Genomic DNA, 54,925 nt, shown 5'->3' on the forward strand with positions numbered 1-54,925 from the left:
TAATCAGAGGATACAGCTGTGCCACGTTCACTGAAGAAAGGTCCTTTTATCGACCTTCACCTGTTGAAAAAGGTAGAAGCTGCAGTTGAGGTCAAAGATCGTCGTCCGATCAAAACTTGGTCTCGTCGTTCTACAGTTTTTCCAAACTTTGTAGGACTAACGATTGCAGTTCATAATGGCCGTCAGCACGTTCCGGTGTTTATCACCGAAGATATGGTTGGTCATAAATTAGGCGAGTTTGCTGCTACCCGTACGTATAAGGGTCATGCAGCAGATAAGAAAGCTAAACGCTAATCGGGAGTTAGGAAAATGGAAGTAGCCGCTAAGCACAAAGGCGCCCATATCTCGGCTCAGAAAGCGCGTTTGGTTGCCGATCAAATCCGCGGAATGGCGGTGGGTGAAGCCCTGAATATTCTGGCTTTCAGCCCTCAAAAAGGTGCGGTTCTTGTTAAGAAAGTACTCGAGTCTGCTATTGCTAACGCAGAGCATAACGAAGGTGCTGATATTGATGAGCTGCGCGTTTCTGAAGTCTTCGTTGATGAAGGCATGACTATGAAGCGCATTAGACCGCGTGCGAAGGGTCGCGCTGACCGTATTTTGAAGCGCACCTCCCACATCACCGTTAAGGTAGCTGACAGCTAGGAGATACCACGATGGGTCAGAAGGTACATCCAACAGGTATTCGTCTTGGAATTGTTAAAGATCACACTTCGGTGTGGTATGCAGACAAGAATGAATACGCTAATAAGCTGCTAAACGATCTTAAGGTGCGCGAGTACCTTGAAGGTCAGTTAAAAGCAGCTTCTGTGAGCCGCATCGAAATCGAGCGTCCTGCACAGAATGCAAAAATCACCATTTACACTGCCCGTCCAGGCATCGTAATTGGTAAAAAAGGTGAAGATGTAGAAAAACTGCGTAACGCTATCTCTAAAATGATGGGTGTTCCGGTTCACATCAACATCGAAGAAATCCGTAAGCCAGATCTAGATGCTAAACTGGTTGCTCAAAGCGTAGCGAGTCAGCTGGAACGTCGAGTTATGTTCCGCCGTGCTATGAAGCGTTCTGTACAGAATGCTATGCGCCAGGGTGCTCAGGGTATCAAGATTCAGGTAGGTGGCCGTTTGGGTGGTGCAGAGATTGCACGTTCCGAATGGTACCGCGAAGGTCGTGTGCCATTGCACACCCTGCGTGCTGATATCGATTACGGTACTTATGAGGCGCACACCACTTATGGTGTGCTTGGTATTAAAGTCTGGATCTTCAAAGGTGAGATTTTGGGTGGTATTGCAGAAGTGCGCGCTCAGAAGAATGCTCAACCTAAGAAGAAAGGTTCAAAGTAGGGGTAATTATCAATGCTTCAACCTAAGAGACTTAAATTCCGTAAGGTTATGAAGGGCCGCAATCGCGGACTTGCAGAGCGCGGTAGTGCTGTTAGCTTCGGTGAAATTGCACTGAAAGCTACTGGGCGTGGCCGTATCACTGCTCGTCAGATCGAGGCTGCTCGTCGTACTATGACTCGTCACGTAAAGCGTGGTGGTAAAATTTGGATTCGCGTGTTCCCGGACAAGCCGATCACAGGTAAGCCACTCGAAGTACGTATGGGTAAAGGTAAAGGTAGTGTTGAATACTGGGTTGCCCAGATCAAGCCAGGCAAAGTGCTGTTCGAAATGAGCGGTGTGCCTGATGAGCTGGCAATTGAGGCGTTCAACTTGGCATCGGCTAAATTGCCGGTTGCTACCACCATTGTTAAACGGACGGTGATGTGATGAATGCAACTGAACTGCGTGGACAGTCCGCTGAAGAACTACAGCAAGCGCTGCTAGGTCTTCTGAAGGATCAGTTCAATCTGCGTATGCAGAAAGCGACTGGTCAGCTGGCTCAGAACCACATGTTGGGTCAAGTGCGTCGCGATATCGCGCGTGTTAAGACCATACTGAATGAGAAAGCAGGTAACTAATGATGGCTGCAGAAAAACGAACACGTACTGTGACCGGTAAGGTTGTCAGCAACAAAGCTGATAAGACCATTACTGTTCTGGTTGAGCGTAAAGAGAAGCACCCGATCTACGGGAAATTCGTAACTCGCTCCACCAAGCTGCATGCGCATGACGAACAAAATGAATGTCAGATGGGTGATACGGTTATTATCGCTGAATCCCGTCCGCTTTCAAAAAGTAAGTCATGGACGCTAGTTAAGATTGAAGAACAGGCAGTAAAGGTGTAATATAACGCACCTTTGCTTCTGGCAGGCTATTTTTTAGGCCCGAAAGAGCAAGAAAAATAGTCTGAATTTTGGAGTAGAGACCCATGATTCAAACAGAATCTATGCTTGATGTTGCTGATAACAGTGGCGCCAAGCGAGTACAGTGTATCAAGGTCCTGGGTGGCTCACACCGTCGTTATGCCGGTGTAGGTGACATCATCAAAGTTACTGTGAAGGAAGCAATTCCTCGCGGTAAGGTGAAAAAAGGTCAGGTCCTAAACGCTGTTGTGGTACGTACCCGTAAAGGTGTTCGTCGCCCGGATGGTTCAGTAATTCGCTTTGATACAAACTCAGCGGTATTATTGAACGCCAACGACGCTCCACTTGGAACACGTATCTTTGGCCCAGTAACTCGTGAACTTCGTAATGAGAAGTTTATGAAAATCATTTCCCTGGCGCCTGAAGTGCTATAAAAATCTCGACTTTCACAAGTCAGGATTTATGCAAAAACGCTAAGCTCGAAAGGGCTTGGCGTTTTTAAGCATGAGAGGGTAGTAGGAAAGGATGTATATATAATGCGTAAAATTATTCGTGACGACGAAGTTATCGTCATCGCAGGAAGAGACAAAGGTAAGCGCGGTAAAGTATTGCGCATACTGGCTGACGGTCGTCTGATCGTTTCTGGCATCAACATGGTTAAGAAACACACCAAGCCAAACCCTATGCAGGGTAAGGCTGGCGGTATCGTAGAGAAAGAAGCAACGATTGCAGTATCTAACGTTGCTATCTTCAACTCTGCTGCCGGTAAAGGTGATCGTGTTGGCTTCAAGGTTCTGGAAGATGGCAACAAAGTCCGGATCTTCAAATCCAACGGCGAAGTAATCGCTAAGTAATAGGAGTTGATGCCATGTCTAGACTAAAAAGCCTTTATAATGAATCCGTTAAGCAGCAGCTGAAAGATACGCTGGAATGCCCTAACGTGATGGCTGTTCCACGCCTGACCAAAATTACCCTGAATATGGGTGTTGGTGAAGCGCTGGGTGATAAGAAGCAGCTTGATTATGCTGTTGCAGAGATGCAGCAGATTGCAGGTCAAAAGCCTGTCGTAACCCTGGCCCGCAAGTCAATTGCAGGTTTCAAGGTACGTGAAAACTGGCCTATCGGTTGTAAGGTTACCCTGCGCGGTGAGCGTATGTGGGAATTCCTTGACCGTTTGGTTGATATCTCTATTCCTCGTATTCGTGACTTCCGTGGTCTAAACCCTAAGTCTTTTGACGGTCGTGGGAACTACAGCATGGGCGTTAAAGAGCAGATTATCTTCCCTGAAATCGAATACGATAAGGTTGATAAGCTGCGTGGTATGGATATTACCATTACCACTACTGCTCGCACTAACGACGAAGGTCGTGCTCTGCTGGCAGCCCTAAACTTCCCATTCAAAAAGTAAGGGTAGAATAATGGCTAAGGAATGTATGAAAGCGCGCGAAGCAAAGCGCACTAAGACTGTTGCTAAGTATGCTGTAAAGCGTGCTGCTCTTAAAGCAATCGTGAAAAGCCCTGCTTCTTCAGAAGATGAAGTTTGGGAAGCGCAGGTAGCTCTTCAGAAGCTGCCGCGTGACGCTAACCCGGTTCGCCAGGTGCGTCGTTGTCAAGTTACTGGTCGTCCACACGCTGTTTATCGCAAGTTCGGTCTGAGCCGAATTAAATTGCGTGAAGCAGCTATGCGTGGTGATGTTCCAGGCTTGAAAAAAGCAAGCTGGTAAGCATGATGGTCTGGGCAGGGTGATTCGCACCCTGCTACCGCATTACGCTGCACAAAGGAAATTAAACCATGAGTATGCAAGACACTCTTGCGGATATGCTTACGCGTATTCGTAATGGTCATATGGCTGAGAAAACAGCTGTAACTATGCCTGCTTCCAAAATGAAAGCTTCTGTAGCTGCCGTTTTGAAAGAGGAAGGTTACATTGCTGACTTCGCTGTTGAAGGCGAAGGTAAGCCAGTAATGACTGTTGAATTGAAATACTTCGAAGGCAAGCCGGTTATTGAGTCTATCCAGCGTGTTAGCCGTCCATCCGTACGTGTATACCGAGGTGCTTCCGAGCTACCTAAAGTATCTGGCGGTTTGGGTGTTGCTATCATCTCCACCTCTAAAGGTGTGATGACTGACCGTGCTGCTCGTGCTGCCGGTATCGGCGGCGAAGTCATCTGTACGGTATTCTAGGAGCTAGAACTATGTCTCGAGTTGCTAAAAGTCCCGTTGTCCTACCGGCAGGTGTTGAAGCTAAAGTCGATGGTCAGCAGATCAATATTAAGGGTAAGAACGGTGCCCTTGATCTGTCTGTACACCAGTCAGTAGAAGTAACCAGTGAAGAGAATGTGCTGAAGTTCGCTCCGCGTGATGGCAGTAAGTCTGCTAATGCGTTGGCAGGTACTACCCGCTCTCTGGTTAATAATATGGTTGTAGGTGTGGAATCTGGTTTCGAAAAGAAACTGCTTCTTCAGGGTGTTGGTTATCGTGCTGCTGTTAAAGGCAATGCACTGAACCTAACTCTGGGTTTCTCTCACCCAATCGAATACGAACTGCCTGAAGGCGTTGCAGCAGCAATGGAAGGCCAGACTACTATCGTGCTGAAAGCAGCCGATAAGCAAGCGCTGGGCCAGGCTGCGGCAGAGATTCGCGCATTCCGTCCACCAGAGCCTTATAAAGGTAAGGGTGTACGTTACGCTGACGAGTATGTTCGCCGTAAAGAAGCTAAGAAGAAGTAAGGTAGGGTCATGAACGATAAGAAAACATCTCGTATTCGCCGTGCCCGCCGTGCTCGTTTCAAGATGCGTGAGCTGGGTGCAGTCCGTCTGTGTGTAACCCGTACTCCTCGCCACATCTATGCGCAGGTTATCTCCGCTGATGGTGGTCAGGTTCTTGCTGCAGCTTCGACTGTAGAGAAGGATCTGCGTAGTGATGCAACCGGTAATTCGGATGCGGCTACTAAGGTTGGCACATTGATCGCTGAGCGTGCAAAAGACGCTGGCGTGACTAAGGTTGCTTTCGACCGTTCCGGGTTTAGATACCATGGACGTGTTAAAGCATTGGCAGATGCAGCCCGTGAAGGCGGCCTGGAATTCTAAGGGGTTTGACAATGGCAAATCACGAACAGAAAGACGGTGACCTACAAGAAAAACTTGTACAGGTTAACCGTGTTGCCAAAGTAGTTAAGGGTGGTCGTATTTTCGGTTTCACCGCTCTAACTGTTGTTGGCGATGGTAATGGTCGCGTAGGCTTCGGTCGTGGTAAAGCACGTGAAGTACCTGTTGCGATTCAAAAAGCAATGGAGCAAGCGCGCCGTAACATGATCTCAGTTGAGCTTAACGGCACAACTCTGCAGTATCCTATTAAAGCCCGTCACGGTGCTTCTAAGGTGTACATGCAGCCAGCATCTGATGGTACTGGTGTTATCGCCGGTGGCGCGATGCGTGCTGTACTGGAACTTGCAGGTGTTCACAACGTACTGGCTAAGTGCTACGGCTCTACAAATCCAGTTAACGTTGTTCGCGCAACAATCAACGGTCTTGCTGGCATGACATCTCCTGAAGATGTTGCTGCTAAGCGTGGTAAGTCCGTTGAAGACATCCTGGGGTAAATAACGATGGCATCTACTCTCAAGGTTACACTTGTACGCAGCACCATTGGTATCCTGCCTAAGCACAAACTGTGCGTTAAGGGTCTTGGTCTGCGTCGTATAGGACATTCCGTTGAAGTGGAAGATACACCTTCCGTTCGCGGTATGATTCACAAAGTAAACTACATGGTTCGTGTAGAAGGCGAATAAGGAGTCCGTTATGCGTCTGAATACACTGAGTCCTGCCGATGGTTCTAAACATGCTCCTAAGCGTGTAGGCCGCGGTATTGGGTCCGGCCTGGGTAAAACCTGTGGTCGTGGTCATAAGGGTCAGAAATCCCGCTCCGGCGGATCTGTGAGACCAGGTTTCGAAGGTGGTCAAATGCCACTGCAGCGTCGTCTGCCTAAGTTCGGCTTTACCTCTCGTCAGGCTGCGTTCGTTGCAGAAATACGCCTGAACGAGCTGACTAAAGTTGACGGCGATGTCGTTGATCTGGAAGCACTGAAGAAAGCCGATATCATCAAAGACAGCATCAAGCGAGCTCGCGTGATCCTGTCTGGTGAGATCAACAAAGCAGTTACCGTTAAAGGTCTTAAAGTGACCAAAGGCGCGTTGGCTGCAATTGAAGCTGCAGGCGGAAAAGTCGAGGAATAAATGGCTAAGAAAGGACCAGTACCAGCAGGCAATCAGAACGGCTTAGGCGAGCTTAAGTCGCGCCTGCTGTTTGTTCTGATTGCGATCGTTGTATACCGTATCGGTGCACATATTCCGGTACCTGGTATCAATCCTGATCGTCTGGCTCAACTCTTTGACCAGAATCAGGGCACGATCCTGAGCATGTTTAACATGTTCTCAGGTGGTGCGTTGGAGCGGATGAGTATTCTCGCTCTGGGCATCATGCCGTATATCTCTGCATCTATTATTATGCAGTTGATGACGGTGGTTAGCCCGACTCTGGAACAGCTTAAGAAAGAGGGTGAAGCTGGTCGTCGTAAGATCAATCAGTATACCCGCTACGGTACTGTTATCCTGGCGACTATACAGTCGTTTGGTATGGCGGTCGGTCTGGCTAATCAGGGTATCGCGTTTACTCCTGGTCTTAACTTCTACTTTGTAGCGGTTGTGACTCTGGTTGCGGGTGCGGTCTTCCTGATGTGGTTAGGCGAGCAGGTAACTGAGAGAGGTATCGGTAACGGTATTTCGATCTTGATCTTCGCTGGTATCGTGGCCGGTCTGCCTGGTGCAGTCGGTCAGTCCTTTGAAGCGGCGCGTCAGGGTGATTTGAATATCCTGGCGTTGCTAGCCATTGCTGTGCTGGCGATTGCCACTGTGGGTTTTGTAGTGTTTATGGAGCGCGGCCAACGCCGTATCACCATCAACTATGCGAAGCGTCAACAGGGTCGTCGCATGTATGCTGCGCAGACGAGTCACTTGCCGTTGAAGGTCAACATGGCTGGGGTAATCCCGCCGATCTTCGCTTCAAGCATTCTGCTGTTCCCTGCTTCACTTGGCCAATGGTTTGGTCAAACTGAAGGTATGGAACTGCTTCAGGATATCGCACTTGCGCTGGGCCCGGGTCAGCCGTTGTATATCCTACTGTTTTCTGTATGTATCATCTTTTTCTGTTATTTCTATACCGCGATTGTTTTCAATCCAAAGGAAGTAGCTGATAACTTGAAAAAGTCTGGTGCATTCATCCCGGGTATTCGCCCAGGGGAGCAATCTGCTAAGTACATCGATAACGTACTGGGCCGCCTGACACTGTTTGGCGCTCTGTACATCACTGCGGTATCTCTGATGCCTCAGTTCCTGGTTGTAGCCTGGAATGTACCTTTCTACTTCGGTGGAACGTCGTTGCTGATCGTAGTTGTTGTTGTGATGGATTTCATGGCACAAGTACAGTCGCACCTGATGTCCCATCAGTATGAATCCCTGATGAAGAAGTCGAATCTTAAAGGTGGTGGTGCTGGCCTGCTGCGCTAGCCCCTGCTATTTGGAGTTGATCATGAAAGTACGTGCATCTGTTAAGAAGATCTGCCGTAACTGCAAGATCGTACGTCGTAACGGTACTCTGCGGGTAATCTGCAAAGTTGAACCACGACACAAGCAGCGCCAGGGTTAATTAACGCCTGGTCTGGGGTGGAAGGTAAGAGTCCTTGATTTATTTTTGATCAAGGTGTAGAATCTCGCGCCTTCCATTAATAGAAGAATTTGCAGTACCTGTGACAAACACAGGCTACATGCTAATAAGTTGGAGTAAATTGAATGGCCCGTATAGCTGGCGTCAATATTCCTGACAATAAGCATGCGGTAATTTCATTGACTTACATCTTCGGAATTGGCCGCACTACAGCGAAAGATCTCTGCGCTGCTTGTGGGATTACAGAATCCACTAAAATTGCAGAATTGTCAGAGAGTCAACTGGATAACGTACGTGGCGAAGTTGCCAAGTTAACAGTTGAGGGTGATCTTCGCCGTGAAGTATCCATGAACATCAAGCGCTTGATGGATCTGGGCTGTTATCGTGGTCTGCGGCATCGCCGTAGTTTACCTCTTCGAGGTCAGCGCACTAAGACTAATGCGCGTACCCGTAAAGGTCCACGAAAGCCAATCCGTAAGTAATGGTAAGCGATAGGAATTTCCAGTATGGCTAAGCCAGGTAATCGCACACGTAAAAAGGTTAAGAAGCAGGTTGTTGACGGTTTCGCTCACATCCATGCTTCATTTAACAACACGATCATTACTATTACTGATCGTCAGGGCAATACCCTGAGTTGGGCAACCGCAGGCGGCTCCGGCTTCCGTGGTTCTCGTAAGAGTACACCCTTCGCGGCACAGGTTGCTGCGGAACGTGCAGGTGTAGCTGCTCAAGAGTATGGTCTAAAGAATCTAGACGTTTTTGTTAAGGGCCCAGGCCCAGGCCGTGAATCCGCAGTGCGTGCATTAAACGCTTGTGGTTACAAGGTTAACAACATCACGGACGTAACACCGATACCACACAATGGTTGTCGTCCACCGAAGAAACGTCGCGTTTAATCCGGAGACAGTAATATTATGGCTCGTTATTTAGGACCAACATGTAAGCTGTCTCGCCGTGAAGGTACTGACCTTTTCCTGAAGAGCGGTGTTCGTGCTCTGGACAGTAAGTGTAAAGCTGAAAATGTTCCAGGTGTACATGGCGCTCGTCGTGGTCGGTTGTCTGATTACGGTTTACAGCTACGTGAGAAACAAAAAGTTCGTCGTACATACGGCGTTCTTGAAAAGCAATTCCGCAGCTACTATAAAGAAGCTGCCCGTCGCTCTGGAGCGACCGGCACAAACCTTCTTCAGCTGCTGGAAGGGCGTTTAGACAATGTCGTCTATCGTATGGGCTTTGGATCTACTCGTGCTGAAGCACGTCAGGTAGTTTCTCATCGTCAGATTACGGTTAATGGTCAGTCTGTAAACGTACCGTCTTTCCAAGTTAAGACGGGTGACGTTGTTGCAGTACGTGAAAAGTCTAAGACCCAGTTGCGTATTAAACACGCACTGGAGCTGGCTTCCCAGCGTACCGCTATTGAGTGGGTAGATGTTGATGCTGCGAAAATGGAAGGTACTTTTAAGTCCCTACCAGAGCGTGGCGAACTGTCTGCTGACATCAATGAGCAGCTGATTGTCGAACTGTACTCTAAGTAAAATATTGACTTCTTAATTGGTGGAACTATGCAGCGTTCAGTAAACGAGTTTCTAAGCCCACGTCATATTGACGTTCAGGAAATTAGCTCTACTCGTGCAAAAGTTACTTTAGAACCACTGGAGCGCGGTTTTGGCCATACGCTGGGCAATGCACTACGTCGTATCCTTCTTTCTTCAATGCCAGGCTGTGCCGTCACTGAAGTAGAGATCGAGGGCGTATTGCATGAGTACAGCACCATCGAAGGTGTGCAGGAGGACGTAATTGAAATCCTGCTTAACCTGAAAGGTGTTGCGGTTACTCTGCACAATGGCGACGAAGTAACCCTGACTCTGTCTAAGAGCGAAGCTGGTCCTGTTACGGCTGCTGATATTCAGCTGAACCAGGATGTAGAAATCGCTAACCCAGAGCATGTCATCGCTCATTTGAGTGAAGGTGCAAACCTTAACATGCAACTGAAGATCGTTCGTGGTCGTGGCTATGTGCCAGCCGATACGCGCGTTTCTGAAGAAGACGAGTCTCGGACTATCGGTCGCTTGATGCTTGATGCTACTTACAGCCCAGTTCGTCTGGTGTCTTATGTAGTGGAAAGCGCGCGTGTAGAACAGCGTACTGACCTAGACAAGCTGGTTATAGACATTGAATCCAATGGTACTATCGACCCAGAAGAATGCATTCGTCGTGCTGCTACTATTTTGCAGCAGCAACTGGCTGTATTCGTAGATCTGGAAGGTGGTAAGGATCAGGTTAACGATGAGCCGGAAGAGCCAGAGATCGATCCGATCCTGCTTCGTCCGGTAGATGATCTGGAGCTGACTGTACGTTCCGCCAACTGTCTGAAGGCAGAGCAGATCTACTATATCGGTGACCTGATTCAGCGTACCGAAGTAGAACTGCTTAAGACTCCGAACTTGGGTAAGAAATCGCTGACCGAGATCAAGGACGTACTTGCGTCCAAAGGTCTGTCGCTGGGTATGCGCCTTGAAAATTGGCCACCAGCGAGCATCAGAAACGACGATAAAGTCGCTTCCTGATCCGCGGTTTTAAACCTAACAGTTTGGCAAGGATAAATAGATGCGTCATCGTAAATCAGGTCGTCACTTTAATCGTACAAGTGCGCACCGTAAAGCAATGTTCAAGAACATGGCTGTAAGCCTGTTCGAACATGAGCTCATCAGAACCACGCTGCCTAAAGCTAAAGAGCTGCGTCGTGTTGCTGAGCCATTGATCACACTGGCAAAAGAAGATTCGGTTGCTAACCGTCGTCTGGCATTTGCCCGTACCCGCAGCAAAGAAGCTGTCGGTAAACTGTTTAACGAACTTGGTCCTCGCTACGAAGGTCGTCCAGGCGGATACATTCGCATTTTAAAATGTGGATTCCGTACTGGTGACAAAGCACCGATGGCTTACGTTGAATTAGTTGACCGTCCAGCTGACGCTGTAGCGGTAGAAGATTCTGAAGATTAAACTCTTCGATTCTCAATAAAAACCCGGCTTCTGCCGGGTTTTTTTTCGCTTAAAATAATATTGGGCAGGTATCTGTATTGCTCATTAGAACGGCAGCTTGTTTCCTGCTAGTGGTTAGATGTGCCTTGGGCGCTGGCTAGTAAATAAACTGTCTTAGGTATGTACAACGTCTACATCGGGGCGTAACAGTTATCCACAGGCAATAAAAAAGGCCGATGTTCAACACATGAGCCTCCTGTTACTGAACTTTAGCTAGCCACTAATCACTTCTTATCCAGCTCCTTTGTCACTTTCTCCCGCAGATAATCCCGCAGTAGTATCACGGCTGGGGTAACCTGCTTCCTGCTCGGGCAGATTAACCAGAGACTTAAAGGTTTGGACTGATATTCTGGTAGCAGTTTGACGAGTTTACCTGCCTGCAGGTCACTGTTTACATCTAATGCCGATTTGTAGCCTATGCCTTTCCCCGCGACAGCCCAGCGTCGGACTATCTCAGCATCGTCGCTTTCGCGATCTCCCTTTACGGCTACTTTATAGCGCTCTCCACGGCGAAATAGATCCCAGGTGTTGAAGGCCCTGCTACCAAGTCGGAACATCAGGCAATTATGGTTGCGCAGATCATTCGGGTGTTCAGGTTCTCCATATCTCGCTATGTAATTCGGCGACGCAATAATCAGCCGTTCCATTGTCGCAATTTGAAAGGCGATCATGTTTGAGTCTTCTGGCTCACCATAGCGTAGTGCGACATCTACTCGGTCGAGATAGAAGTTCGACAAGCTATCGCTAATGCTTAGTTTCAGTGAAAACTCGGGGTGCCCGTCCATCATCTCGTCGATCCAGGGAATGACGATGTTACGGCCCAGGTCTGAAGGCATCGACAAACGAAGTGCGCCTGATATCTTGCCCTTGATCGCATGGAGAGAGGCTTTTCCTTCCTCTAGGGAGGCTAATGCTTGCTGGCAATACAGTAGATAGTGCTCGCCTTCTGAGGTGAGACGCAGTTGGCGGGTTGAGCGGATAAACAGTTGGGTATCCAGTTGTTTTTCTAAGCGTTTCAAAGCAGCACTGGCGGTTGCCGGAGTTATGCCCAGTTGTTCCGCAGAAGCGGTGATGCTGCCACTGTCTGCGATTCTGGTAAATAGGTTTAAGTCTGATGTATTCATTATCAAAAATCTTTTGAAACTGATTAGTTAATTACCCTGTTTTAAGTTTAAGACTATCTGGTCACAATGTCTCTATCAATTTAAGGAGAGATGTAATGAAAGCTATAGGTTATCTAACACCGCAGGACGTTACCGGGCAGGATTCATTGGTTGATATTGAGCTGCCAATGCCTGTAGCTACGGGCCGCGATCTACTGGTTAAGGTTGATGCAATATCGGTTAATCCGGTTGATACCAAGATTCGCAAAAACGTACAGCCTGATAATGGAGACTATAAAGTGTTGGGTTGGGATGCGGTGGGTGAGGTAGTTGCCGTTGGTGATCAAGTGGAATTTTATAGTAAAGGGGACAAGGTTTGGTATGCGGGTGATCTTACCCGCCCAGGGACTAATGCTGAGTATCACCTGGTTGATGAGCGGATAGTGGGTCATAAGCCCTCGTCAATTTCTGATTCTGAAGCTGCGGCATTGCCGTTGACTACCATCACTGCATGGGAATTGCTCTTTGATCGTTTAGGGCTTTCGCAACGTGGATCTAATCTGTTGGCTGTTGAGCCCCAGCAGGTGCTGATTATTGGTGCTGCAGGTGGTGTCGGTTCAATTATCGTGCAGCTTGCCGCTAAATTAACTGATGCGGTGGTTATTGGCACGGCTTCTCGTCCTGAAAGTCAGGAGTGGGTAACCGCATGCGGTGCGGATTTTGTCATTGACCATCGCAAGCCTCTCAATGATGAGTTACGCCGCATCGGTTTGGACTCAGTGTCTCATGTTGTTAGCTTAAACGGCACTGCTGAGCACTTCGATTCCATTGTTGAGGTTATAGCGCCGCAGGGAAAAATTGCGCTGATTGATGATCCTGAGCTACCACTGGATATCATGAAGCTGAAAATGAAGTCTGTATCTCTGCACTGGGAATTTATGTACACCCGTTCGATGTTTAATACTCCAGATATAGCCAAACAGCGTGACCTGTTGAATGAGGTCGCCGGGCTAATTGACTCAGGTGATATTAAAACAACCCGGGGTGAACATTTTGGCCCTATCAATGCCGACAACCTTAAGCGAGCCCATACTGCTGTCGAAAGTGGCAAAGTGATAGGTAAGGTCGTACTCGAAGGGTTCTGACATTAACTGATTAATTTCTCAACTTATAAAGGGGGCTCTATGAGCGCGCCACTGACAATCGTTGCACGTATTGAGGCCAGATTAGAAGATGTTCAACGGGTCAAGGCCGAACTGATTAGTTTGATTGAGCCTACACGTGCCGAACAGGGATGTATCCAGTATGACCTGCATCAGGATAATCAAACCCCGCAGGTCTTTGTCTTTTATGAAAACTGGGAATCCCGTGAGTTATGGTTGAGGCATATGGAAAGCGAACACCTGAAGCGATACTCGGTTGCCATTGAGGGTGCTGTCGCAAGCTTTACCGTGAATGAGATGAATTGTGTAAGATGACACAAAAAAAGGCTGATGCACAAAGCATCAGCCTTTCTAATTTTTACGCTTTTTCTAGTCATGAGTCACGAGCCTGCGGCGAAGCCGCGTCTAGCTACTTCTTAGCTTTTTCCAACATTGGCTTCAAGAATTCCCCGGTATAGGAGCCTTTAACCTCAGCAACTGTTTCCGGCGTGCCGGTGGCGATAATTTCGCCCCCTCGGACGCCGCCTTCGGGGCCTAGATCGATGATCCAGTCGGCGGTCTTAATTACATCAAGATTATGTTCGATGACGACAATAGTGTTGCCGTGGTCGCGCAGACGGTAGAGTACGTTTAGCAATTGCTGAATATCGTAGAAGTGCAGACCGGTGGTCGGCTCATCGAGAATATATAGCGTCTTACCGGTATCTCGTTTACTCAGTTCTTTTGCCAGCTTAACCCGTTGTGCCTCGCCACCGGAGAGGGTGGTGGCGGCTTGTCCGAGACGAATATAGGACAGGCCCACATCGATCAGTGTTTGCAAGCGGCGGGAGAGGGCAGGGATAGCTTCAAAGAACTCGCGGCCATCTTCGACGGTCATCGCCAGTACGTCGTGGATGCTCTTGCCTTTATATTTAACTTCCAGCGTTTCGCGGTTGTAGCGCTTGCCCTTACACACATCGCAGGGCACGTAGATATCCGGTAGGAAGTGCATCTCTACCTTAATGACGCCATCACCCTGGCAGGCTTCACAGCGTCCGCCTTTGACGTTAAAGCTGAAACGTCCTGGCTTATAACCCCGGGAACGGGCTTCCTGAGTGCCAGCAAAGAGCTCCCGTATCGGTGTAAAAATACCCGTATAGGTCGCAGGGTTGGATCTTGGAGTACGGCCGATAGGGCTCTGATCGATATCAATTACCTTATCTAACTGGTCCATCCCTTTGAGTTTTTTGTAAGGCGCGGGAGTTAGGGTGGTAGCGTTGTTTAATTCGGTGGCCGCAATCGGATAAAGAGTACTGTTTATCAGGGTTGATTTGCCGGACCCTGATACGCCGGTTACACAGGTCAGCAGTCCTAGAGGGATGTCCAGATCTACATCATTGAGGTTGTTTCCCGACGCGCCATGCAGTTGTAACCAACGTCCATCTGGCTGATGACGTGTGGTCGGGATCTCAATTCTGCGTCGGCCTGATAGGTAGTCAGCTGTGATTGAATCTTTTGATGCCATCAACTGCGCGGGAGTGCCCTGGGCAATAATTTCACCGCCATGAACACCTGCACCGGGGCCAACATCGATAACATAGTCGGCTAAGCGTATCGCATCTTCATCGTGTTCGACGACTATCACGGTATTGCCCAGGTCACGTAGATGGATCAGGGTTTTTAGCAGACGGTCATTGTCTCGCTGATGCAGTCCGATAGAAGGCTCATCAAGGATGTACATAACGCCGACCAAACCAGCACCGATCTGGCTAGCTAATCGAATCCGCTGCGCCTCACCGCCGGAGAGTGTTTCGGCACTGCGCTCCAGTGACAGATAATCAAGACCCACGTTGACCAGGAACTCCAACCGTAGGCGGATCTCCTTAAGAATCTTGTCGGCAATCTCGCCCTGTTTACCGGTTAGTTTAAGGTTATCAAAATAGTCACAGCTATCACCGATGGAGAGTTTTACGATTTCCGGCAGGGTCTGCTCATCAATATATACATGTCGTGCATCCCGACGCAGACGACTACCGTCACAGCCAGGACATTCCTGCATATTGATGTACTTTGACAGGTCCTCACGGACCATGTCGGATTCGGTTTCCCGATAGCGTCGGGATAGGTTGTTCAGTACGCCTTCAAAGGGGTGAGATTTGCTGATGACATCACCGCGATCGTTGAGGTAACGAAAAGCGATGTCCTCTTTGCCGCTGCCCTCAAGAATCATCTTCTGTTGCTTGTCATTAAGCTCTTTGAAAGGGGTGTCCATGTTAAAGCCGTAATGCTCGGATACGGCTTTGAGTTGCTGGAAGTAATACAGCGCCCGGCGGTCCCAGCCGCGAATGGCGCCTTCAGACAGGGTCAGGCTAGCGTCACTGACGACTTTACTTGGGTCAAAGAACTGTTTGACGCCCAGGCCATCACAGGATGAACAAGCCCCATGGGGGTTGTTGAACGAGAACATCCTGGGTTCCAGTTCCTGAATGCTATGGCCACATTTAGGGCAGGCAAAGCGGGCAGAGAATACCAACTCCTCACCGTCGTTATCCATATAGCTGATAGTGGCAATGCCATCGGTCATGTTTAGGGCGGTTTCAAAGGATTCCGCTAGCCGGATTTGGAGGTCATCGCGTACTTTAAAACGGTCAACCACCGCCTCAATATTGTGCTTTTTGTTTTTGTCCAGTTCTGGAATGCTATCAATATCACAGACGATTCCGTTCACGCGGGCACGGACAAAACCCTGAGACTGCAGTTCATGAATAGTATGTAAGTGCTCACCTTTGCGGCCCTGGATGACCGGAGCCAGCAGCATCAGTTTAGTGCCTTCAGGGAGCGCCAGTACCTGGTCCACCATCTGGCTTACGGTCTGTGCCGCCAGCGGAAGATCGTGATCTGGGCAGCGGGGTTCACCTGCCCGGGCAAACAGTAGACGGAGATAATCATATATCTCAGTAATGGTGCCGACGGTAGAGCGGGGGTTGTGTGATGTAGATTTCTGTTCAATCGAGATCGCCGGAGACAGGCCTTCAATGTGGTCAACATCGGGTTTTTCCATCATCGACAGAAACTGGCGGGCATAGGTTGAGAGGGATTCGACATAACGTCGCTGCCCTTCAGCATAGAGAGTATCGAACGCCAGTGAGGATTTACCGGAGCCGGACAAGCCTGTAATAACCACCAGTTTATCCCTTGGGATATCCAGGTCGATATTTTTTAGGTTGTGGGTTCTTGCACCCCGAACCAGTATCTTGTCCATGCGGTTTCCGTATCTGAAGTAAAGGGGTCAAGTATAAAGAGTTATGCGCGTCGCCAACACCTGATCTGAAGATATTTTACGCTGTCAGCCGTAATATTTATGATATGCTTTAGCGCAATGCATTCGCTGTAATAAATATGCAGCTACCGTCGCAAAAAGTTAAAGAGAATTGGAGAGATCAATGGCACGCGGTGTTAACAAAGTCATCCTGATTGGTAACCTAGGCAATGAGCCTGAAACTAAATATATGCCTAGTGGAAATGCGGTGACTAATATCACAATCGCGACCTCTGAGTCATGGAAGGATAAGCAAACCGGCCAGCAGCAGGAACGTACTGAATGGCACCGGGTAGTATTTTTTAATCGCCTGGCTGAGATTGCCGGTGAGTACCTGAAAAAGGGCTCAAAGGTTTATATTGAAGGATCGTTGCGTACACGTAAGTGGCAGGATAAGCAGGGCCAGGATCGTTACACTACCGAGATTGTCGCCAGTGAAATGCAGATGCTGGACAGTCGTGGTGAAGGTGGCGGTGGTTATCAGCAGCCTCAGGCCGGTGGTTATCAGCAAGCGCCTCAGTCTGCACCTCAGCAGAATGCGCCGCAGCAAAACTATCAACAGCCGCAGCAGCAACAGCAACCACAGCAGTCATACCAGAAGCCTCAGCAGAACGCAGCACCACAGCCTGCGCCAGGCTTGGATGATTTCGATGATGATATCCCGTTCTAAAACGAACTGATAATGTTACCCGGTAATAATTTCAAACCCGCTATTTAGCGGGTTTTTTACTTTCAGGGTGGGGGTAGTAAGCTTTGCTAAGTGGAGAGCTAGTTTGTATCTGCTACTCTGAGTTTTGCAGTGATGAAATCTCGATGTGAGACATGGATCAGATCTGCAATGCGACGTACAAGGTGCTCTTCGTAATGGTGTAGTTCGCCATCAGCGTAGGCAACACGCCATAGATTTTCGATCAGTGTCACTTTTTCTTGAGGCGTGCAGCTATCGTTAATCTGCGAGGTGAAGCGAAAATAATCAGTAGCATCCTGCTGGGCTTTCTCGGCCTGCTTAAGTACTTCATCTGCTGTGGCTTTATCCAGTGAAAAGGTTTTTCTGATCACGTCCAATAGTGTTTTCTGTTCTTCTGGTTTGAGCTCATAGTCCGCTAGTAATACTTCTATCATCAGGGCTGCGGACACCACAGAAAGCAGTATCTGTGGATCGCTGTTTGGCTTGCCGTCAGGGGACAGAAATGTCTCTACAAAAGACTTTAGTTTTGTCATCATTTTAAGTTCTCCATCACAGCGAATAGACAAGTAGTTTCTTGTATTAGTTCACATCAGAGGTGTCGATTTCCCCTTGAAGTATCAGTCGGTACAGAAAATAGGGGAAATTATCTTATTGTCTGAAACAGGAGAAGACCGCTTTAAGGGGTCTCTTCGCTTCGGTAGGCATAGGTGTTGTTAAAACAGTAGATCATCCAGTCGCCCGCTGAAATAGGTTCATACTTAGGTGTTTCACCAGATGGACAGCAATTTTCGAGACAACTGACGTCAGTATCAAAATCGGGCTCGACAAAAAAAGGCATTGAGTAGCGTTCATCTCCGCTGGGGCTGAACACTCTATGAGGCGTTGATTTGTAACGGTCGTTACTCCAACGTGCCATCATGTTACCAATATTGATCACAAAAGCGTCTTCAATCGGAGGTGCATCGATCCATTGGCCGTTGGTATCCTGAACTTGCAAGCCGCCAATTTCATCCTGCCAGAGAATTGTGATGCAGCCATAATCGGTATGGGCGCCAGCGCCAATATGCTTTTCACTACCTTTCTGCGGTACATCGGGATAGTGGATAAAACGCAGGACGCTCAAGGGATGTTGAAACTTATCGGCGAAAAATGTTTTGTTGATACCCAAGGCCATGGCCAGAGCGCTGAGTACAGTCTTACCCAGTTCAAGCATATCCCAGTAATGGCGTTCCATTTTTTGCTGAAAGTCAGCAGGTAATTGCGGGTATTGGTTGGGGCCGTATAGGGGGCGGTCCGGGCCGATCAGTGCGTGGTCCGGTGCCAGATTCAAACCCATATCAAAGGTCTCTTTAATATCCCCGGGACGTTCCGGGTCCAACTGTTCTGCCATCATCTTGCCATAGCCGCGATGATTGTTTGAGAGGGTAATATCAATCTTTACTTTCTCCGCTTCAGGAAGAGCGAAGAATGCTTTAGATAGCGCGCGCATCTCTTGAATGCGAGCTTTGCTAATGGGGTGTCCCTGAATATAGAAAAAGCCGCTTTTCTGACAAGCGCTATCTATAGCCTCGGAAACTTTCAATTTTTCCGGTTCATTATCGGTATATAAGCTGGCGATATTGATCAGAGGAATATTCATAATAGTCAGCGCTTTGAGAGTAAGAAAATCCCGCTTCGAAGGAAGCGGGAATATAAGCGGGAGAGTGTTAAATTGTACTCATGTCGTTATTTTGGGATATCAGAAGGGATACCTTCAACATACCAGCTCATCTTTTCCAGCTCGTCGTAAGCTAGGCGAGTCCCTTCAGGTACGATGACTTCACCCGCTTTGTTTTTGATCGGACCGGTGAAGGGATAAACGCTGCCATCTTTGAGACCGGCAATCAGTTCTTTTGCCTTGGCAACAACGTTAGCAGGGATGCTCTCATTGAAACTAGGGATTACGATAGCGCCTTCTTTCATGCCTTCAACACTAGCCTTAGGCTTCCATGTTCCTGCCATCACCGAATTTACGGTATTGATGTAGTGAGGGCCCCACTCATCGACTACAGACATTAGGTGGGCATTAGGGCCGAAAGAGGACATGTCGGAAGCCTGACCGACAGCGTATACTCCCCGGCGCTCAGCGGCCTGCATAGCAGCAGGACTGTCGGTATGTTGCAAAATAACATCCACGCCTTGGTCCATCATCGCGTTGGCAGCATCCGCTTCCTTACCCGGGTCGAACCAGCTGTTCACCCAGATGATCTTCAGCTCAGCTTCCGGGTTGTATTTGCTGAGGGCCAGTTGAGTCGCGTTGATATCGCGGATAACTTCAGGAATAGGAAACGATGCGATATAACCGATCTTGTTGCTCTTAGTTACCTGAGAAGCAACGTAACCTGCTACATAGCGCCCTTCAAACGTAGTGGAAATATAGGTGCCCATGTTTTTGGCCATCTTATAGCCGGTGGCATGTTCGAAGGCTACTTTAGGGAACTGTTTAGCGACCTTGAGGGTGGGGTTCATAAACCCGAAAGAGGTGGTGAAAATCAGGTCGTGTCCAGTCTTAGCAAGGTTGTATATAACTCGCTGGGCGTCAGCGCCTTCAGCGACGTTTTCCACGTAGGTGGTTTTTACTTTATCCCCGAACTCTGCTTCAACAGACAGACGCCCCTGGTCATGCTGATAAGACCAGCCGTGATCACCGATAGGGCCGACATAAACAAAACCTACTTTGAGAGGTTCAGCTGCCTGAACGGACAGAGTAGATAGTGCTGCCATGCATACACCGGCGGTGAGGCCAGTAACCAGCTTGCTAAATTGACGACGTTTCATGCGTCCTTCTCCTGTTGAGTCGAATAGATTGTGACAGGCTAAAAAAGTTGACCGTTGGGTCAGTTGTTTATTTATAAAGCAAAAAACTGACCAATTAAACCTTTTCCTGCTAACTGGCCGAATCCAGGACCATATCGATACCGGAATCTGATCAAGATGAACATCATGACTTTAGCTTGCCCCCCAATGGTGCGCAAGTTCAGTCATGGCTTCACCCGGTTGATAAAACAGGGCGTAATTTATGCGAGCTTAACTCTTGGCGTAAAAAGGATTACCCAGCGACATCGGTGCCACCAGACGGCTGCGGGACTGGTTGCTCGAAAGAATCACCAACACCACAATAGTTGCCAGATACGGGAGCATCGCCAATAGGTTGGGGGATACGGAAAAGCCAAGTCCCTGGAATACCAGATGAAGAATACTGGCCAGGCCAAAGAGCCATGCGCCCAGCAATACCCGTTCTACTTTCCAGCTGGCAAAGACCACGAGTGCCAGCGCGATCCAGCCTCGTCCGGCGGTCATGTTCTCTGCCCAAAGCGGCGTGTAAGCTAATGACAGATAACCACCTGCTAGCCCTGCCATAGCACCACCGAAGATGATTGCCAGATAACGGGTTCTCATTACGGGTAGGCCTATAGCGTTGGCTGCGTGAGGGTTCTCACCCACCGCCTTGAGTACCAGCCCCGGGCGGGAATAGTTGATAAACCAGTAAACGGCAGCAAACAATAGGAATGATAGGTAGACGACCAGATCCTGACCAAACAACATTCGTCCTATGATCGGCAGGTCTGTCAGTACTGGGATATGGATTGGGTCCAGGCCTGCAATCGGTTTGCCAACAAAGTCACTGCCAACAAAGGCGGAGAGCCCGGTACCGAAAATGGTCAGCGCTAATCCGGTTGCGACCTGGTTAGCGCTTAGCTCCATGGTAATAAGACCAAAAATTAGAGACATTAGCACGCCCGCGACCATGGCCAGTAAGAAGCCCAGCAGTAAGCTGCCTGAGAGCAGTGTGACGATAAAGCCGACAACGGCACCCATCAGCATCATGCCTTCTTGTCCGAGATTGAGCACGCCGCTCTTTTCACAGATCAGTTCGCCCATAGCAACAATTAGCAGCGGTGTGCCGGTGCGGATCATGGCGTAGAGTATATTGGTAATCAGATCAATATCCACGGTGTCGTTATCCCTGTGTCTCTGTCGCTAATGGTTGCAAGGTTTTTGCTTTTTTGGGCTTGAGGCGGATACGGAATGCGATAAGTACATCACAGGCCAGTAGGTAGAATAGCAGCATGCCCTGAAACAGCCCGGTCAGCGCTAAAGGCAGGCCAAGACTTATCTGTGCCATCTCTCCGCCCATATATAGCAGGGCCATTAATAAGCTGGCGAACAGTATTCCCACCGGGTGCAGGCGGCCCAGAAACGCTACGATGATCGCCGCATAGCCGTAGCCGGGGGATATCTGTGGAATCAGCTGTCCAATGGGGCCGGTGACTTCGCCCACTCCAGCTAAGCCAGCCAAACCACCGCTGAGTAGCAGTGCAAAGTAAGTGAGTCGCTTCTCTTTGAAACCGGACAGTCTGGCGGCACCGGCATCCATTCCCATCACTTTAATCTGGAAGCCGTAGAAGCTGCGGCTCATCAGTACCCAGACCGCAACGACAGCCAATAATGCCAGAGCTATGCCAAAGTTTACGCGGGTACCTTCAATCAATATCGGTAACAGTGAGGCGTCGCCAAAGAGTGCAGACTCAGGGAAGTTGTAACCTTCAGGGTCTTTAAGCGGGCCATGTACCGCCCAGAGCAGAATATTCAGGGCGATATAGTTCATCATGATAGTGGTTAATATTTCATTGGTGTTGAAGCGGACTTTCAGAATGGCTGCAATACCAGCCCAGAACATTCCGCCTATTACCCCGGCGATCAGTACCAGAGGGAGCACCCAAAATCCTTCAGCTTCAATCAGTTGCAACGCTATGAAGCTGCCAAATAGTCCACCCATCAGCAGTTGGCCTTCGGCGCCTATGTTCCATATTTTTGCTTTGAATACCACGGACAGGCCTATGGCGCAGAGCAGGATGGGCGCTGTTTTTACACAGAGTTCTGCGATTCCGTGGGTATCAGATATAGGGACGTAGAGAATTGTGATCAGCGCATCAACGGGATCAATACCTAGTACGGTAAAAAGTATTGCGCCGGTTAGCATCGTCAGAAATGCGGCTAACAGGGGTGAAAGATAAGCCATTGTGGTGGAGCGTTCACCGCGCGGTTCCAGTTTGATCATTGGCTTGCACTCCCTTCGCTGGTGGACTGACTAAAGTCGCCGGCCATCATGCGTCCGAGTTCTTGTATCGATGACTCTGGAGTTGGTTTGAACGGTGAAAGAGCGCCGTCGCAGATTGCGCCAATTCGATCGGATATTAGAAATAGTTCGTCGATATCTTCAGAGACCACCAGAATGGCGGCACCCTGATCTCTTAGTTGAATTAAGGCTTTGTGGATTGCGGTCGCAGCGCCGATGTCGACGCCCCAGGTGGGATGGGCGGCAATCAGAATTTTAGGGTTCTGCATGATCTCCCGGCCAATAATAAACTTCTGTAGATTGCCGCCGGACAAGCTATCGGCTTGGGCGTTGCGGCCGGCTGCTTTGACTTTATATTGTTGGATAATATCATCGGCAAAGGCTTCAGCCTTATTCCAGGCAACCATTCCTTTACTCACCATGCCTGTCAGATATCCCGTCAGCAGTGCGTTTTCGGTTAAACTCATTTCCGGGACGGCTCCCCGTCCAAGGCGCTCTTCAGGAACGAAGGCCAGGCCCCATTGCCGCCGTTTATCCGGCGGTAGTTTACCGACCTCTGTCTCTGCAAAACGGATGGTTTTGCCATCCCGGCAGAGATGTTCTCCGCTCAGACTGGCTAGTAGTTCTTCCTGCCCATTACCGGCAACGCCCGCGATACCAACGATTTCTCCCGCATTCACTGTCAGGTTGATGTTTCTCAGGTGTACGCCAAAAGGATCGTCGCTAGGCAGGTCCAGCGCGGTGATCGTCAGCAAGGGTGAGCTGCCTAGCTTTTTAGGATAGGTAGTGCTGACAGGCGTGTCATCACCCACCATGAGCTTGGCCATGCTGGTAGTGTCTTCCTCGGCGGGGATGCACTCTCCGGAGACTTTACCCGCCCGTAAGACGGTCGCTTTATGGCAAAGTGCTTTTACTTCGTTTAGTTTATGGCTGATAAAAAGGATAGAGCAGCCTTCCTCTGCCAGTTGTCTTAGGGTGACGAAGAGAGTCTCTACTTCCTGTGGTGTGAGCACGGAAGTGGGTTCATCAAGAATCAACAGTTTGATGTTTTGTACCAGACAACGGACGATCTCAACCCGCTGTCGTTCACCGACAGAGAGCGTATGTATCTCTCTGTCAGGGTTAATCGCCATACCGTACCTCTCAGACACAGTGCGAATTTTTGTTGCCAGCGCCTCCAGTTCACCAGCATCGTCCCCCAGAGCCAGTGCAATATTTTCGGTAACGGTCAGTGTTTCAAATAGAGAGAAGTGCTGGAAAACCATACCGATACCCATTTTACGGGCATGTGCCGGGTCTTTAACTTCGATTGGCAGTCCATCCCAAAGCAGCTCACCACTATCCGGCTTTACCAAACCATAGATGACTTTCATCAGAGTGCTTTTCCCGGCACCATTTTCACCGAGTAGCGCGTGAATTTCTGCTGGGGCGATATCCAAATGGATATCGTCGTTAGCCAGGCAGCCGGGGTATTGCTTGCTGATGCCACGTAGGGTGAGCCGCGGGAGTGATAGGGTCTGCGTCAAAAGGGTCATCTCGCTAAAGTAAATAAAGCTAATAGAATCTGCAGCTATAAGATAACTATGCTTAAAGAGGTTAGTAAAGTCTTATATGTTGTGAATAACTAAGCAAAAAGTTAGACACTGGATAAATTTGTTTCGAGATAGGAGGTTTTATAGTCTGTTTGGGTTGGTAAAAGTCACCTTCTAAAAAGGCTGGCCAGTTGTTGCGCTAACCAATAGTTGAAATAGAGCCTATCGCATCGTTTGTGAATGTTGAGCTCAGTCAGCTCTATTTAATTGCGCTGGATAATGGATTATCTGTCTGGTTAATCTTCCAGGGAGATACCGCAGCCCTTCAGAATGATGTGAGTGAGCGTTGTGATGGCCTGCTCATAGTCCTCTTCATCTAGTGTTTCCTTGCCCAGCGCAGAAGATGCTTGCAGGGCAAAGTCCGCGTAGTGCTGAGTACTGGACCAGAGTAAAAATATCAGATGGCTTGGGGTGATATTGGGATCAAGCTTGCCCTGTTGTTGCCATTGTTCGAAGACAGCGGTTCTGGATCGAAACCATGCCTCATAGCCTTCAGTAAAATAGCTGCCTAAATTTGGGCCGCCGCTGATAACCTCGCTAGCAAAGATACGCGAGGCTAACGGGTGGTCGCGGGAAAACTCGATCTTTTTACATAGATACTGAGCCAGGCTTTTTGCCGCGTCATCGTCTGCGGTCAGATTACTAAGTGTGCCATCCCACAGGTCAATAATATCGCTGAGTACCGCAAGATAAAGTCCCAGCTTATTTTTAAAATAATAGTGGATGTTGGCTTTAGGCAAGTTTGCACGAGCGGCTATCTCTCGCATACTTGCTCCTTTAAATCCGCAGGCCGCAAATTCCTTCTCAGCCGCCGCCAGAATCAGTTTTTCGTTTTGTTTGCGAATACGCCCAGCAGGTTTATCGCCTGTGTGGGAGCTGATATCTAACGGCATGAGTAGATTCCGTGTCTCATTATTTAGCGCGAATTATAGCGTAAAAAAAGCCACCATCAGGCGGGGTTTTTTTGAAATCTGTATGTTTTATACGGGACGGTTGTTATATCCCGGTAATCTTTTAGTCTTCCATGCGCTTTTTAGTTTCGCTATCGGCTTGATATGGTATCGTTGATTTAGCAGTGTACAGTTGGAGTTTTAAGTTAATGACACAGGATTTTTTGACCACCCCGGCAAAGATATTAATTACCGGTGCTGATGGTCAGATAGGCTATTTTTTAAACCAGGTGACCCGGAGTGATCCATTCTTTTCTGTGGTGGCTTTCACCGATGCGGAACTCGATATCAGTAGCCGGGAGCAGGTCCAGAAACAACTGGATCAACATCTACCCGATTATGTTATCAATACTACTGGGTTTAACGCAGTCGATCGGGTTGAGGTTGAATCAGAGCGTTGTCTTGCATTGAATAGAGATGCGGTTGAAAGCCTAGCGATGGCGTGTGGCGATCTGGCCATTCCGCTGCTTCACCTCTCTTCTGACTATGTGTTTGACGGGCATTATGAAAGTGGTTATACCGAGGCTGATCAAGCCAGTCCCTTGGGCTTATATGGTGAAAGTAAGTGGCAGGGGGAGGAGTTATTACGCGCGGCTCTTCCGCAGCATGTAATTCTCAGGGTTAGTTGGGTATTCAGTACAATTGGCGACAACTTTATGCGGCGGGCCCTGATACAGGCCAGGGAGCAGGAAGAGATTTTTGCGGCTGATGATCGTCGCGGTTGTCCTACCTCTGCCGGTGATATTGCCCGGGTAGTTGTGGCTATTCTTAAGCAGATTCACAATGGCGCGGACAACTGGGGAACTTATCACTACTGTTGTGCAGAGATTACGACCCGTTACGGCTTTACCGAAGCGGTTCTGGCTGCTGCCGGTCAGTATGAAAAACTTAAAGCAGAAAAACTGGTACCGATCAGCTCTTCTGAACTGGGCAGTGATGCCGAACGTCCCGCTTCTTCGGTGCTGGTCTGCAATAAATTATTGAATGACTTTGGTATACGCCAATTACCTTGGCGAAGTCAGCTCGTCGGGATGATACGTGATCACTATCAGAACGAAGAGCTGAGTGACGCCCAGGCTTAATATCAGAGTAACCAGGGTAAGGGGTTATGACTCAGCGCGACCCAGACAATATATCCAACACAGAGCAGCGCCATGATCAGGGCCAGCGTACGAATGGCTTTGCTTTTTCCTCTTTTCAGAGCGACTGTTCCTAGAACAATGTAAGCAATTAACGCTATCAATTTTGCGGTTAGCCAGCCCTCGCTAAAAGGATACTGGTTAATGGTGAAGGTAAGCGCGATAGCGCTGGCTAGAAGCAATGTGTCGATGATATGTGGTGCAATTCTGACCCAGCGTTGTTGTAACTTCTCAGGTGTGGTGAGCATCCAGAATCCCCGCACCGTAAAAAACAGAATGCTTAAAACGGCAAAAGTGATATGTGTATGTTTGAGTGCTAAATACATGCGTTGTGAGCTCGCTTAAAATTGAGTTAATAACTGATTAAAATAGTCGGGTATATTTTTGCCTATAAGATCGTGAGATACTAGTCCTGATATGACAACAAAACAGAATAACAGCATAGAAAATCAACTAGTCGACCGGTTTGGTCGCCGGGTTGAGTATGTGCGCCTGTCCGTTACGGATCGCTGTGATTTTCGCTGTGTTTATTGTATGGCTGAAGAGATGCAGTTTTTGCCGCGCAGTGAAGTGTTGTCGTTGGAAGAGATATATAGCGTTGCCCGGGCTTTTGTCGAATTAGGTGTGAATAAGATTCGCCTTACCGGTGGTGAGCCGTTAGTCAGAAAGGGAATCTTAACGCTGGTAGAGCAGTTAGGGCAGTTACCTGTTGAATTGCTGATTACAACGAATGGCTCGCAACTCCCTGGCATGGCTACCGAGCTTAAGCGGCTAGGTGTTGACCGGTTAAATATTAGTCTCGACAGTCTACAGGAAGATAAATTTAAGCGGCTGACACGGACGGGACGGCTGTCGCAAGTGTTAGAAGGCATTGATGCTGCGATTGAGGCGGGTTTCGAACGAATCAAGTTGAACGCTGTAGTATTAAAAGGCCGCAATGACGATGAGGTTCTTGATTTGATTGCCTTTGCCCGCAACAAAGGCTTAGATATTACCTTTATTGAGGAGATGCCATTAGGTGCCATTACCGAGCATGACCGGGCAGAGATGTATTGTTCCAGTGATGAGCTGTTCGAAAAGATCAGCCCGGTTTATCCCTTGCTGGAATCCGTAGATAAAACCGGAGGTCCCTCCCGTTATTATCGGATGGCTGACAGTCATAGTAAGATCGGCTTTATTTCGCCCCACAGTCATAACTTTTGTAGTGAGTGTAACCGGGTAAGAATGACCGTCGAAGGGCGCTTGCTACTTTGTTTGGGTAATGAGCATTCGATGGATCTGCGGCAAGTGTTACGTGATCATCCCGGCGAGACTGAAGTGTTGAAACAGCACCTTATTAAGGCGATGGACCTGAAACCTGAAGAACATCATTTCGATCTTAATGATGAAACACCTCAGGTCGTTAGGTTTATGAATATGACCGGCGGTTAATATTGGGGGGCTGAGAGTAAGTCTTTTGTGCTTTTGCATGCCCCAGAGTATTGATCGCGCTCTTGTTTACATACTCTAGATTAGACCTGTTGTACCCTCCTAAGCCTGTTAAATCCAAAGAACGGGCAATCTACGCTGAAATTATTCCCATCTCCCTGTAAAATACCCGGCTTAAATATTCGCAGTGCCTCAGGAGGCAGAATGGCAGCCAGTCCGTCAAACGATCCATTTCAGAACATCCGTCCTTATCATGATAATGAAGTAAGCGATGTGCTGAATCGGCTGATCCATGATGATGAGTTTATTACTGCAATTACCCAATATCAGTTTCCCCGTATGGCAGGTGCTTTCGGCTGGTTATTGAAACCTGCGGTGCGGATCTTTCTGGCACAGAAGGCGGATGATATTGAGAGTATCCTGGATTTCCAGAATTTCGTTGGTCGTTATATGACCAAGATGGTTGCCCGTACAACAACTCGGTTGAGCTGTACCGGATTTGAAAATCTTGAGGAGGGTGAGGCTTATCTGTTTGTCTCGAATCATCGGGATATCGCCATGGACCCGGCATTTATAAACTGGGTTTTGTTTCAGAATGATTTCGATACACTGCGGATCGCTATTGGCGATAACCTGTTGCGTAAGTCTTATGTGTCCGATCTGATGCGGTTAAATAAAAGCTTTATCGTCAATCGTTCAGCGAAGGGGCGTGAAGTCTTAACTGCGCTGGGTCAGCTTTCCTCCTACATTGACCACTCATTGGTACATGACGAAGCAAGTGTCTGGATAGCTCAGCGAGAGGGGCGTGCGAAAGATGGTAATGATTTTACCGATCCTGCTATTTTGAAAATGTTTTATATGTCGCACCGTAAACAGCGCAGTTTCATGGAGTTCCTGGATAGGGTCAAAATAGTCCCTGTCTCAATTTCCTATGAGTACGACCCTTGCGACCGAGCAAAAGCTGAAGAGCTGGACGCCAAGCTGCAGGGTGGTGAATATCAGAAATCTCAGTTTGAAGATATTGAAAGTATTGTGGCGGGTATTACCGGTAACAAAGGACATGTTCATGTGTCTTTTGGTAATGTAATTACCGGTATTGATAATCCGGATGAACTGGCTGCAGAGATTGATCGGCAGATTATTGAAAACTACTATATTCACCCCTCTAACCTGCTGGCGGCAGGAGATGAGAGCGATCAGATTGATGACGCATCACGGGCTCTGTTTTCCGCGCGTACCGATGGGATGAGTCCGTCTGCAGCTGAAATATTGAAGCAGATGTATGCCAACCCGGTAAACAATAAAAAGAAGCAGGAGGAGACTGTATGAGTCGTCTGACCCACTTAGATGAAAATGGCCACGCCAATATGGTGGATGTTTCAGAAAAGGCAGTGACCAGCAGGGAGGCAACGGCTCAGGCGGTTGTGACGATGACACCTGAGACCTTGAATATGATCACTGCGGGTGATCATAAAAAGGGGGATGTATTAGCCGTGGCGCGCATAGCGGGAATACAGGCCGCTAAACGCTGCTCAGATCTAATTCCTCTGTGTCATCCGTTGATGTTGAGTAAAGTTTCTGTTGAACTGTTACCGCAGCCGGAATCTGATTCGGTTATGATTCTGGCCACTTGTAAGTTGGCGGGTCAGACCGGCGTTGAGATGGAAGCCCTCACTGCTGCTTCTGTTGCTGCGTTAGCTATCTATGATATGTGCAAAGCGGTTGATAAGGGCATGGTGATCTCAGAGATTAAGGTGTTGGAAAAGAAAGGTGGTAAGAGTGGTCACTGGAAGGTGAGTCCTTGAAGCCATCTGTAGAAATCGATGTTAATGCTGAAAAGGATGGCGATCAGCCGATGACCAGAAAACCTTCTCTGTTTTTATATCTGCGAGCAACGCTCTTCTACATCGGTTTTTATCCGGTGACTTTGGTGTTCGCTGCTTTCTGTTTGCTGGTGGGGTGGATGTTGCCATTTCGCCCGCGTTTTAAGCTGTTTACTCTGATGAACTATTTCTCGATGTTTTGGTTGCGCCTCTGTTGTGGTGTTAAATATCGAGTAGAAGGTCGGGAAAATCTACCGCAGGATAGTGCTTATGTGGTCGTCGCTAACCACTCTAGTGAATGGGAAACGTTATTCCTGCAAACTTTGATACGTCCACAGAGTGCGGTGTTGAAACAAGAGTTGTTGAAGATTCCGTTCTTTGGCTGGGCATTGGGCATGCTGAAGCCTATCGCATTGGATCGCAGCAAGCGCCGCGGTGCATTAAAGCAGTTGCTGATACAGGGTAAAGATCGTCTGGGAGATGGAATTAATGTTGTTATTTTCCCCCAGGGAACTCGGGTAGAAACCGGTAAGCTGGGTAAGTTTAACAAAGGTGGAGCGATGCTGGCGGCCAGTGGTCAGGTACCTGTTGTGCCTCTGGCTCATGATGCCGGGTTGTTCTGGCCAGGTAAAAGCTATGTGAAGTACCCCGGCACTGTGACCGTGCGTATTGGCTCTCCGGTGGAGGCTGTCGATCGAAGTGTTGATGATATCCATAAAGACTCAATCGGATGGCTGGAAGCGCAGATGCGAGATCTGAAAGTGGTAGACGAATAGCAGCTGCTCAGAAATAGATTTTGCACATAAAAAAACCCGCCATCAGCGGGTTTTTTATGTGCCAGAAGGTATCTGGTAACTAGCCTTCGAACTTCTGGAAGACCAGCGTCGAGTTGGTGCCACCGAAACCGAAGCTGTTAGACATCACTCGCTGCAGATCGACATTGTCTTTACGTTCTGTGACAACTGGCAGGCCAACAGCTGCCGGATCAAGCTCATCAATATTAGCGGAAGCGCAGATGAAGTTGTTTTCCATCATCAGCAAGCTATAGATTGCTTCCTGAACGCCGGTCGCGCCTAGAGAGTGACCGGTTAGTGATTTGGTTGAGCTGACCGCTGGCATCTCGGCGCCGAAGGTCTCTTTCATCGCCTTCAGTTCCTGGATATCACCTGCAGGTGTTGAGGTGCCGTGAGAGTTGATGTAGTCGATACTGCCATCAACGGTGCTCATTGCCTGCTTCATGCAGCGCATTGCGCCTTCACCAGAAGGTGCAACCATGTCATAACCGTCAGAGGTTGCGCCATAGCCAACCAACTCACCGTAGATTTTCGCGCCACGTGCTTTGGCGTGTTCAAGTTCTTCCAGAACCAGCATGCCGCCGCCACCTGCGATAACAAAACCGTCGCGGTTTGCATCGTATGCGCGTGACGCTTTTTCAGGCGTATCATTGTACTTACTGGACAGGGCGCCCATCGCATCAAACATCATGCTCAGAGACCAGTGAAGCTCTTCACCGCCGCCGGCAAATACGATGTCTTGCTTGTCCAGCTGAATCTGTTCCATCGCGTTGCCGATACAGTGGGCGCTGGTCGCGCAGGCAGAAGTGATGGAATAATTAACGCCTTTGATTTTAAACGGAGTGGCCAGACAAGCCGATACGGTTGAACCCATGGTGCGGGTTACCCGATATGGACCGACACGGCGAACGCCTTTAGTACGCAGGATGTCAGCGGCTTCTACGATATCAGCAGAAGATGCACCACCAGAGCCTGCAACTAGGCCGGTACGCACATTAGATACCTGGTCTTCACTTAGGTTGGCATCCTTAACAGCCTGTTCCATAGAGAGGTAAGCGTAGGCCGCAGCATCGCCCATAAAGCGGACCAGTTTGCGATCGATTAGATCTGTATAGTCCAGATCGATACTGCCTGCTACATGGCTGCGAAAGCCCATCTCTTTGTACTCTTCCTGAAACTTGATGCCTGAACGGCCTTCTTTCAGTGAGTCAAGGACGGCTTCTTTATCAGTACCTAGGCAAGATACGATACCCATTCCGGTAACAACGACACGTCTCATAGGATGCCTCTTTAAATTCAGTAAAAACGTTGTGATTATAGATCTACAGCTGAACTAAAGCCCGCGTTGCGGGCTTTGTAATATCAGAAACTATCAGTAGATACGAACAGACCAACACGTAGATCTTTAGCGGTGTAAATCTCGCGACCATCAACGGAAACGGAGCCATCAGCGATGCCCATAACCAGTTTACGTTCGATAACCCGTGACAGGTCGATGCGGTAAGTAACTTTCTTTGCGGTTGGTAGAATCTGGCCAGTGAACTTTACTTCACCTGATCCCAGTGCGCGTCCACGACCTTTATTGCCACGCCAGCCCAGAAAGAAGCCAACGATTTGCCACATAGCGTCAAGACCCAGGCAGCCAGGCATAACTGGATCGGTTGGGAAATGGCAGTCAAAGAACCAAAGATCAGGATGAATATCCAGCTCTGCTTCTATGTAGCCTTTACCATATTTACCACCTTCACCAGTGATCATAGTAACGCGGTCCATCATCAGCATGTTGCCTATAGGCAAGCGTGCATTGCCCTCGCCGAACATAATGCCGTTACCGCACTGAAGAAGTTCTTCTCGATTAAATGAGGATGGGTTTGTCATATGTGCTGAGTATCCACTTTTATTTTAGCCAAAATATCGGGGAATTATACCGGGTTAGTGGATCGGGAGCACGGTCTGTATCATTAAAAAAGGAAAATTCAGGCAGATAATGGTCTTTTTGAGGGGATTTAAAGGGAAATGAAGAGCGAGTTTTGGCATGAGCGCTGGCAGTCTGGGCGAATAGGTTTTCATCAGACTCAGGTTAATTGTTTTTTGCAGCGCTACTGGTCTGTGCTGATGGCTACTGGTGAAGGTCGGGTTTTGGTGCCGTTGTGCGGTAAAAGTCGGGATATGCTCTGGTTGAGAGAGCAGGGGCATGAGGTGACTGGAGTTGAATTGAGTGATCTGGCTTGTCAGGCCTTTATGTCGGAGCTGGGTGCTGATGCCCCGGCCCGGCAGGAGGCTGGATTTGCCGTTCGAGAGCATGAGGGGTTGCAGTTACTTTGCGGTGATTTTTTTGTGTTACCTGAAGCTAGCTATGCAGAGGTTCGTTGGGTTTATGATCGGGCTGCACTGATTGCTTTTCCTGCTGATATGCGACGAGCGTACGCGCAGAGCCTGATACATAATCTACCAGAGGGTGTTGCGATGCTATTGATAACGCTGGAGTTTGATGATCAGCAGGGGCCTCCGTTTTCAGTATCTGAGCCAGAAGTACGCGAGCTCTATAGTGAAAGATTCGAGGTGGAAAAGCTTGTGACAGAGCGAAGTGTCGGTTGTGGTGGGCGTGCGGAAGCGGAGTCGGTTTATGTTTTGAGGGATAAGTAAGAGCCGTCGTTCGTGGCTCGAACGTCACAAAGAACGTGACTTGCACGTCGCTCGATAAAGCCTGCTATGCTAGGTGTGGAAGGCTTTTTGAGTTAAGCGCTTTGTAAGAAAGTTGTTGTGTTGGTTGGGCAGAAATTGATGATTCTGAGCAACGAGCAACGAGCAACGAGCAACGAGCAACGAGCAACGAGCAACGGCGTATTCAGCTGCTGCGTTTAACAGCTAAGTCAGCCAGTTGAATCATGGTGTCTTTGAAAGAGCTGTCAGGTAGCGCGTCCAGTGCTTTGATCGCTTTGTCTGCTTCAGCGCAGGCAGTCTCGCGGGAGTAATCGATGGAGCCGGTGGCGTGAACGATATCCATGACAGGCTGAAGATCATCCAGGCCGCCTTTGCGGATCGCCTGGCGAATCAGTTGGCGTTGCTCATCAGTGCCTTCGCGCATGGCGTGGATTAGGGGTAGTGTTGCTTTGCCCTCCGCCAGATCATCACCTACATTCTTGCCCATCTCTTCAGCGCTGCTGAGGTAGTCCATTACGTCATCAATAATCTGGAAGGCGATGCCGATATGACGGCCATAAAGGCGCAGCGCTTCCTGTTGGGCCTTGTCTGCGCCTGCCAGTAACGCGCCGGACTCGGTCGCCGCTTCAAATAACATAGCGGTCTTGCCCAGGATTACCTGCATATATGAATCTTCGGAGGTGTCAGGGTTGCGGGCGTTAAGCAGTTGCAGGACTTCGCCTTCGGCGATGATGTTGGTGGCGTTGGATATGACTTCCATGATCTCCATATTGCGGATCTCTACCATTACCTGGAAGGACCTGGAGTAAAGGAAGTCGCCAACCAATACGCTGGGGGCGTTACCCCATTTAGCGTTGGCGGTGTCGTTACCGCGGCGTAGTTCTGAGTTATCAACCACGTCATCGTGGAGCAATGTGGCGGTATGGATGAACTCTATTACTGCAGCCAGAGGGATATGGTTATCACCTTTATAACCCGCCGCATTAGCAGCAAGCAGGACCAGCAAAGGTCTGATGCGTTTGCCGCCACTTTCTACAATGTAGTGTCCGATTTTCTCAACCAGTGGAACACCTGAGTGTAAGTGGTTGATAATATAGTCGTTTACCGCTTCGAATTGCGGTTCAATAACTGGATTTAACTGATGTGGCAGCATAGGAACGGATAGTAAGCTCTTAAAATGTATGGGCGCATGCTAGGGGGTGCGTATCCGGGTGTCAAGAAAGTCAGACTAATATCTATATTTATGCTTGAGTCCTGAGAGGTGTTTATATATAATCTCGCGCCCTAACCTATCCAAATTCGCTCCCTACCATATGGTTCAACCATTTAAAGTAGGCGTCTTATTTAGTAGCAGGATGGGTTTTAAACTGGAGATTAAAATGTACGCAGTAATTGTGAGCGGCGGTAAGCAGTACCGAGTTCAGGAAGGTCATACTCTGAAACTGGAAAAATTGGCTGTAGAAGCGGGTTCAAATGTTGAATTTGATCGTGTTCTTCTAGTAGCTAACGGCGACGATGTTAAAATCGGCGCGCCAGTTGTTGAAGGTGCTAAGGTTACAGCTGAGGTTGTTAGCCACGGTCGCGCTAAGAAAGTTCATATCATGAAGTTCAAGCGTCGTAAGCACCACATGAAGCAGATGGGTCACCGTCAGCACTTCACAGAAGTAAAAATCACTGGCATCAATGCCTAAGACTGTTTGGTAGGAGAGTGACAAATGGCTCATAAGAAAGCAGCAGGTAGTACGCGTAACGGTCGCGATTCCGAGTCAAAACGCTTAGGTGTTAAGCGTTTTGGTGGTCAGGTAGTTGTTGCAGGTAATATCCTGGTTCGTCAGCGCGGTACTAAGTTCCACGCTGGCCCAAATGTAGGTATCGGCAAAGATCACACCCTGTTTGCTAAGGCAGACGGTGTTGTTAAATTTGTTGTTAAAGGCCCGCAAAAGCGTAAATATATCACTGTAGAAACCGCTTAATACGGCTTTTATGCTTAAAAAAGCTCCGCGGTTGCGGGGCTTTTTTTGTTTCTGGTAGCTGATTGAGCTTGTTGTTGAAAGTCTATCCTGTTTGGTAAGGTATGCTTTCAACAGCCGGTTTGAGTGGCATTATGTTTAGCGCCTGGATCCAGTGTGTCTGGAGGTGAATAATGAAATTTGTAGATGAAGCGACGATAACCATCGAAGCCGGAAAGGGGGGTAATGGTACCCTGAGTTTTCGACGTGAGAAGTATGTTGCCCGCGGCGGCCCGGATGGCGGTGATGGCGGTGACGGTGGTTCAGTATTTGTTGAGGCGAATGAGTCTCTGAATACGTTGATCGATTTTCGCTTTCAGCCTCGTCATAAGGCTGATAACGGTAAGGGCGGCCAGAGCCGTAACTGTACCGGGTCGAAAGGTGAAGATCTGATCATGCAGGTGCCTGTGGGCACTACTGTATTTGATATCGATACCGATGAGGTGTTGGCAGATTTGACCGAGATTGGTCAGATTGAAAAGATCGCTCAGGGTGGTTTCCATGGTCTAGGGAATACGCGTTTTAAAAGTAGTGTAAACCGAGCGCCTCGCCAGACTACAAACGGTAGTCTGGGTGAAACCCGTAACGTCAAGTTGGAGCTTAAGGTTCTGGCGGATGTGGGTTTGCTGGGTCTGCCGAATGCGGGTAAGTCTACCTTTATTCGTTCGGTGTCAGCTGCTACGCCAAAGGTTGCTAATTACCCGTTTACTACGCTGGTGCCAAACCTGGGTGTAGTGAGTACTGAAAAGCATCGTAGTTTTGTTATTGCGGATATTCCCGGCATTATTGAAGGCGCGGCAGAGGGTGCGGGTCTGGGTATTCAGTTCCTGAAGCATCTGGCGCGTAATCGTATTTTGCTGCATCTTGTGGATATGGCTCCCTGGGATGGCGTGACTCCTGCGGAATCTGCTCAGGTCATCGTTCGCGAGCTTGAGAAATTCAGCCCTACCCTGGCGGCTCAGCCGCGTTGGCTGGTGCTGAATAAACTGGATATGGTGCCTGAAGAAGAGCAGGATGAACGCTGTCAGTCGGTGGTTGATGCCCTTGGCTGGGAAGGTCCGGTTTATCGGATATCTGCGATCAATAAAATGGGTACTAAGCCGTTAGTGCAGGATATTCAGAAGTTCCTGGATGAGTTGGCTGAGCAGTTAGTGGAGAATCCTGAGTTGGTTGAGCAGGAAGCTGCTGCACGCCGATCTATCGACCGTGAAGGGCGGGAGCGGATTGAGCAGATGCGTGAAGAGGTTCGTGCTAAGCGCCGTGCCGAAAATGACTTTGACGACGATGATTACGACGATGACGATTATGACGTTGAAGTGGAGTACGTAAAGACTTAGGGGCTGTTAACTCTACCGGAGCGGTATTTGGCGAGGCTTAGGTTTTGTTTCCTGTTATAGGTCAGTTTTTTCAGTAAGGGTTGCTCAGGTAGTGTGGGCGATTTTTTGAGAGAGTAATTACCAGTGAGTCAGGCGCGTAATAAGCTGAAAACTTCCCGTCGCTGGGTTGTGAAGATTGGTAGTGCATTACTTACAGATGATGGTAAGGGGTTGGATCTGGCGGCTATCGGTCGCTGGGTGGATCAGCTGGCTCAGCTGCGCCGGGATGGTGTGGAAGTTGTGCTGGTTTCCTCTGGTTCCATTGCTGAGGGAATTGTACGGTTAGGCTGGTCTAAGCGCCCTCACGAGGTTTATAAATTGCAAGCTGCCGCGGCAGTTGGGCAGATGGGATTGGTGCAGGCCTATGAGACCAATTTCAAACGACATGACACCCATACAGCACAGATTCTGCTGACCCACGAAGATCACTCTGATCGAAAACGTTATCTCAATGCCCAGGCAACTCTGAAGACTTTGTTGTCTGTTGGTGTAGTGCCGGTTGTGAATGAAAACGACACCGTGGTGACCAAAGAGATCCGTTTTGGTGATAACGATACTCTGGGCGCGCTGGTAGCGAACCTTGTTGAGGCGGATGCGCTGATTTTGCTGACAGACCAGAATGGTTTATATACAGCAGATCCCCGTTCTAACCCTGATGCAACTCTGATCTCTGAAGCGATGGCGGGTGATAGTTCGCTAGAGGCGATGGCTGGCGGCGGTGGTCTTCTGGGTCAGGGTGGTATGGCAACTAAGGTGCGTGCTGCGAAACTAGCTGCGCGCTCCGGTGCGGTGACGCTGATTGCCAGTGGTAGGGAAGATAATGTGTTGCTGAAGCTGCGGGATGGGGCTGAGCTGGGAACGATGCTGGTGCCGGAGCAGTCGCCTATGGCGGCGCGGAAACAGTGGATTGCCGGACATTTGCAGGCTCGTGGTACTTTGACTTTGGATGCTGGTGCTGTAACGGCGTTGGTTGAACGGGGTAAGAGTTTACTGCCAACGGGTGTGCGAGCGGTCACCGGGTCATTTTCCCGTGGTGAGATGGTTGTTCTTTCTGATGAGCATGGCAAGGTGATAGGTCGTGGTTTAGTTAACTACGGGATTCGGGATGCGCAAAAGATTATCGGTCAGCCTAGTTCTCGTATTGAAGCTTTGCTGGGATTTGTGGGTGAGGAAGAGTTAGTGCATCGGGATAATTTGGTGTTGGCGTAAAGTTCTCTTTTTTAGTTCTCTTTTTCCAGGCATAAAAAAACCGGCATAGCCGGTTTTTTTTATTGCAGGTTGCGTCTCAGAGAGATTATGCAGCCAGCTTTTTGATAGCAGCATTCATGCGGCTCTTCTTGCGAGCAACCTGATTCTTGTTGTAAATGCCTTTAGTTACTGCACCATCCATTAAAGGCTGTGCTGCAACGAAAGCTGCTGTAGCAGCTGCGTGGTCGCCAGACTCAATAGCAGTAACTACTTTTTTAACGTAAGTACGAACCATGGAACGCAGGCTCGCGTTATTCTGACGGCGCGTCTCGGCTTGGCGAGCGCGTTTACGGGATCCTGCGGAATTAGCCACAATCCGACTCCTCTAAACTATTTAAAAGTTAATCGACAAAAGTTAGTCGATATAGAGATGCTTAAATGTTTTTTGTTAAACATCTGAGCATCGAAAATTAAGACGCGAGATTATTCATGTTTGCGGTCTGAGTGTCAATAGGTAATTGAGAATAAGTCAATATATAACGCCCGGGTTTATTGGTGTTAAGCGTGGTTTGAACAAGCATTTTAATAGCTTAATGGGTATCATCATCTGCAAACCATCTGGGTGGCAGGAAAGTAAGGCATTGAGCAGAAAAGAATCGCAGCCGGACGGCTCTCAAAAAGAGGGGGTTGAAGCGTCGGAACATAAGGTTACAAAGTCACGTAGTTTGTTACGCTCCAGTGCGCTGGTTGGCATGATGACGATGCTTTCACGAGTCCTGGGGCTGGTGCGTGATGTGGTGGTAGCTAACTATTTTGGTGCAGGTAGTAGTGCCGATGCCTTTTTTGTCGCCTTTAAAATTCCTAACTTCTTGCGTCGTCTGTTTGCCGAAGGGGCCTTTTCCCAAGCGTTCGTACCGGTGTTGTCGGAATATCGCAGCCTGAAGGATATTTCTGCTGTCAAAGAGTTGGTTGATAGGGTGGCGGGTAGTCTCGGGTTGGTGTTGATGTTTATTACCGCCCTGGGGGTGTTGGGTGCTCCCGTACTCGCGGCTGTTTTTGCGCCCGGTTTCTATATAAACGATCCATTGCGATATGGATTGGCCGTTGAGATGCTGCGTTTTACCTTTCCTTATCTGTTACTAATCTCCCTGACCGCATTTGCCGGTAGTATTCTGAATAGTTACGAGCGCTTTGCTGTACCTGCGTTTACGCCCGTATTGCTGAATCTATCGTTGATCGGTGCAGCAATCTGGATGCAGCCACTGTTTGATCAGCCCGTGATGGCGCTGGCGCTGGGTGTGCTTATTGCCGGTTCAGTGCAGTTGCTGTTTCAGATTCCGTTCCTCTGGCGACTTCAATTGCTGCCCTCGCCAAAACTGGGTTTTGATCATGAGGGCGTCAAACGTATCCTGACATTGATGGTCCCTGCGCTATTTGGTGTCTCGGTTAGCCAGATAAATCTGCTGCTGGATACTTTGCTGGCGTCTTTTCTACAGACTGGCAGTGTCTCCTGGCTTTATTATTCAGATCGGTTAGCTGAACTGCCGCTGGGTGTTTTTGGTATCGCCATCGCAACCGTTATCCTGCCGAGCTTATCCCGTAAGCATGCGAAGAGAAGTACCGACCATTTTTCCCGAACGCTGAACTGGGCAATGCGCATGGTATTACTTATCGGTATGCCTGCCGCGATGGCTCTGTTGGTGTTGGCTGAGCCTCTGATTGCAACGTTGTTCCATTACGGAGAGATGACTGACCGGGATGTGATGATGGCGGCGATGAGCTTGCGGGCTTACGCCTGTGGCTTAATGGCCTTTATGCTGATTAAAGTATTGGCTCCGGGTTATTTCTCGCGACAGGATACTAAAACGCCGGTCAAGATCGGTATTTATGCAATGGTCGTCAATATGGCGCTGAACCTGCTCTTGATCGGCCCGCTTGACCATGTGGGTCTGGCGCTGGCGACGACGCTTGCTGCTTTCTTGAATGCCGGGTTGTTGTTGCGTGGGTTGATAAAAGAAGGCGTGTTTAGCTGGCAGCCTGGCTGGTTAAAATGGTTGTTACGCATGGCAGCTGCGAACGCTGCGATGATAGGTTTTCTGTTGTTGCTTGTAGATAGTCCGGAGCAGTGGCTGGCGTTTGATATGTGGCAACGGATCTCGCAGATGGCGATGCTGGTTACTGGTGGAGGGCTGATCTATCTGATGGTATTGCTGTTGCTGGGGATGCGCCTCCGGGATCTGCGCCATTAATCGGCCTATATCCCCGTTGATTGATAGCGAATATTGGTCTAACTGGGGTATAATTTCGCGCTTATTTTTATTTGCTGATGAGATTGGGGTGACATGGAGTTAATTCGGGGTTTGCATAATCTGCGTGACAAGCATAAAGGCTGTGTTGCAACGATCGGCAACTTTGATGGTGTGCATCTGGGTCATCAGCAAGTGTTGGCACAAGTTCTTCGTAAAGGAGAGGAGCTCGGTTTGCCAGCGGTGGTGATTATTTTTGAGCCCCAACCCAGAGAGTTTTTTTCGGGTAGTCAGGCTCCACCCCGGCTTACACGCTTTGATGAGAAGGTGCGTTTACTCAAAGCTCAGGGTGTCGACAGAGTGTTGTGTCTCACCTTTAATGAACGGCTGCGCACAATGAGTGCTGATCAGTTTGTCGACGAGTTGTTGCTAAAAGGCCTGGCGGTTCAGCATTTCGTGGTGGGAGATGATTTCCGCTTTGGTTGTGATCGAAGCGGAGACTACAACATGCTGCGCCAGAGCGGTGAGCGTTATGGTTTCAGGGTGGTAAATACTGAGACCTTTGATGTCGATGGCGAGCGGGTTAGTAGCACTCGAATCAGGACAGCACTGCAGCACAACGACTTAGCCCTGGCTGAAACGCTGTTGGGTCGTCCTTACTGTGTTACCGGCCGGGTTATGCATGGTCAGAAGTTAGGCCGGACGATCGGTGTACCTACTGCCAATGTACGGATGCACCGATTTCACTGTCCTCTTGAAGGTGTTTATGCGGTAACGGTTACCGGGAAAGGGCTATCGGCAGAGGGTGTGGCTAATGTAGGAATGCGGCCGACGGTAAATGGCCAGCATCCAGTACTGGAAGCACACCTGTTTGACCTTGATAGTGATTTGTACGGCCAATTACTGACAGTGGAATTTAAAGCTTTTATTCGTCCAGAGAAAAAGTTTGATGGACTGGATAGCTTGAAGCAACAGATAGATAACGATATTAAACAGGTCAGGAACTATTTTCTGACAGGCGCCTTATAAGGCCAAATTAGACGATCCAGAAGCGATACGACAATGACCGATTATAAACCGACCCTGAACTTACCTAATACTAAGTTCCCGATGCGCGGCAATCTGGCTCAGAAAGAGCCTCAGATGCTGAAACAGTGGCAGAAGATGGATCTGTACCAGAAGATTCGTGAAGTCGGCGCGGGTCGCGAAAAGTTTATTTTGCACGATGGCCCTCCCTATGCGAACGGTGATATTCATATCGGCCACGCGGTTAATAAAATTCTGAAAGATATTATCGTTAAGTCTCGTACACTGGCGGGCTTCGATGCCCCTTATGTTCCGGGTTGGGATTGCCATGGTCTGCCGATCGAACACAATGTTGAGAAGAAGTTTGGTAAGGCTGGCGTTAAGCTCTCTTACGGTGATTTCCGTGAGAAATGCCGTGCATATGCCGCACGCCAGGTAGAGGGTCAGAAGAAAGACTTTATCCGTCTGGGTGTTCTCGGTGACTGGGAAAATCCATACCTGACTATGAACTTCGACACCGAAGCCAATATTATCCGGGCGCTGGGCCGTATCGCTGAAAATGGCCACCTGGTTAAAGGTTATAAGCCGGTTTACTGGAGTGTCGTCGGTGGTTCTGCACTGGCTGAAGCGGAAGTTGAATACCAGGATAAATTTTCCCTGGCGATTGACGTGCGCTTCGCGCCGGTGGATCAAACCGCTTTCCTGAACTGCTTTGAAGAGTTGTCCGGTGAAGGTGACGCTTCGGTGGTTATCTGGACTACCACCCCTTGGACGTTGCCTGCTAACCAGGCTGTTTCTCTGAACGCTGAGCTGGACTATGTACTGGTTCAGGCAGGTGGTGAGCGGCTGTTGGTGGTTGAAGAATTGGTTGAAGATGCGATGCAGCGTTACGGCATCGATGATTATGCGGTTGTTGGTCGTTGTCAGGGCGCTGCTCTGGAAAATCAGCAACTACACCACCCGTTCTACGATAAGCAGGTGCCGGTGATCCTGGGTGATCATGTGACAACTGATGCGGGTACCGGTGCGGTACATACCGCGCCTGATCACGGCGTGGAAGACTTTAACGTCGGCCGCGCTTATGGCATTGGTACGCTGAATCTGGTCGGTGCTAATGGTGTATTTACTGAAAACGCCGGTGAGTTTGCCGGACAACATGTTTATAAAGTTGAAGATGCAATCGTTGCTGCGCTGGAAGCCAATGATCGTCTGATTCTGAAGAATAAATTCAGCCACAGTTATCCACACTGCTGGCGAACCAAAACCCCACTGATCTACCGTGCCACTCCTCAGTGGTTTATCAGCATGGAAGAGAAAGGCCTGAAGAAGGATGCGCTGGAAGCGATCAAGCAGGTTGAGTGGTTCCCAGGCTGGGGTCAAAACCGGATCGAGTCGATGGTCGAGCAGAGCCCTGACTGGTGTGTTTCCCGTCAGCGTACCTGGGGCGTACCTATCGCGTTATTTGTCAATAAAACGACCGCCGAATTGCACCCGGATACTGCTAACCTGATTGAACAGGTGGCGTTGAAGGTTGAACAGTCGGGTATCGATGCCTGGTTTGATCTGGATGCTGCCGAGCTGTTGGGTGATGATGCCGATCAGTACGAGAAAGTGCTGGACACACTGGATGTCTGGTTTGATTCCGGTGTGACTCATTACTCTGTACTTGATCAGACAGAGGGTCTGCAGTTCCCTGCGGACTTGTATCTGGAAGGCTCTGACCAACATCGTGGTTGGTTCCAGTCCTCGCTGAAGACCAGTATAGCTATTAAAGGTTGCGCGCCTTACAAACAGGTGCTGACCCATGGTTTCACCGTCGATGGTGATGGCCGGAAGATGTCTAAGTCTGTGGGCAATGTTGTCTCGCCTCAGGAAGTGATGAATAAGTATGGTGCGGATATCCTGCGTTTGTGGGTGGCTTCGACTGACTTCAGTTCTGAGATGACGGTTTCTGATGAAATTCTGAAACGTACCGCCGACGCGTATCGCCGTATTCGTAATACTGCACGTTTCTTACTGTCTAATCTCGAAGGCTTTAATCCTGAAACCGATATGGTTGCACCCGAGGAGATGGTCGCGCTGGATCGCTGGGCGGTAGATCGTGCGGCTTGTCTGCAGGATGAACTGGAAGGTCATTATGATCAGTACCAGATGCTGCAGGTATATCAGAAAATATCGCACTTCTGTTCGCTGGATCTGGGTGGTTTCTATCTGGATATCATCAAGGATCGACAGTATACCGCTAAGTCCGATTCAGTGGCGCGTCGCTCCTGTCAGACCGCTCTGTATCATATCGTTGAAGCGATGGTGCGCTGGGTGGCTCCGATACTTAGCTTTACTGCCGATGAAATCTGGAATGAGCTTCCGGGTGATCGGGCTGAATCCGTTCAGCTGGCTACCTGGTATACCGGCCTGACTAAGATGGATGATGGTGCAGAACTGGGGCGTGATTACTGGCAGCAGGTTCTGGCGGTTAAAACTGCGGTAAACAAAGAGCTGGAAAATCAGCGTAACGCTGGCAATATTGGCGGCAGTCTTGAGGCGGAAGTGACTCTGTTCTGTGTGCCTGATTTACAGGAACAGCTGGAAAAGCTGGCGGATGAGCTGCGTTTCGTGCTGATTACCTCGCAGGCGGCTGTACGTCCGATTGCAGAAGCCGTTGATGCTGTTGCCACTGAACTGGAAGGGTTGAGTGTAAACGTTGTTAAAACCGAGCAGGCGAAGTGTGGTCGTTGTTGGCACCATCGTGAAGATGTGGGTAGCAGTGCTGAGCATGAAGAGCTCTGTGAACGTTGCGTTGATAACGTTGCCGGTGACGGCGAACAGCGAAGCTTTGCATAAGGTCTGAAGTATGACTATTCAGCGAACAGCGCTTGGCTGGCTCTGGCTGGTGGCAGTGGTTTTAGTACTGGATCTATTTACTAAATATCAAGCTACTAGCCTGCTTCCCTATGGTGTTGCGCATCCCCAGTTGCCCGTATTTGATCTGACTCTGTTGCATAACACCGGGGCAGCGTTTAGCTTTCTGGCTAAAGCGGGAGGCTGGCAGCGCTGGTTCTTTGCCGCTATAGCGGTAGGCGTCAGCATTGTATTGCTGGTGTGGATGGCGCGTACTCCGCGTCACCAACGTTGGTTGGGTGCAGGGCTGGCTCTGCTATTAGGCGGAGCACTGGGAAATCTTTACGACCGAATAGTGCAGGGGTATGTAATCGACTTCATTTCGTTGCACTACAAAGGTTATTATTTCCCTGCATTTAACCTTGCTGATACGGCGATTACTATCGGTGCAGCTATGCTGATTATCGATATGATATGGTTTTCTGATACTAAGAATAATTCAAACTAAAGGTCTGTGTTATGTCACAAAATACGCCACAACTGACAATCACTTCGGATGCTAAAGTAACGCTGCACTTTGCTATCAAGCTGGAAGACGGGCAGGTAATTGATTCCAATTTTGAAGGCAAACCGGCTACTTTTACGGTAGGCGATGGTCAATTGCTGGAAGGCTTTGAGAAAACCCTGATGGGAATGCAATCCGGTGATGAGGCGGTGATTGATATTCTGCCTGAGCAGGGTTTTGGCATGTCTAATCCAAGTAATATGCAGCGGCTTCCTCGGAAACAGTTTGGTGATATGGTGCTGGAATCTGGCTTGGTTGTCTCTTTTGCCGATGCCTCTGATGGTGAGTTGCCAGGGGTTGTTGCTGAGTTTGATGATAAGATGGTGACAATCGATTTTAACCATCCTCTGGCGGGTAAAAACCTTAAGTTTGAAGTTAAAATACTCTCAGTTGAGTAAGCTCGTAATTCTGTAGCTGAACCGGTTTATAAACTTTTTATTGAGTCAGGTCAGTATTTTACGGTACTGACCGTGTCGAATACGTTTGGCAAAAAGTAACAGTCCTGTCTAATATAATACCTGTTGAGCGCCGTAGGCGCTTCTATAGACAAAAACAACAAGGATGTTGTGATGTGTATACAGGGTTTGTTTTCTCCTCATTTTCCGTTCGTCACTGATCAGCTGGTCTCTCGACGTTTCTCGCGCTTTGACTCCTCTGCAAAAAAGACCTCTCAACAGGGTGTTAGCCTGATTGAAGTGCTGGTGACTCTGGTGCTTGTGGCTATCGGGCTGTCTGGCATGATGATTATGCAGGTCCGTGGTTTAGAACAGAATCAAAGTGCTTACCTGCAAACGCAGGCGATAGCGATGGCGGGTGATTTGGCTGATCGGATGCGCCTGAATAAGACAGCTGCATTGAACGACTTCTATCGCCTCGCGGAAAATGACACCGCCGCTAATTTTGCTAACCCCGCGTCTACCCCCATTGAAAAGAAACTGGCCTATAACGATCTGAATACCTGGTTAGGCTGGATTGAAACCAGCCTTCCCCTAGGTAATGCAGTGATAACCCGTAATAACCAGATCATTCAGATCATGCTCAGTTGGGGCGGTGAGGGTGGTAAGCCGACCGGAAGTTATACCTATGAGATAGACCTATTATGAGCCCTGATATGAGCCCTGATATGAGACCGGATATGGGGTCTGCCTCCCTTACTGGCAACTATCAGTCCGGCTTAACGCTGATCGAATTGATGATTGCTTCTGTGATTGGTTTGCTACTGACCTCTGCAATGCTGACTGCTTATGTGGCTTCAGCGCGGACTTATCAGCTTCAGGATGCGATGTCTGAAGTCCAGGAAAGTGGGCGCTTTGCTATGCATGCTTTGTTAAAAGACCTGCGTCAAACTGGTGTCGGAGTCTCTGGTGATCTGATTATCGAGGGGGTGTTCAATACCGCAGATGATGTTGCTGCTTTTGAATCAACCCACTCTGATTTGATCATTGTTCAGAAAAATGTACGTAGTGAAATAGTCTATCTGCCGGGTCTGGAGGCTGATGGTATTGCTTACTATATCGGCGCTACCGGTGTTGGGCGTATCGCACTTTATAAAAATGGCGATGCCCTGGTTGAAGGCGTTTCAGAGCTGATAATCGAATACGGAGTCGACGCTGACGCCGATAAGCTTGTGGATAATTATAAAAAACTAGCCAGCATGTCCGCAGCCGATAAGGATAACATCATCAGTGCCCGTTTTTATCTGTTACTGAGTAGTTCCGCAACGGGGGTTACAGGTAAGACGCAGCAGCTGGCAGCCCCCTTTGCTGCTGTGGATACATCTGACCGGCGTCTTTATCAGATATTTACAGCGACGGCGTTACTTAGAAATGCACTGGTAGTGAAGGAGGGCAGCTAATGACCATTAGAGCTCAGTATTTTTGCAATGCTCAACGTGGAGCTACATTAGTGGTTGCGCTGATTTTGCTGCTGGTTATGGCGTTGATGGCCTCTACCTCTCTGCAGAGTAACGTATTGCAGCTGCGGATGGCGGCTAATATGCAGGATGAAACTGTCGCCTTTGAAGCAGCAGAAACGGCGTTGCTCTATTCAGAAAAGTGGTTATCTGAGCAGGGAGAGATGCCCGACCTGATTCACTATGATGACTGGCATACAACTAGCAGAGAGTTTGTTTTTGATAGTTCAAAGAGCTCTTTGCTGAAAGAGAAGCTGGCCCAGCTTGACTCGGTCAGTGACTGGGAGAATAAAGCCCAGTTGGTCACCCTGTTCGATGTTAATGCCGCTAAACCGGGCAGGGTCGATGAGCCGTCTCGAGTGACTCTTGAATTCAGGCAGTATGATGCGGATAACAAGACAGTCAAAGGCGCCTATCTAGGTGAGTCAGGCTCTGGATTGTTTCGCCAGTTGAGTAGAAATACGGGAGTGACAGGTAACAGTGAAGTGATTCTCGTCAGTGAATATCGTAAGCGATTTGAGTATTGATAATGAGTAAAACAGGGAGGTTTAAAGCATTACTACTGACGGCGCTATTAGCCTGGCAGGCAGATGCGGCTGAATATAATCTGAGTCAGATTCCCATTGGTGTCATTGAGACGGCTGAGCCGAACGTGATGCTTCTGCTGGATACCTCGGGAAGTATGGGGAGTGCTCCCGGCAGTGGAGGAGCGTCAAAGATGGAACAGGCTAAATCTGCAGCTGAAGCGGTGATTAAGTCGGGACAGGGGATGAAAATCGGGTTGGCACGGCTGAATGGAAATGATGGTGGGCAGATAGATGAAGCCTGTGGTACGAGTCAGACCGATCTTTTAGCAACATTACAGGGCTACAGCGAAGGCGGTAATGCCCCGGTTGCAGAAGCGCATTACGAGGTTACTCGTTACTTCAGGGGGATGCGAGGCCACTTTACACATACCAGTAGTAACTACCAATCTCCGATAACCAGTCAGTGCCAGAAAAATTTCACTATCGTGCTTTCAGATGGCCAGCCGACTGAGGATGGGGATTTCCTTGGTATTAATGACGCTGATGCGGGACGTAACTTACCCAACTGGGATAAGTCCGATGATGATTCATCCCTCGATGGGGGAAGCGCACCCGCAGACCCTAGATACTTCCTGGATGACCTGGCAAAGTTTGCCTGGGAAACAGACCTGAGTAGTCAAGATGGCGTGCAGAATATGCACACTTACACGATCGGCTTTGATATTAATTTCCCTATGTTGAATAGTGCGGCAACCAAAGGGCATGGTGAGTATTTTCTAGCGGGTAATGAATCTGAACTGCTTGCCTCGTTAAATAGCATCTTTGCTGATATTAGTAAAAAATCATTCACAGAAACCCGTTTGAGCGCGAACAGTGGTTATCTAAACACAGGACTCAACCTCTACCAGGCTAGTTACAATACGGCTAGCTGGTCTGGGGAACTGAGTGCTTATAGTGCTGTCATTGATTCAATATCCGGTGACCTTGGCTTTGACTCTGTCCCAGTCTGGCGCTCGTCGGCATCTATTCCCGCAGAGACAGCCCGGGTGGTTATCACTAACAGGGGGGCTGCTGCGCTCCCCTTTCGCTCGAATAGGTTGAGTGCTGTTGAGCAGCTAGCATTAGGTTACCCCTCGGTTGACGAGTTGGTCAGGTATATCCGTGGTGAAGAGATTGCGGGTCTTCGTGTCCGAAGTCATGTGCTTGGCGATATTATTCATTCTAATCCTATCTATATTGGGGCATCCCGGGGCTTTAATAGCAGTGCCTCATATCGGACTTTTAAAACAAGCACCAAAGCCCGCGAGCCGATGGTCTATGTGGGCGCCAATGATGGCATGCTTCATGGCTTTAGGGCGTCAGACGGTAAAGAGCTCCTCGCCTATATCCCTTCGGTATTATTGCCCAAACTTAAACATCTGGCCGATGAGGAGTATGGGCATCATTACTATGTTGATGGTTCACCCATGGTGAATGATGCGATGATCGATGATGTCTGGCGAACGATGCTTGCCGGAGGTTTGAATGCTGGTGGGCAGGGAATCTATGTGCTCGATATAACGGACCCTGGCCATTTTACTGAGGCAGCGGCTAATCAGATTTTTGCTTGGGAGTTTACCGATAGTAACGACGCAGATATGGGTTATAGCTATGCTCAGCCTGCGATCGTTAAGCTTCAGGATGGTCATTGGTATGTGGCTTTCGGTAACGGTTATAACAACACTGAACCGGATGGGCATGCCAGTACTAGCGGAGACGCAGTTATTTATCTGGTTGATCTGGCCACCGGGCAGCAGATGATTAAATTATCCACCAATACTGGTATAGATGAGGCTCCGGTCGGGCTTGATCGACCAAACGGTATGTCGACCCTATCACCGGTGAGTGATGACGGGGAAACGGTCACTGTTATTTACGGGGGTGATCTTTATGGCAATGTGTGGAAATTTGATCTGAGCGGCCCGGATTCCTCTGCGTGGAAACTGGCATACAAACTCTTTCAGGCTTGTCGTAGCTCAACACAGAGCAATCCCTGTAGTACCGATGATATCCAGCCTATTACTTCAGGTATTGCAGTGTCTGAAGATAAAAAAGGGCATAACTTTCTCTTTTTCGGTACGGGTAAGGATTTCGAACTTTCCGATAAAGCAGATGACAGCCTGCAAACCTTTTATGGGGTTCTGGATAAAAATACAGCTGTTATCGGAGGGCGGTCGGCTTTGTTAGAGCAGTCTGTCTATCAGCAAGGTTTCTTTGATATTGGCGGTGTCACCCGCGAGCTTCGGCTAACGACAAATAACAGATTGCAAAGCGTTCAGGCGGGCTGGTTTATGGATCTTCAGGCTCCTGATGGCAAGGGTAACTGGATAGCCTCGGGAGAGCGAATGCTGGCTGAGCCACAACTTACAGGCCTTAACGTTACTTTTGCTACAAAACGCTATACCTCTGACCCCTGCCAAACCGGTGGGGAGAGTTTTGAGACAATACTAGATAAATACTCAGGTAGTCGGCTGAGTTATGTCGGCACTGATAATAACCGGGATGGTCAGTTTGATGACAAGGATAAAGTAATCGATACCCATGGTGATGAGGTGGCTGCATCAGGTGAAAAGCTGGGTAATGGAATGGGGGCTACTATAATTGCTGGCGATGATTTCAATTATCGGGTGGCAGTCGGTGATCAATCTGACTCGGATAAAAGTCCACCTGACAAAGTGCAGCAAGATCCAGGCTCTAATGGCCGTACAAGCTGGCGTTATCTGGAGCGTGATTGATGCTACGAAAACCTGAACCTAAGTCGGGTGGCTTTACCATAATAGAGTTGATGATTGCAGTTGCCATCGTAGGTTTGCTAGCGGCGCTTGCTTACCCCTCATATTTGCAATACATACAGCGAAGCTGGCGAGCATCTGCCCGACTTTGTTTACTGGATATGAGCCAACAGATGGAGCGTCGGTATGCTTCTGACTTGAGTTATGGGCCGATCTTAGATACCGCTGGTAACGATACCGTCTTTACTTCTGCCTGCGTGACTAATGGTGATATGGATAGTCGCTATGGGTTTCATGGTGTTGTTAATGGCGGGTTTGTTTTACTAGCTGCGCCTATAGGTGGGCAGAGTAATGATGCATGTGGGCAGCTAGGAATAGACCAGTCGGGTACTAAATCGGTTGCTGGTGGTACCGCAGCACTGGCTGAATGTTGGTAATAGGTTTGATGGAGCAATGGCTATGGATGGTCGCACAGAAAAAGGCGTTACTCTGATAGAGTTGTTGGTGGCCTTAAGTGTATTAGCAATCTTGCTGACGGTAGGAGTGCCATCATTGGCGGGCTTTGTCAGCTCGCAGAAACTTGATTCCACCGTACAGCTATTAAAAGACAGTTATAGCCAAGCTCGTTACGAAGCGGTTACCCGCCAGCAACCCGTTACTCTCTGTCCTCTGGATGTTGCTAGTGGCAGCTGTGGCAGTAGTTGGAGTGAAGGGGTGTTCAGTTATCTCGATCTCAATGGCGATAATAGTTATGACTATCTTCAGGATACTCTGTTGCGTCAGAATGAATTCCCCAGCGGTGTGTTGGTTGATTATAAAAAGCGCCTAAAGATCAAGCTAAGTCCTAGAGGAACGACAGGGGATACAGGAACCTTCACTGTGAAAGTCTCAGGAGATGAAAAAGCCTTAGTGGTTTCCAGTATGGGACGCATTAGAAGAGGCTGATATATTCCTTAATTCATCACAAAATAAGATTTAAATCAGTTACATAGCGGTTTTATTAGATTTAGTCTTACTTCTTTCGTACAGCTGTTTAGTTTCTTTGAAAAATTTATCATACTCTTTTTGAGGACTATAGACTGGGAGCTTATTTATTGAGCAGCTAGACTGTATGATGCTATGAGTCGTTTAATGGCCTTATAATTGTTAGCTAGATTTACGGAGGAGCATCCCATTGCGAAAGCAGCTTAAACAGGTTCAGGGTTTTTCATTATTAGAGCTAATGATTGCCCTTGTTGTACTAGGTGTTCTACTTGGGATAGGTATCCCTAGTTTTAACTCTATAACCGAGTCAACTCAGCTTAGAGCTGTTACTCATAGTTTAAATTCAGCAACTCAGCTCGCTCGCTCAGAGGCTCTTGATACCCGGGATGATACCGCTGTGTGCCGTGCAAGTGTTAATTTTGATGCATGTGATTTTGCTACAGATTGGAGTACGGGCTGGGTTGTGGTGACGCTGACAGGTGCAGATTTAGAAACTCCGGCCGATGTTACTGTAGTGAGAGTTTGGGAGCCTGTGGATATCGTTGTTTCTGGTGCGGCTAATGGATTTGTGTTTAATAGCTCTGGCCGTGCGACTACGAATGGAGATATACAGATTCAAAGTAACGCAGAAAGTCGTTTCATATGTGTAAATGGAAGCGGCCGAGTGGCTGTTCTAGAGGTCAATTGCCCATAATGTCTACTCATACAATAAAAAGATGCTTCAATGAACGAGGCTCATCGCTGATAGAGGTGTTGATAGCTGTTGTAATTATTTCTATAGGGCTGCTTTCGGTTGCTGCTCTACAAACAGTCGCCTTAAAAAGCAATCATGGCTCTTATAATAGGTCTCAGGCAACCTTTCTAGCCTATGACCTTGCTGACAGGATGAGGGCTGCCCCGGCGTCCGCTCTCAATGGCGATTATGATGATGGTGCAGGAGGGGATCGTGCTGAATGGGATGCGAGAGTTCTTGCGCAACTAAATACAGGAGCAGTTGGGCTGGTCACGAGGAATAACCGAGTCGTAACTATTAGAATTCGTTGGAATGATAATCGTGCGAGAATTCGAGCAGAGAATGATGTGAATGATGCAGCTTTAATCGATTTTATTTATAGGATGGAGTTTTAATTGATGCCTGCCCAATTACTGAACCAGCGACAGAAAGGTTTTAGTTTAATCGAGTTGATGATCGCTCTGGTCTTAGGGCTGTTTATTGTGGGAGGGGTTTTGGCCGTTTTTATTGGTAGTTCTGCAAGTTTTAGCAGTAATGAGGCGCTCTCCCGTGTTCAGGAAAATGGTCGCTTTGCGCTGGAGATTATTGCGGAGGATCTACGCAATACAGGAAATAAAGGCAGCTGCTGGGGTCAAGTGACAGATGTTATCAATACCGGCGATGCTGACTACGAGGCAGATGCATACGATTTGAATGATCCTATAAAAGGATGGGTTGCAGCTGCAGGGGAGTTTTTTGTGGCTGATTTAAATACTTATAATGCTAACACCGATATTGTATTAATTAAGCATGCTGCGGACACTGTAAACGCGACACTTTCAGCCAATGTTGGCTCTACTGCTGCCAGCTTTCCTATTGCCGGAGGGGTAATTCCAGGGGCTATTCTTCTTCTGTCTGATGCTGCAGGCTGTGACCTGTTTCAAAACACAGCGGCTCTTAATTCCTCAACTCTTCAACGGGGAACGGGGGGGGTTACTATTGGAAATGAAACCGTACTATCTCAACCACTGAGTCATTCGTATTTGGGTTCTGGAAGTACGGAAATTTCGTCGCTTTCCAGTACGCTTTATTATGTCGGTTCAGGCACGTCGACAGCATCAGCATTACGTAGTGTGAATTATGATAATGGTGTTGCCGCGGATCAGGAGCTAGTTGAGGGTGTAGTCGATCTTACCTTGGTTTATGCAGTCGTGTCTGGCGCGGGTCCTGCTTTAGATTATACCAATACGGCGGCTGATATTACCGCCGCTAATGAATGGGATGATGTTGTAGCGGTAAGAGTCACTGTGGACATAGAAGGTGAACAGAATATCTCTCATCAGTTTACGACGACTGTTGCCCTTAGGAATCGACTGTAATGATGATTGAACGGAAAATGGCAGCTAAAGATAAAGAGCGTGGCGCGGTATTAATTATCGCGCTTATCTTCATGCTTATACTCTCTTTTATCGCCGTGAGTTCCATGCAGGGGACCACAATGCAGGAGAAAATGTCTGGGAATCTTCGTGACCGGTATTCTGCGTTTAATGCGGCGGAGGCTGCATTGCTGGAAGGCGAGCGACAAGCGAGTATTAATTACTTTAATAATAGTTTAGATGTTGATACGCCAAGTACTGGCACTTATGCAGGTTCATTTTCAAGCAATGCTGAGCCTTCTTGGAATGCTGAGCTGATGGCTGATATTTATGTGAGTACGTCTATTGATGCGGAGCCTTCAGGTGCTGTCATAAAAGTAACGGCCTCTTCAGATGGGCGTTCTGGACAATCAGATGTCTTACTTGAATCAATTTATGTAGTGGAAGAATAGGTTTGCCTACTCTGCTATGGGGGACTTTTCAATGAAACACTTTGAATCTACACGCCGATGTTGGGTAGTCTCTGCGTTTATGGTTATGTTTAGCTCTTTGTCGTCGCAAAGTATAGCTTCGACGGTTGCACAAACTCCGCTGTTTTTGGGACAGGGTAATGTCCCCGGTAACCTATCACTAGTGCCGTCTGTCGAGTGGCCAACAGTATTAAGTGCCGCAAATATTGGTAGTTATAATGAAGACAGCGAGAGTATAGGTTATTTTGATTCGGGAAAATGTTATCGCTATCAATATGATGCAGCCGAACCAGATCGGCATTTTTATCCAGTAACCTCGACAGCGAACTATAAATGTCCTGGTAATTATTGGAGCGGTAATTTTTTAAACTGGGCGACCACGCAAACGATAGACCCGTTTCGCTGGGCATTAACGGGAGGCTATCGGGTTAAAGATACAACAACGGAAACCTGGATTGAGAAAGCGAGGCATAGCGGTCAAAATAACAGCTTTGATGATCGCTACCTCAATGGAGCTGCCGTTGTTAATAATGCGACACCCTTCTCCACAGCTACCTTTCGGACTGATATCGGCGGGCTGGGGAATCAGATGCATTTTACCCTGCCTTCAGGGCATGGTTTTATGAACTTAACAGGACCGATTTCATATAGTACTGTGCTTAATGATACGGACTTTAGCTCAGGTTGGACGGATTACTCCAGCGGGGCAGTTGTTCAAAGCTCTACTGAATCTGTTGAGTCAGGGGGTAACTCACTTAAAAAAATTAACAATAACGACCCTGATGGTGGTTACAAAAGCCTTTCAGCAGCGGTAGATTACGACGGTTTTGTGTTTGAAGGCTGGATCTATCGGCCAACGGTTGGAACTCAATCGGGTGCGTCTGATCGTTTAGCGTTGTCGGATAACAGTGCTAACGGTTATGGCTTTAGTATTTCTGGCAGTAACTTCAAAATTGAAAAGCGAAATGGCGGTTCTGCCAGCTCTATCAGTAGTGATGTTTCATGGACTAGACTGACTGATCAGTGGTACCGCTTTGTGTTTGAAAGTGTACCGGGCGATAAATTCAAGCTGACTATTTACAACAGTGCGGGCACTCAACAGGCTACAGTAACCAGTAATACGGATACCAGTTATAACAATTTCAGTCGCTTATATGTTCACGGGGGCCATGAGTATTACGTAGATAAAGTTTCGGTTGTTTCTTATTCAGGATCTGGAACGCTGGCCTATGACCCTATTTCGGTTGATATATTTGGTACCACTGTACGAGTAGCGGTGTGTGATTCCAGTATAGGGGTCGAATCAAACTGTAAACAGTATGGTAGTAACTGGAAGCCGGAAGGGCTGATTCAGCGTTATTCCGAGGAGATCAGGTACAGTATTTTTGGTTACCTGAATGACTCAAATATCAGGCGTGATGGGGGCGTTCTTCGGGCACGTAAAAAGTTTGTGGGCCCTATGAAGTTGGATCCAACAGCAGGAGAGGTTACAAATCCTAATGCTGAATGGGATGCGACGACTGGAATTATGGTTCGCAACCCTGATACGAGTGATGCATCAGGTGCCGCAGCCTATTATGGAACGACGATATCTGACAGTGGTGTGCTGAACTATTTGAATAAGTTCGGCCAGCTGAATAATAATTCGCTCAAAAGTTATGATCCCGTCAGTGAGCTGTATTACACCGCGCTTCGCTACTATAAACATCAAAGTAGTATCGATGAGTATTATACGAAGTCCCCTGCACATAACTCTTCTCCTGGAAGTACTGAAATTGCTAAATGGGTAGATGGTTTTCCTGTTATTCGCACTTGGGACGATCCCATTCAGTACGCCTGTCAGAAGAATGTAATCTTAGGTATCGGGGATGTTAATACCCATAGAGACAAAAACCTTCCAGGAAATACCAGCGGGACAGATGAGCCGACCAAGCCAACAGAGGTAACCTCTGACAGTACGGTTAATGTGAGAACCGCTACTAACAAGATAGCCGCACTGGAAGGCATTAGCATTGATACTGGGGCTGCCAGCTATTCTGGCCGAAACAACTCTGCATTTATGGCAGGTCTCGCTTATGATGCCAACACTATGGATATTCGCCCAGTTGATTTTGCAGGTACACAAACTGTACAAACTTATTGGGTTGATGTGCTTGAAAACC

The 54,925-nt window shown here is 48.5% G+C and carries 66 protein-coding genes (1 of these 66 cut by a window edge); 52 read left to right on the forward strand and 14 right to left on the reverse strand.

All coding sequences use genetic code 11. The features are described 5' to 3' along the window. Positions 1–18 precede the first annotated feature (18 nt). From rpsS to rplQ, 23 genes are all read left to right on the forward strand, one after another. Positions 19–294, forward strand: a complete 276-nt coding sequence (gene rpsS, locus QZZ54_RS15830; protein ID WP_290704021.1) for a 30S ribosomal protein S19 — start codon at positions 19–21, stop codon at positions 292–294. A gap of 15 nt (positions 295–309) precedes the next feature. Beyond that, on the forward strand, positions 310–642 hold the full coding sequence (gene rplV, locus QZZ54_RS15835; RefSeq protein WP_290704025.1) for a 50S ribosomal protein L22: 333 nt from the start codon (positions 310–312) through the stop codon (positions 640–642). 11 nt (positions 643–653) lie between these two features. Further along, positions 654–1,340: a 30S ribosomal protein S3 gene (gene rpsC, locus QZZ54_RS15840; protein ID WP_290704028.1), complete on the forward strand. Its 687-nt coding sequence runs from the start codon at positions 654–656 to the stop codon at positions 1,338–1,340. Between the two features lie 12 nt (positions 1,341–1,352). Next, positions 1,353–1,766 (forward strand): 50S ribosomal protein L16, encoded by a 414-nt coding sequence (gene rplP, locus QZZ54_RS15845; protein ID WP_019622823.1) that lies wholly within the window; start codon positions 1,353–1,355, stop codon positions 1,764–1,766. After that, complete coding sequence (gene rpmC, locus QZZ54_RS15850) at positions 1,766–1,957, forward strand: 50S ribosomal protein L29 (RefSeq protein ID WP_290704034.1); 192 nt, start codon at positions 1,766–1,768, stop codon at positions 1,955–1,957. Before rplP ends, rpmC begins: the two co-directional genes overlap by 1 nt. Further along, positions 1,957–2,223, forward strand: coding sequence for a 30S ribosomal protein S17 (gene rpsQ, locus QZZ54_RS15855; RefSeq protein WP_019622825.1), 267 nt, complete (start codon positions 1,957–1,959; stop codon positions 2,221–2,223). Before rpmC ends, rpsQ begins: the two co-directional genes overlap by 1 nt. Positions 2,224–2,306: 83 nt before the next feature. Beyond that, entirely contained in the window at positions 2,307–2,675 is a 369-nt protein-coding gene (gene rplN / locus QZZ54_RS15860) for a 50S ribosomal protein L14 (RefSeq protein WP_290704039.1), read from the forward strand. Positions 2,676–2,777: 102 nt separating this feature from the next. Then, a complete protein-coding gene (gene rplX, locus QZZ54_RS15865; protein WP_290704043.1) occupies positions 2,778–3,095 on the forward strand; it encodes a 50S ribosomal protein L24 in 318 nt (105 codons plus the stop codon). A gap of 14 nt (positions 3,096–3,109) precedes the next feature. After that, entirely contained in the window at positions 3,110–3,649 is a 540-nt protein-coding gene (rplE, locus tag QZZ54_RS15870; protein ID WP_290704046.1) for a 50S ribosomal protein L5, read from the forward strand. Positions 3,650–3,659: 10 nt separating this feature from the next. Further along, positions 3,660–3,965, forward strand: coding sequence for a 30S ribosomal protein S14 (gene rpsN, locus QZZ54_RS15875; RefSeq protein ID WP_290704049.1), 306 nt, complete (start codon positions 3,660–3,662; stop codon positions 3,963–3,965). Between the two features lie 68 nt (positions 3,966–4,033). Then, complete coding sequence (gene rpsH, locus QZZ54_RS15880; RefSeq protein WP_019622830.1) at positions 4,034–4,426, forward strand: 30S ribosomal protein S8; 393 nt, start codon at positions 4,034–4,036, stop codon at positions 4,424–4,426. An 11-nt stretch (positions 4,427–4,437) separates the two neighbouring features. Beyond that, positions 4,438–4,971, forward strand: coding sequence for a 50S ribosomal protein L6 (gene rplF, locus QZZ54_RS15885; protein ID WP_290704053.1), 534 nt, complete (start codon positions 4,438–4,440; stop codon positions 4,969–4,971). 9 nt (positions 4,972–4,980) lie between these two features. After that, positions 4,981–5,331 (forward strand): 50S ribosomal protein L18, encoded by a 351-nt coding sequence (gene rplR / locus QZZ54_RS15890; RefSeq protein ID WP_019622832.1) that lies wholly within the window; start codon positions 4,981–4,983, stop codon positions 5,329–5,331. A gap of 11 nt (positions 5,332–5,342) precedes the next feature. Beyond that, positions 5,343–5,843 carry a 30S ribosomal protein S5 gene (rpsE, locus tag QZZ54_RS15895; protein WP_290704056.1) on the forward strand — a complete coding sequence of 167 codons (501 nt, stop codon included), beginning with the start codon at positions 5,343–5,345 and terminating at the stop codon, positions 5,841–5,843. Between the two features lie 6 nt (positions 5,844–5,849). Then, positions 5,850–6,032 carry a 50S ribosomal protein L30 gene (gene rpmD / locus QZZ54_RS15900; RefSeq protein ID WP_290704059.1) on the forward strand — a complete coding sequence of 61 codons (183 nt, stop codon included), beginning with the start codon at positions 5,850–5,852 and terminating at the stop codon, positions 6,030–6,032. A gap of 10 nt (positions 6,033–6,042) precedes the next feature. Next, the gene (rplO, locus tag QZZ54_RS15905; RefSeq protein WP_290704062.1) at positions 6,043–6,477 is read left to right on the forward strand and encodes a 50S ribosomal protein L15; all 435 of its coding nucleotides are present in this window, start codon (positions 6,043–6,045) and stop codon (positions 6,475–6,477) included. Next, entirely contained in the window at positions 6,478–7,806 is a 1,329-nt protein-coding gene (gene secY, locus QZZ54_RS15910) for a preprotein translocase subunit SecY (protein ID WP_290704065.1), read from the forward strand. A gap of 22 nt (positions 7,807–7,828) precedes the next feature. Next, positions 7,829–7,945 carry a 50S ribosomal protein L36 gene (rpmJ, locus tag QZZ54_RS15915; protein WP_083935407.1) on the forward strand — a complete coding sequence of 39 codons (117 nt, stop codon included), beginning with the start codon at positions 7,829–7,831 and terminating at the stop codon, positions 7,943–7,945. Between the two features lie 143 nt (positions 7,946–8,088). Beyond that, positions 8,089–8,445 (forward strand): 30S ribosomal protein S13, encoded by a 357-nt coding sequence (gene rpsM, locus QZZ54_RS15920; RefSeq protein ID WP_019622837.1) that lies wholly within the window; start codon positions 8,089–8,091, stop codon positions 8,443–8,445. Between the two features lie 24 nt (positions 8,446–8,469). Further along, on the forward strand, positions 8,470–8,859 hold the full coding sequence (gene rpsK, locus QZZ54_RS15925) for a 30S ribosomal protein S11 (RefSeq protein WP_019622838.1): 390 nt from the start codon (positions 8,470–8,472) through the stop codon (positions 8,857–8,859). A gap of 18 nt (positions 8,860–8,877) precedes the next feature. Then, entirely contained in the window at positions 8,878–9,498 is a 621-nt protein-coding gene (gene rpsD / locus QZZ54_RS15930) for a 30S ribosomal protein S4 (RefSeq protein ID WP_290704076.1), read from the forward strand. Positions 9,499–9,525: 27 nt separating this feature from the next. Further along, positions 9,526–10,530 carry a DNA-directed RNA polymerase subunit alpha gene (rpoA, locus tag QZZ54_RS15935; RefSeq protein WP_290704079.1) on the forward strand — a complete coding sequence of 335 codons (1,005 nt, stop codon included), beginning with the start codon at positions 9,526–9,528 and terminating at the stop codon, positions 10,528–10,530. Positions 10,531–10,570: 40 nt separating this feature from the next. Beyond that, on the forward strand, positions 10,571–10,963 hold the full coding sequence (gene rplQ / locus QZZ54_RS15940; protein ID WP_019622841.1) for a 50S ribosomal protein L17: 393 nt from the start codon (positions 10,571–10,573) through the stop codon (positions 10,961–10,963). A 263-nt stretch (positions 10,964–11,226) separates the two neighbouring features. Here rplQ and QZZ54_RS15945 read toward each other — a convergent pair whose 3' ends face one another. Continuing rightward, positions 11,227–12,126 (reverse strand): LysR family transcriptional regulator, encoded by a 900-nt coding sequence (locus tag QZZ54_RS15945; RefSeq protein ID WP_290704084.1) that lies wholly within the window; start codon positions 12,124–12,126, stop codon positions 11,227–11,229. 95 nt (positions 12,127–12,221) lie between these two features. Between QZZ54_RS15945 and QZZ54_RS15950 the strand changes: the two genes are divergently transcribed. Together QZZ54_RS15950 and QZZ54_RS15955 are read left to right on the forward strand one after the other, a co-directional pair. Then, positions 12,222–13,250: a zinc-binding alcohol dehydrogenase family protein gene (locus tag QZZ54_RS15950; RefSeq protein WP_290704087.1), complete on the forward strand. Its 1,029-nt coding sequence runs from the start codon at positions 12,222–12,224 to the stop codon at positions 13,248–13,250. Positions 13,251–13,289: 39 nt separating this feature from the next. After that, positions 13,290–13,583, forward strand: coding sequence for a putative quinol monooxygenase (locus tag QZZ54_RS15955; protein WP_290704089.1), 294 nt, complete (start codon positions 13,290–13,292; stop codon positions 13,581–13,583). Positions 13,584–13,677: 94 nt separating this feature from the next. On the opposite strand, the gene uvrA is transcribed toward QZZ54_RS15955, so the two are convergent. Next, a complete protein-coding gene (gene uvrA, locus QZZ54_RS15960) occupies positions 13,678–16,509 on the reverse strand; it encodes an excinuclease ABC subunit UvrA (protein ID WP_290704092.1) in 2,832 nt (943 codons plus the stop codon). 181 nt (positions 16,510–16,690) lie between these two features. Here uvrA and ssb point away from each other — a divergent pair, with 181 nt between their 5' ends. Next, a complete protein-coding gene (gene ssb / locus QZZ54_RS15965; RefSeq protein WP_290704095.1) occupies positions 16,691–17,236 on the forward strand; it encodes a single-stranded DNA-binding protein in 546 nt (181 codons plus the stop codon). A gap of 98 nt (positions 17,237–17,334) precedes the next feature. Here ssb and QZZ54_RS15970 read toward each other — a convergent pair whose 3' ends face one another. From QZZ54_RS15970 to QZZ54_RS16000, 7 genes are all read right to left on the reverse strand, one after another. Beyond that, a complete protein-coding gene (locus QZZ54_RS15970; RefSeq protein ID WP_290704098.1) occupies positions 17,335–17,790 on the reverse strand; it encodes a TerB family tellurite resistance protein in 456 nt (151 codons plus the stop codon). Between the two features lie 140 nt (positions 17,791–17,930). After that, positions 17,931–18,893 carry a 2-oxoglutarate and iron-dependent oxygenase domain-containing protein gene (locus QZZ54_RS15975; protein WP_290704101.1) on the reverse strand — a complete coding sequence of 321 codons (963 nt, stop codon included), beginning with the start codon at positions 18,891–18,893 and terminating at the stop codon, positions 17,931–17,933. Positions 18,894–18,979: 86 nt separating this feature from the next. Next, a complete protein-coding gene (locus QZZ54_RS15980) occupies positions 18,980–20,071 on the reverse strand; it encodes a BMP family ABC transporter substrate-binding protein (RefSeq protein ID WP_290704104.1) in 1,092 nt (363 codons plus the stop codon). Positions 20,072–20,320: 249 nt separating this feature from the next. Next, a complete protein-coding gene (locus QZZ54_RS15985; protein WP_290704107.1) occupies positions 20,321–21,247 on the reverse strand; it encodes an ABC transporter permease in 927 nt (308 codons plus the stop codon). A gap of 7 nt (positions 21,248–21,254) precedes the next feature. Next, positions 21,255–22,355: an ABC transporter permease gene (locus QZZ54_RS15990; protein ID WP_290704109.1), complete on the reverse strand. Its 1,101-nt coding sequence runs from the start codon at positions 22,353–22,355 to the stop codon at positions 21,255–21,257. Beyond that, entirely contained in the window at positions 22,352–23,899 is a 1,548-nt protein-coding gene (locus QZZ54_RS15995) for an ABC transporter ATP-binding protein (RefSeq protein WP_290704112.1), read from the reverse strand. The genes QZZ54_RS15990 and QZZ54_RS15995 overlap by 4 nt, the downstream gene beginning before the upstream one ends. A 302-nt stretch (positions 23,900–24,201) precedes the next feature. After that, positions 24,202–24,858, reverse strand: a complete 657-nt coding sequence (locus tag QZZ54_RS16000; protein WP_290704115.1) for a TetR/AcrR family transcriptional regulator — start codon at positions 24,856–24,858, stop codon at positions 24,202–24,204. Positions 24,859–25,064: 206 nt separating this feature from the next. Here QZZ54_RS16000 and rfbD point away from each other — a divergent pair, with 206 nt between their 5' ends. After that, on the forward strand, positions 25,065–25,997 hold the full coding sequence (gene rfbD, locus QZZ54_RS16005) for a dTDP-4-dehydrorhamnose reductase (protein ID WP_290704118.1): 933 nt from the start codon (positions 25,065–25,067) through the stop codon (positions 25,995–25,997). 2 nt (positions 25,998–25,999) lie between these two features. Here the strand turns inward: rfbD and QZZ54_RS16010 are convergent, their stop codons facing one another. After that, positions 26,000–26,380 carry a SirB2 family protein gene (locus tag QZZ54_RS16010; protein WP_290704120.1) on the reverse strand — a complete coding sequence of 127 codons (381 nt, stop codon included), beginning with the start codon at positions 26,378–26,380 and terminating at the stop codon, positions 26,000–26,002. Between the two features lie 91 nt (positions 26,381–26,471). On the opposite strand from QZZ54_RS16010, the gene moaA reads away from it, so the two are divergent. The 4 genes from moaA to QZZ54_RS16030 all read left to right on the forward strand — a co-directional run bounded on the left by moaA (position 26,472) and on the right by QZZ54_RS16030 (position 30,081). After that, positions 26,472–27,485, forward strand: a complete 1,014-nt coding sequence (gene moaA, locus QZZ54_RS16015) for a GTP 3',8-cyclase MoaA (protein WP_290704123.1) — start codon at positions 26,472–26,474, stop codon at positions 27,483–27,485. 201 nt (positions 27,486–27,686) lie between these two features. Further along, positions 27,687–28,811 (forward strand): 1-acyl-sn-glycerol-3-phosphate acyltransferase, encoded by a 1,125-nt coding sequence (locus QZZ54_RS16020; protein ID WP_290704126.1) that lies wholly within the window; start codon positions 27,687–27,689, stop codon positions 28,809–28,811. Next, complete coding sequence (gene moaC / locus QZZ54_RS16025; protein WP_290704129.1) at positions 28,808–29,287, forward strand: cyclic pyranopterin monophosphate synthase MoaC; 480 nt, start codon at positions 28,808–28,810, stop codon at positions 29,285–29,287. Before QZZ54_RS16020 ends, moaC begins: the two co-directional genes overlap by 4 nt. Next, the gene (locus QZZ54_RS16030) at positions 29,284–30,081 is read left to right on the forward strand and encodes a lysophospholipid acyltransferase family protein (RefSeq protein WP_290704132.1); all 798 of its coding nucleotides are present in this window, start codon (positions 29,284–29,286) and stop codon (positions 30,079–30,081) included. The genes moaC and QZZ54_RS16030 overlap by 4 nt, the downstream gene beginning before the upstream one ends. 79 nt (positions 30,082–30,160) lie before the next feature. On the opposite strand, the gene fabB is transcribed toward QZZ54_RS16030, so the two are convergent. Then, positions 30,161–31,378: a beta-ketoacyl-ACP synthase I gene (gene fabB / locus QZZ54_RS16035; RefSeq protein WP_290704136.1), complete on the reverse strand. Its 1,218-nt coding sequence runs from the start codon at positions 31,376–31,378 to the stop codon at positions 30,161–30,163. Between the two features lie 83 nt (positions 31,379–31,461). Then, positions 31,462–31,977, reverse strand: coding sequence for a bifunctional 3-hydroxydecanoyl-ACP dehydratase/trans-2-decenoyl-ACP isomerase (gene fabA, locus QZZ54_RS16040; RefSeq protein ID WP_290704139.1), 516 nt, complete (start codon positions 31,975–31,977; stop codon positions 31,462–31,464). A gap of 138 nt (positions 31,978–32,115) precedes the next feature. On the opposite strand from fabA, the gene QZZ54_RS16045 reads away from it, so the two are divergent. Continuing rightward, the gene (locus QZZ54_RS16045) at positions 32,116–32,745 is read left to right on the forward strand and encodes a thiopurine S-methyltransferase (protein ID WP_290704142.1); all 630 of its coding nucleotides are present in this window, start codon (positions 32,116–32,118) and stop codon (positions 32,743–32,745) included. Between the two features lie 202 nt (positions 32,746–32,947). On the opposite strand, the gene ispB is transcribed toward QZZ54_RS16045, so the two are convergent. After that, positions 32,948–33,916 (reverse strand): octaprenyl diphosphate synthase, encoded by a 969-nt coding sequence (gene ispB / locus QZZ54_RS16050; RefSeq protein WP_290704145.1) that lies wholly within the window; start codon positions 33,914–33,916, stop codon positions 32,948–32,950. A gap of 226 nt (positions 33,917–34,142) precedes the next feature. Between ispB and rplU the strand changes: the two genes are divergently transcribed. From rplU to proB, 4 genes are all read left to right on the forward strand, one after another. Beyond that, on the forward strand, positions 34,143–34,454 hold the full coding sequence (rplU, locus tag QZZ54_RS16055; protein WP_091361781.1) for a 50S ribosomal protein L21: 312 nt from the start codon (positions 34,143–34,145) through the stop codon (positions 34,452–34,454). A gap of 24 nt (positions 34,455–34,478) precedes the next feature. Beyond that, a complete protein-coding gene (gene rpmA, locus QZZ54_RS16060; protein ID WP_290704152.1) occupies positions 34,479–34,736 on the forward strand; it encodes a 50S ribosomal protein L27 in 258 nt (85 codons plus the stop codon). 170 nt (positions 34,737–34,906) lie between these two features. Next, positions 34,907–36,109 (forward strand): Obg family GTPase CgtA, encoded by a 1,203-nt coding sequence (gene cgtA / locus QZZ54_RS16065; RefSeq protein ID WP_290704155.1) that lies wholly within the window; start codon positions 34,907–34,909, stop codon positions 36,107–36,109. A gap of 123 nt (positions 36,110–36,232) precedes the next feature. Beyond that, complete coding sequence (gene proB / locus QZZ54_RS16070; RefSeq protein ID WP_290704157.1) at positions 36,233–37,357, forward strand: glutamate 5-kinase; 1,125 nt, start codon at positions 36,233–36,235, stop codon at positions 37,355–37,357. Positions 37,358–37,442: 85 nt separating this feature from the next. Here the strand turns inward: proB and rpsT are convergent, their stop codons facing one another. Then, a complete protein-coding gene (gene rpsT / locus QZZ54_RS16075; RefSeq protein ID WP_290704159.1) occupies positions 37,443–37,709 on the reverse strand; it encodes a 30S ribosomal protein S20 in 267 nt (88 codons plus the stop codon). Between the two features lie 268 nt (positions 37,710–37,977). On the opposite strand from rpsT, the gene murJ reads away from it, so the two are divergent. The 16 genes from murJ to QZZ54_RS16155 all read left to right on the forward strand — a co-directional run. Continuing rightward, positions 37,978–39,585: a murein biosynthesis integral membrane protein MurJ gene (gene murJ / locus QZZ54_RS16080; RefSeq protein WP_290704162.1), complete on the forward strand. Its 1,608-nt coding sequence runs from the start codon at positions 37,978–37,980 to the stop codon at positions 39,583–39,585. Positions 39,586–39,678: 93 nt separating this feature from the next. After that, positions 39,679–40,611: a bifunctional riboflavin kinase/FAD synthetase gene (gene ribF / locus QZZ54_RS16085; RefSeq protein WP_290704165.1), complete on the forward strand. Its 933-nt coding sequence runs from the start codon at positions 39,679–39,681 to the stop codon at positions 40,609–40,611. A 33-nt stretch (positions 40,612–40,644) separates the two neighbouring features. Next, positions 40,645–43,449, forward strand: a complete 2,805-nt coding sequence (gene ileS, locus QZZ54_RS16090; RefSeq protein ID WP_290704167.1) for an isoleucine--tRNA ligase — start codon at positions 40,645–40,647, stop codon at positions 43,447–43,449. Positions 43,450–43,459: 10 nt separating this feature from the next. After that, complete coding sequence (gene lspA, locus QZZ54_RS16095) at positions 43,460–43,954, forward strand: signal peptidase II (RefSeq protein WP_290704170.1); 495 nt, start codon at positions 43,460–43,462, stop codon at positions 43,952–43,954. Between the two features lie 11 nt (positions 43,955–43,965). Further along, positions 43,966–44,409: a peptidylprolyl isomerase gene (locus tag QZZ54_RS16100; protein WP_290704172.1), complete on the forward strand. Its 444-nt coding sequence runs from the start codon at positions 43,966–43,968 to the stop codon at positions 44,407–44,409. A 171-nt stretch (positions 44,410–44,580) separates the two neighbouring features. Next, positions 44,581–45,114, forward strand: coding sequence for a type IV pilus modification protein PilV (gene pilV, locus QZZ54_RS16105; protein WP_290704174.1), 534 nt, complete (start codon positions 44,581–44,583; stop codon positions 45,112–45,114). An 8-nt stretch (positions 45,115–45,122) separates the two neighbouring features. Next, the gene (locus QZZ54_RS16110) at positions 45,123–45,866 is read left to right on the forward strand and encodes a PilW family protein (protein ID WP_290704177.1); all 744 of its coding nucleotides are present in this window, start codon (positions 45,123–45,125) and stop codon (positions 45,864–45,866) included. Then, positions 45,866–46,450 carry a PilX N-terminal domain-containing pilus assembly protein gene (locus tag QZZ54_RS16115; RefSeq protein ID WP_290704180.1) on the forward strand — a complete coding sequence of 195 codons (585 nt, stop codon included), beginning with the start codon at positions 45,866–45,868 and terminating at the stop codon, positions 46,448–46,450. Before QZZ54_RS16110 ends, QZZ54_RS16115 begins: the two co-directional genes overlap by 1 nt. A 2-nt stretch (positions 46,451–46,452) precedes the next feature. Then, complete coding sequence (locus QZZ54_RS16120; RefSeq protein WP_290704183.1) at positions 46,453–49,224, forward strand: PilC/PilY family type IV pilus protein; 2,772 nt, start codon at positions 46,453–46,455, stop codon at positions 49,222–49,224. Beyond that, complete coding sequence (locus tag QZZ54_RS16125; protein WP_290704186.1) at positions 49,224–49,658, forward strand: type IV pilin protein; 435 nt, start codon at positions 49,224–49,226, stop codon at positions 49,656–49,658. Before QZZ54_RS16120 ends, QZZ54_RS16125 begins: the two co-directional genes overlap by 1 nt. 22 nt (positions 49,659–49,680) lie before the next feature. Beyond that, positions 49,681–50,166, forward strand: a complete 486-nt coding sequence (locus QZZ54_RS16130; RefSeq protein WP_290704189.1) for a GspH/FimT family pseudopilin — start codon at positions 49,681–49,683, stop codon at positions 50,164–50,166. 229 nt (positions 50,167–50,395) lie between these two features. Further along, positions 50,396–50,899, forward strand: coding sequence for a GspH/FimT family pseudopilin (locus QZZ54_RS16135; protein WP_290704192.1), 504 nt, complete (start codon positions 50,396–50,398; stop codon positions 50,897–50,899). After that, the gene (gene pilV, locus QZZ54_RS16140) at positions 50,899–51,333 is read left to right on the forward strand and encodes a type IV pilus modification protein PilV (protein WP_290704195.1); all 435 of its coding nucleotides are present in this window, start codon (positions 50,899–50,901) and stop codon (positions 51,331–51,333) included. The genes QZZ54_RS16135 and pilV (QZZ54_RS16140) overlap by 1 nt, the downstream gene beginning before the upstream one ends. Before the next feature lie 3 nt (positions 51,334–51,336). Next, complete coding sequence (locus tag QZZ54_RS16145) at positions 51,337–52,296, forward strand: PilW family protein (RefSeq protein ID WP_290704197.1); 960 nt, start codon at positions 51,337–51,339, stop codon at positions 52,294–52,296. Continuing rightward, positions 52,296–52,745, forward strand: coding sequence for a PilX N-terminal domain-containing pilus assembly protein (locus tag QZZ54_RS16150; protein ID WP_290704200.1), 450 nt, complete (start codon positions 52,296–52,298; stop codon positions 52,743–52,745). Before QZZ54_RS16145 ends, QZZ54_RS16150 begins: the two co-directional genes overlap by 1 nt. Before the next feature lie 31 nt (positions 52,746–52,776). Further along, positions 52,777–54,925: the beginning of a PilC/PilY family type IV pilus protein gene (locus tag QZZ54_RS16155; RefSeq protein ID WP_290704203.1), read on the forward strand. It continues 2,387 nt past the right edge of the window; the window shows 2,149 of its 4,536 coding nt (coding positions 1–2,149); its start codon is at positions 52,777–52,779; its stop codon lies off the right edge, out of view.

It is taken from the genome of Amphritea sp. (genome assembly GCF_016744155.1).
Classification (GTDB): domain Bacteria; phylum Pseudomonadota; class Gammaproteobacteria; order Pseudomonadales; family Balneatricaceae; genus Amphritea.

What these genes read in the sequence shown, in the direction of transcription:
- rplV (WP_290704025.1), top strand. Translation starts at nt 310, where the DNA reads ATGGAAGTAGCCGCTAAGCACAAAGGCGCCCATATCTCGGCTCAGAAA.
- rpsC (WP_290704028.1), top strand. Translation starts at nt 654, where the DNA reads ATGGGTCAGAAGGTACATCCAACAGGTATTCGTCTTGGAATTGTTAAA.
- rplP (WP_019622823.1), top strand. Translation starts at nt 1,353, where the DNA reads ATGCTTCAACCTAAGAGACTTAAATTCCGTAAGGTTATGAAGGGCCGC.
- rpmC (WP_290704034.1), top strand. Translation starts at nt 1,766, where the DNA reads ATGAATGCAACTGAACTGCGTGGACAGTCCGCTGAAGAACTACAGCAA.
- rpsQ (WP_019622825.1), top strand. Translation starts at nt 1,957, where the DNA reads ATGATGGCTGCAGAAAAACGAACACGTACTGTGACCGGTAAGGTTGTC.
- rplN (WP_290704039.1), top strand. Translation starts at nt 2,307, where the DNA reads ATGATTCAAACAGAATCTATGCTTGATGTTGCTGATAACAGTGGCGCC.
- rplX (WP_290704043.1), top strand. Translation starts at nt 2,778, where the DNA reads ATGCGTAAAATTATTCGTGACGACGAAGTTATCGTCATCGCAGGAAGA.
- rplE (WP_290704046.1), top strand. Translation starts at nt 3,110, where the DNA reads ATGTCTAGACTAAAAAGCCTTTATAATGAATCCGTTAAGCAGCAGCTG.
- rpsN (WP_290704049.1), top strand. Translation starts at nt 3,660, where the DNA reads ATGGCTAAGGAATGTATGAAAGCGCGCGAAGCAAAGCGCACTAAGACT.
- rpsH (WP_019622830.1), top strand. Translation starts at nt 4,034, where the DNA reads ATGAGTATGCAAGACACTCTTGCGGATATGCTTACGCGTATTCGTAAT.
- rplF (WP_290704053.1), top strand. Translation starts at nt 4,438, where the DNA reads ATGTCTCGAGTTGCTAAAAGTCCCGTTGTCCTACCGGCAGGTGTTGAA.
- rplR (WP_019622832.1), top strand. Translation starts at nt 4,981, where the DNA reads ATGAACGATAAGAAAACATCTCGTATTCGCCGTGCCCGCCGTGCTCGT.
- rpsE (WP_290704056.1), top strand. Translation starts at nt 5,343, where the DNA reads ATGGCAAATCACGAACAGAAAGACGGTGACCTACAAGAAAAACTTGTA.
- rpmD (WP_290704059.1), top strand. Translation starts at nt 5,850, where the DNA reads ATGGCATCTACTCTCAAGGTTACACTTGTACGCAGCACCATTGGTATC.
- rplO (WP_290704062.1), top strand. Translation starts at nt 6,043, where the DNA reads ATGCGTCTGAATACACTGAGTCCTGCCGATGGTTCTAAACATGCTCCT.
- secY (WP_290704065.1), top strand. Translation starts at nt 6,478, where the DNA reads ATGGCTAAGAAAGGACCAGTACCAGCAGGCAATCAGAACGGCTTAGGC.
- rpmJ (WP_083935407.1), top strand. Translation starts at nt 7,829, where the DNA reads ATGAAAGTACGTGCATCTGTTAAGAAGATCTGCCGTAACTGCAAGATC.
- rpsM (WP_019622837.1), top strand. Translation starts at nt 8,089, where the DNA reads ATGGCCCGTATAGCTGGCGTCAATATTCCTGACAATAAGCATGCGGTA.
- rpsK (WP_019622838.1), top strand. Translation starts at nt 8,470, where the DNA reads ATGGCTAAGCCAGGTAATCGCACACGTAAAAAGGTTAAGAAGCAGGTT.
- rpsD (WP_290704076.1), top strand. Translation starts at nt 8,878, where the DNA reads ATGGCTCGTTATTTAGGACCAACATGTAAGCTGTCTCGCCGTGAAGGT.
- rpoA (WP_290704079.1), top strand. Translation starts at nt 9,526, where the DNA reads ATGCAGCGTTCAGTAAACGAGTTTCTAAGCCCACGTCATATTGACGTT.
- rplQ (WP_019622841.1), top strand. Translation starts at nt 10,571, where the DNA reads ATGCGTCATCGTAAATCAGGTCGTCACTTTAATCGTACAAGTGCGCAC.
- QZZ54_RS15945 (WP_290704084.1), bottom strand. Translation starts at nt 12,126, where the DNA reads ATGAATACATCAGACTTAAACCTATTTACCAGAATCGCAGACAGTGGC.
- QZZ54_RS15950 (WP_290704087.1), top strand. Translation starts at nt 12,222, where the DNA reads ATGAAAGCTATAGGTTATCTAACACCGCAGGACGTTACCGGGCAGGAT.
- QZZ54_RS15955 (WP_290704089.1), top strand. Translation starts at nt 13,290, where the DNA reads ATGAGCGCGCCACTGACAATCGTTGCACGTATTGAGGCCAGATTAGAA.
- uvrA (WP_290704092.1), bottom strand. Translation starts at nt 16,509, where the DNA reads ATGGACAAGATACTGGTTCGGGGTGCAAGAACCCACAACCTAAAAAAT.
- ssb (WP_290704095.1), top strand. Translation starts at nt 16,691, where the DNA reads ATGGCACGCGGTGTTAACAAAGTCATCCTGATTGGTAACCTAGGCAAT.
- QZZ54_RS15970 (WP_290704098.1), bottom strand. Translation starts at nt 17,790, where the DNA reads ATGATGACAAAACTAAAGTCTTTTGTAGAGACATTTCTGTCCCCTGAC.
- QZZ54_RS15975 (WP_290704101.1), bottom strand. Translation starts at nt 18,893, where the DNA reads ATGAATATTCCTCTGATCAATATCGCCAGCTTATATACCGATAATGAA.
- QZZ54_RS15980 (WP_290704104.1), bottom strand. Translation starts at nt 20,071, where the DNA reads ATGAAACGTCGTCAATTTAGCAAGCTGGTTACTGGCCTCACCGCCGGT.
- QZZ54_RS15990 (WP_290704109.1), bottom strand. Translation starts at nt 22,355, where the DNA reads ATGATCAAACTGGAACCGCGCGGTGAACGCTCCACCACAATGGCTTAT.
- QZZ54_RS16000 (WP_290704115.1), bottom strand. Translation starts at nt 24,858, where the DNA reads ATGCCGTTAGATATCAGCTCCCACACAGGCGATAAACCTGCTGGGCGT.
- rfbD (WP_290704118.1), top strand. Translation starts at nt 25,065, where the DNA reads ATGACACAGGATTTTTTGACCACCCCGGCAAAGATATTAATTACCGGT.
- QZZ54_RS16010 (WP_290704120.1), bottom strand. Translation starts at nt 26,380, where the DNA reads ATGTATTTAGCACTCAAACATACACATATCACTTTTGCCGTTTTAAGC.
- moaA (WP_290704123.1), top strand. Translation starts at nt 26,472, where the DNA reads ATGACAACAAAACAGAATAACAGCATAGAAAATCAACTAGTCGACCGG.
- QZZ54_RS16020 (WP_290704126.1), top strand. Translation starts at nt 27,687, where the DNA reads ATGGCAGCCAGTCCGTCAAACGATCCATTTCAGAACATCCGTCCTTAT.
- moaC (WP_290704129.1), top strand. Translation starts at nt 28,808, where the DNA reads ATGAGTCGTCTGACCCACTTAGATGAAAATGGCCACGCCAATATGGTG.
- fabB (WP_290704136.1), bottom strand. Translation starts at nt 31,378, where the DNA reads ATGAGACGTGTCGTTGTTACCGGAATGGGTATCGTATCTTGCCTAGGT.
- fabA (WP_290704139.1), bottom strand. Translation starts at nt 31,977, where the DNA reads ATGACAAACCCATCCTCATTTAATCGAGAAGAACTTCTTCAGTGCGGT.
- QZZ54_RS16045 (WP_290704142.1), top strand. Translation starts at nt 32,116, where the DNA reads ATGAAGAGCGAGTTTTGGCATGAGCGCTGGCAGTCTGGGCGAATAGGT.
- ispB (WP_290704145.1), bottom strand. Translation starts at nt 33,916, where the DNA reads ATGCTGCCACATCAGTTAAATCCAGTTATTGAACCGCAATTCGAAGCG.
- rplU (WP_091361781.1), top strand. Translation starts at nt 34,143, where the DNA reads ATGTACGCAGTAATTGTGAGCGGCGGTAAGCAGTACCGAGTTCAGGAA.
- rpmA (WP_290704152.1), top strand. Translation starts at nt 34,479, where the DNA reads ATGGCTCATAAGAAAGCAGCAGGTAGTACGCGTAACGGTCGCGATTCC.
- cgtA (WP_290704155.1), top strand. Translation starts at nt 34,907, where the DNA reads ATGAAATTTGTAGATGAAGCGACGATAACCATCGAAGCCGGAAAGGGG.
- ribF (WP_290704165.1), top strand. Translation starts at nt 39,679, where the DNA reads ATGGAGTTAATTCGGGGTTTGCATAATCTGCGTGACAAGCATAAAGGC.
- ileS (WP_290704167.1), top strand. Translation starts at nt 40,645, where the DNA reads ATGACCGATTATAAACCGACCCTGAACTTACCTAATACTAAGTTCCCG.
- lspA (WP_290704170.1), top strand. Translation starts at nt 43,460, where the DNA reads ATGACTATTCAGCGAACAGCGCTTGGCTGGCTCTGGCTGGTGGCAGTG.
- QZZ54_RS16100 (WP_290704172.1), top strand. Translation starts at nt 43,966, where the DNA reads ATGTCACAAAATACGCCACAACTGACAATCACTTCGGATGCTAAAGTA.
- pilV (WP_290704174.1), top strand. Translation starts at nt 44,581, where the DNA reads ATGTGTATACAGGGTTTGTTTTCTCCTCATTTTCCGTTCGTCACTGAT.
- QZZ54_RS16110 (WP_290704177.1), top strand. Translation starts at nt 45,123, where the DNA reads ATGAGCCCTGATATGAGACCGGATATGGGGTCTGCCTCCCTTACTGGC.
- QZZ54_RS16115 (WP_290704180.1), top strand. Translation starts at nt 45,866, where the DNA reads ATGACCATTAGAGCTCAGTATTTTTGCAATGCTCAACGTGGAGCTACA.
- QZZ54_RS16120 (WP_290704183.1), top strand. Translation starts at nt 46,453, where the DNA reads ATGAGTAAAACAGGGAGGTTTAAAGCATTACTACTGACGGCGCTATTA.
- QZZ54_RS16125 (WP_290704186.1), top strand. Translation starts at nt 49,224, where the DNA reads ATGCTACGAAAACCTGAACCTAAGTCGGGTGGCTTTACCATAATAGAG.
- QZZ54_RS16130 (WP_290704189.1), top strand. Translation starts at nt 49,681, where the DNA reads ATGGATGGTCGCACAGAAAAAGGCGTTACTCTGATAGAGTTGTTGGTG.
- pilV (WP_290704195.1), top strand. Translation starts at nt 50,899, where the DNA reads ATGTCTACTCATACAATAAAAAGATGCTTCAATGAACGAGGCTCATCG.
- QZZ54_RS16145 (WP_290704197.1), top strand. Translation starts at nt 51,337, where the DNA reads ATGCCTGCCCAATTACTGAACCAGCGACAGAAAGGTTTTAGTTTAATC.
- QZZ54_RS16150 (WP_290704200.1), top strand. Translation starts at nt 52,296, where the DNA reads ATGATGATTGAACGGAAAATGGCAGCTAAAGATAAAGAGCGTGGCGCG.